At 47.4% G+C, this 57,671-nt stretch carries 44 protein-coding genes, 1 pseudogene and 1 other annotated feature (2 of these 46 only partly in view); of the genes and pseudogenes, 35 read left to right on the plus strand and 10 right to left on the minus strand.

Annotation, left to right across the window (positions count from 1 at the left end):
- Both MKX98_RS14090 and MKX98_RS14095 read left to right on the plus strand, forming a co-directional pair.
- Positions 1-3,651, plus strand: partial view of an amino acid adenylation domain-containing protein gene (locus MKX98_RS14090; protein WP_339223587.1) — the 3' portion only. Its footprint begins 78 nt before the window's first position; the window shows 3,651 of its 3,729 coding nt (coding positions 79-3,729); its start codon lies beyond the left edge, outside the window; it ends in the stop codon at positions 3,649-3,651.
- 150 nt (positions 3,652-3,801) lie between these two features.
- Positions 3,802-4,479: a serine/threonine protein kinase gene (locus MKX98_RS14095; RefSeq protein ID WP_339223589.1), complete on the plus strand. Its 678-nt coding sequence runs from the start codon at positions 3,802-3,804 to the stop codon at positions 4,477-4,479.
- 125 nt (positions 4,480-4,604) lie between these two features.
- Here MKX98_RS14095 and glsA read toward each other — a convergent pair whose 3' ends face one another.
- Positions 4,605-5,546: a glutaminase A gene (glsA, locus tag MKX98_RS14100; RefSeq protein ID WP_339223590.1), complete on the minus strand. Its 942-nt coding sequence runs from the start codon at positions 5,544-5,546 to the stop codon at positions 4,605-4,607.
- Between the two features lie 216 nt (positions 5,547-5,762).
- Here glsA and MKX98_RS14105 point away from each other — a divergent pair, with 216 nt between their 5' ends.
- From MKX98_RS14105 to MKX98_RS14135, 7 genes are all read left to right on the plus strand, one after another.
- Entirely contained in the window at positions 5,763-6,530 is a 768-nt protein-coding gene (locus MKX98_RS14105; RefSeq protein WP_194542332.1) for an ABC transporter ATP-binding protein, read from the plus strand.
- Positions 6,517-8,448 carry an ABC transporter permease gene (locus MKX98_RS14110; RefSeq protein WP_339223592.1) on the plus strand — a complete coding sequence of 644 codons (1,932 nt, stop codon included), beginning with the start codon at positions 6,517-6,519 and terminating at the stop codon, positions 8,446-8,448. The genes MKX98_RS14105 and MKX98_RS14110 overlap by 14 nt, the downstream gene beginning before the upstream one ends.
- A gap of 22 nt (positions 8,449-8,470) precedes the next feature.
- Complete coding sequence (locus MKX98_RS14115; protein WP_194542333.1) at positions 8,471-8,836, plus strand: YxeA family protein; 366 nt, start codon at positions 8,471-8,473, stop codon at positions 8,834-8,836.
- Positions 8,837-8,862: 26 nt separating this feature from the next.
- On the plus strand, positions 8,863-11,067 hold the full coding sequence (locus tag MKX98_RS14120; protein WP_339223594.1) for a M1 family metallopeptidase: 2,205 nt from the start codon (positions 8,863-8,865) through the stop codon (positions 11,065-11,067).
- Between the two features lie 91 nt (positions 11,068-11,158).
- Positions 11,159-11,866 carry a response regulator transcription factor gene (locus tag MKX98_RS14125; protein ID WP_339223596.1) on the plus strand — a complete coding sequence of 236 codons (708 nt, stop codon included), beginning with the start codon at positions 11,159-11,161 and terminating at the stop codon, positions 11,864-11,866.
- 3 nt (positions 11,867-11,869) lie between these two features.
- Positions 11,870-13,300, plus strand: a complete 1,431-nt coding sequence (locus tag MKX98_RS14130) for a HAMP domain-containing sensor histidine kinase (protein ID WP_339223598.1) — start codon at positions 11,870-11,872, stop codon at positions 13,298-13,300.
- Positions 13,301-13,389: 89 nt separating this feature from the next.
- Positions 13,390-13,740: a DUF2512 family protein gene (locus tag MKX98_RS14135; protein ID WP_194542337.1), complete on the plus strand. Its 351-nt coding sequence runs from the start codon at positions 13,390-13,392 to the stop codon at positions 13,738-13,740.
- A 144-nt stretch (positions 13,741-13,884) separates the two neighbouring features.
- Here the strand turns inward: MKX98_RS14135 and MKX98_RS14140 are convergent, their stop codons facing one another.
- Positions 13,885-14,931: a CotH kinase family protein gene (locus MKX98_RS14140; RefSeq protein WP_339223600.1), complete on the minus strand. Its 1,047-nt coding sequence runs from the start codon at positions 14,929-14,931 to the stop codon at positions 13,885-13,887.
- Positions 14,932-15,139: 208 nt separating this feature from the next.
- On the opposite strand from MKX98_RS14140, the gene MKX98_RS14145 reads away from it, so the two are divergent.
- Together MKX98_RS14145 and MKX98_RS14150 are read left to right on the plus strand one after the other, a co-directional pair.
- The gene (locus tag MKX98_RS14145; protein ID WP_339223602.1) at positions 15,140-15,916 is read left to right on the plus strand and encodes a hypothetical protein; all 777 of its coding nucleotides are present in this window, start codon (positions 15,140-15,142) and stop codon (positions 15,914-15,916) included.
- Positions 15,917-16,358: 442 nt separating this feature from the next.
- Positions 16,359-17,024 (plus strand): DUF2642 domain-containing protein, encoded by a 666-nt coding sequence (locus MKX98_RS14150; RefSeq protein WP_339223604.1) that lies wholly within the window; start codon positions 16,359-16,361, stop codon positions 17,022-17,024.
- Between the two features lie 133 nt (positions 17,025-17,157).
- Here MKX98_RS14150 and MKX98_RS14155 read toward each other — a convergent pair whose 3' ends face one another.
- The 4 genes from MKX98_RS14155 to MKX98_RS14170 all read right to left on the minus strand — a co-directional run bounded on the left by MKX98_RS14155 (position 17,158) and on the right by MKX98_RS14170 (position 22,386).
- Positions 17,158-18,447: an S-adenosylmethionine decarboxylase related protein gene (locus MKX98_RS14155; RefSeq protein ID WP_339223605.1), complete on the minus strand. Its 1,290-nt coding sequence runs from the start codon at positions 18,445-18,447 to the stop codon at positions 17,158-17,160.
- Positions 18,448-18,689: 242 nt separating this feature from the next.
- Entirely contained in the window at positions 18,690-20,033 is a 1,344-nt protein-coding gene (locus tag MKX98_RS14160; RefSeq protein WP_339223607.1) for an arsenic transporter, read from the minus strand.
- 40 nt (positions 20,034-20,073) lie between these two features.
- Positions 20,074-20,223 (minus strand): hypothetical protein, encoded by a 150-nt coding sequence (locus MKX98_RS14165; RefSeq protein ID WP_339223609.1) that lies wholly within the window; start codon positions 20,221-20,223, stop codon positions 20,074-20,076.
- Positions 20,224-20,595: 372 nt separating this feature from the next.
- Positions 20,596-22,386 (minus strand): hypothetical protein, encoded by a 1,791-nt coding sequence (locus MKX98_RS14170; protein ID WP_339223611.1) that lies wholly within the window; start codon positions 22,384-22,386, stop codon positions 20,596-20,598.
- Positions 22,387-22,878: 492 nt separating this feature from the next.
- Here MKX98_RS14170 and MKX98_RS14175 point away from each other — a divergent pair, with 492 nt between their 5' ends.
- The 14 genes from MKX98_RS14175 (at position 22,879) to aac(2')-IIb (ending at position 42,570) form a co-directional block, all read left to right on the plus strand.
- Positions 22,879-23,292 carry a YugN-like family protein gene (locus MKX98_RS14175; protein ID WP_113058021.1) on the plus strand — a complete coding sequence of 138 codons (414 nt, stop codon included), beginning with the start codon at positions 22,879-22,881 and terminating at the stop codon, positions 23,290-23,292.
- 271 nt (positions 23,293-23,563) lie between these two features.
- Positions 23,564-27,016, plus strand: coding sequence for a glycoside hydrolase family 2 TIM barrel-domain containing protein (locus MKX98_RS14180; RefSeq protein WP_339223613.1), 3,453 nt, complete (start codon positions 23,564-23,566; stop codon positions 27,014-27,016).
- 148 nt (positions 27,017-27,164) lie between these two features.
- The gene (locus MKX98_RS14185) at positions 27,165-27,950 is read left to right on the plus strand and encodes an alpha/beta hydrolase (protein WP_308116306.1); all 786 of its coding nucleotides are present in this window, start codon (positions 27,165-27,167) and stop codon (positions 27,948-27,950) included.
- Positions 27,951-28,043: 93 nt separating this feature from the next.
- Positions 28,044-30,428 (plus strand): polyprenyl synthetase family protein, encoded by a 2,385-nt coding sequence (locus MKX98_RS14190; RefSeq protein WP_339223615.1) that lies wholly within the window; start codon positions 28,044-28,046, stop codon positions 30,426-30,428.
- Positions 30,429-30,491: 63 nt separating this feature from the next.
- Positions 30,492-30,854, plus strand: coding sequence for a hypothetical protein (locus MKX98_RS14195; protein WP_339223616.1), 363 nt, complete (start codon positions 30,492-30,494; stop codon positions 30,852-30,854).
- Positions 30,855-30,978: 124 nt separating this feature from the next.
- On the plus strand, positions 30,979-32,316 hold the full coding sequence (locus tag MKX98_RS14200) for an AraC family transcriptional regulator (RefSeq protein ID WP_339223617.1): 1,338 nt from the start codon (positions 30,979-30,981) through the stop codon (positions 32,314-32,316).
- A 21-nt stretch (positions 32,317-32,337) separates the two neighbouring features.
- Positions 32,338-32,838 carry a VOC family protein gene (locus MKX98_RS14205; protein WP_194542343.1) on the plus strand — a complete coding sequence of 167 codons (501 nt, stop codon included), beginning with the start codon at positions 32,338-32,340 and terminating at the stop codon, positions 32,836-32,838.
- 436 nt (positions 32,839-33,274) lie between these two features.
- Complete coding sequence (locus MKX98_RS14210; protein WP_220685530.1) at positions 33,275-34,507, plus strand: RICIN domain-containing protein; 1,233 nt, start codon at positions 33,275-33,277, stop codon at positions 34,505-34,507.
- 130 nt (positions 34,508-34,637) lie between these two features.
- Entirely contained in the window at positions 34,638-36,236 is a 1,599-nt protein-coding gene (locus MKX98_RS14215) for an amidohydrolase (RefSeq protein WP_339223620.1), read from the plus strand.
- Between the two features lie 325 nt (positions 36,237-36,561).
- Entirely contained in the window at positions 36,562-37,212 is a 651-nt protein-coding gene (locus MKX98_RS14220; protein WP_339223622.1) for a phosphatase PAP2 family protein, read from the plus strand.
- A 125-nt stretch (positions 37,213-37,337) separates the two neighbouring features.
- Complete coding sequence (locus tag MKX98_RS14225; protein WP_339223623.1) at positions 37,338-38,405, plus strand: hypothetical protein; 1,068 nt, start codon at positions 37,338-37,340, stop codon at positions 38,403-38,405.
- A gap of 112 nt (positions 38,406-38,517) precedes the next feature.
- Positions 38,518-38,782: a binding site (T-box leader), on the plus strand.
- 198 nt (positions 38,783-38,980) lie between these two features.
- On the plus strand, positions 38,981-40,066 hold the full coding sequence (gene asd / locus MKX98_RS14230) for an aspartate-semialdehyde dehydrogenase (RefSeq protein ID WP_339223625.1): 1,086 nt from the start codon (positions 38,981-38,983) through the stop codon (positions 40,064-40,066).
- Between the two features lie 230 nt (positions 40,067-40,296).
- Positions 40,297-41,673, plus strand: coding sequence for a Na+/H+ antiporter NhaC (nhaC, locus tag MKX98_RS14235; RefSeq protein ID WP_339223627.1), 1,377 nt, complete (start codon positions 40,297-40,299; stop codon positions 41,671-41,673).
- A gap of 174 nt (positions 41,674-41,847) precedes the next feature.
- Positions 41,848-42,570, plus strand: a complete 723-nt coding sequence (gene aac(2')-IIb / locus MKX98_RS14240; protein ID WP_339223629.1) for a kasugamycin N-acetyltransferase AAC(2')-IIb — start codon at positions 41,848-41,850, stop codon at positions 42,568-42,570.
- Positions 42,571-42,670: 100 nt separating this feature from the next.
- Here the strand turns inward: aac(2')-IIb and MKX98_RS14245 are convergent, their stop codons facing one another.
- Both MKX98_RS14245 and MKX98_RS14250 read right to left on the minus strand, forming a co-directional pair.
- The gene (locus tag MKX98_RS14245; protein WP_100539335.1) at positions 42,671-42,880 is read right to left on the minus strand and encodes a hypothetical protein; all 210 of its coding nucleotides are present in this window, start codon (positions 42,878-42,880) and stop codon (positions 42,671-42,673) included.
- An 82-nt stretch (positions 42,881-42,962) separates the two neighbouring features.
- Complete coding sequence (locus MKX98_RS14250; protein WP_339223633.1) at positions 42,963-43,835, minus strand: protein kinase; 873 nt, start codon at positions 43,833-43,835, stop codon at positions 42,963-42,965.
- A 292-nt stretch (positions 43,836-44,127) separates the two neighbouring features.
- On the opposite strand from MKX98_RS14250, the gene MKX98_RS14255 reads away from it, so the two are divergent.
- On the plus strand, positions 44,128-46,212 hold the full coding sequence (locus tag MKX98_RS14255) for a DUF5054 domain-containing protein (protein WP_339223635.1): 2,085 nt from the start codon (positions 44,128-44,130) through the stop codon (positions 46,210-46,212).
- An 81-nt stretch (positions 46,213-46,293) separates the two neighbouring features.
- Here MKX98_RS14255 and MKX98_RS14260 read toward each other — a convergent pair whose 3' ends face one another.
- Positions 46,294-47,757, minus strand: a complete 1,464-nt coding sequence (locus MKX98_RS14260; protein WP_339223637.1) for a 4-hydroxyphenylacetate 3-hydroxylase N-terminal domain-containing protein — start codon at positions 47,755-47,757, stop codon at positions 46,294-46,296.
- Positions 47,758-47,953: 196 nt separating this feature from the next.
- A complete protein-coding gene (locus MKX98_RS14265) occupies positions 47,954-48,739 on the minus strand; it encodes a M15 family metallopeptidase (protein WP_220685521.1) in 786 nt (261 codons plus the stop codon).
- A gap of 175 nt (positions 48,740-48,914) precedes the next feature.
- Between MKX98_RS14265 and MKX98_RS14270 the strand changes: the two genes are divergently transcribed.
- From MKX98_RS14270 to treC, 9 genes and pseudogenes are all read left to right on the plus strand, one after another.
- Positions 48,915-49,478: an SMI1/KNR4 family protein gene (locus MKX98_RS14270; protein ID WP_339223640.1), complete on the plus strand. Its 564-nt coding sequence runs from the start codon at positions 48,915-48,917 to the stop codon at positions 49,476-49,478.
- Between the two features lie 34 nt (positions 49,479-49,512).
- Complete coding sequence (locus MKX98_RS14275; protein ID WP_339223642.1) at positions 49,513-50,487, plus strand: aminoglycoside phosphotransferase family protein; 975 nt, start codon at positions 49,513-49,515, stop codon at positions 50,485-50,487.
- Between the two features lie 122 nt (positions 50,488-50,609).
- Entirely contained in the window at positions 50,610-51,206 is a 597-nt protein-coding gene (locus tag MKX98_RS14280) for a hypothetical protein (RefSeq protein WP_339223644.1), read from the plus strand.
- A gap of 18 nt (positions 51,207-51,224) precedes the next feature.
- Positions 51,225-51,350 (plus strand): annotated as a pseudogene (locus tag MKX98_RS14285) (SAM-dependent methyltransferase); the annotation flags it as partial.
- A gap of 171 nt (positions 51,351-51,521) precedes the next feature.
- The gene (locus MKX98_RS14290; RefSeq protein ID WP_339223646.1) at positions 51,522-52,742 is read left to right on the plus strand and encodes an amidohydrolase; all 1,221 of its coding nucleotides are present in this window, start codon (positions 51,522-51,524) and stop codon (positions 52,740-52,742) included.
- Positions 52,743-52,751: 9 nt separating this feature from the next.
- Positions 52,752-54,224 carry a HAMP domain-containing sensor histidine kinase gene (locus MKX98_RS14295; protein WP_339223648.1) on the plus strand — a complete coding sequence of 491 codons (1,473 nt, stop codon included), beginning with the start codon at positions 52,752-52,754 and terminating at the stop codon, positions 54,222-54,224.
- Between the two features lie 3 nt (positions 54,225-54,227).
- Complete coding sequence (locus MKX98_RS14300; RefSeq protein WP_339223650.1) at positions 54,228-54,923, plus strand: response regulator transcription factor; 696 nt, start codon at positions 54,228-54,230, stop codon at positions 54,921-54,923.
- A 132-nt stretch (positions 54,924-55,055) separates the two neighbouring features.
- Positions 55,056-56,537 carry an S-layer homology domain-containing protein gene (locus MKX98_RS14305; RefSeq protein WP_339223652.1) on the plus strand — a complete coding sequence of 494 codons (1,482 nt, stop codon included), beginning with the start codon at positions 55,056-55,058 and terminating at the stop codon, positions 56,535-56,537.
- Positions 56,538-56,828: 291 nt separating this feature from the next.
- Positions 56,829-57,671 carry the 5' portion of an alpha,alpha-phosphotrehalase gene (treC, locus tag MKX98_RS14310; RefSeq protein WP_339223654.1) on the plus strand. The gene runs 873 nt beyond the window's last position, so the window shows 843 of its 1,716 coding nt (coding positions 1-843); its start codon is at positions 56,829-56,831; the stop codon falls past the right edge of the window.

Here is a 57,671-nt window from a genome sequence, read left to right on the forward strand (position 1 = left end):
CTGTACACCGATGGTCCAGCGCATCTTCAGCAGCAAGAGCTTGATCGCACGACGTTGAAGCTTCATATCGAAACCGGTAAAATCAAGCGGTTCCGCGATTCATATGACTTGAAGGCGTGGATGCTCACAAGCTATGTGGTGTTTCTATACCGAATGACTCACGATACCGATTTACTGATCGGCGTGAACAATGAGAAGGGCAATCTCCTTCCGTTGAGAGTTAACTTAAGCGGCAGCGATTCATTCGCACAGATCTATGAGCACATTTCCGCCAAAATGGAGCACATAGAAGTAAGCAGCTATTCGCTTGAGGATATAGAAGGATTCACCGGTCAGCCGCTCCCGCTCCAAACGATCTATGGCCATAATGGGAATGGTTATGCTTATAGCTCCAGCTGGCTGAACTGGATGGTTCAGGAGGAGAAGAAGGACGAATGGACGCTCTATGTATCCTATGCACGACCATTGTATCGAGAAGAAACGATCGAAAAATTTAGCAGGCATTTTGAACAGCTTGCAAATGCGGCTCTTGAACATATGGATGTTCCGGTTAGCCGTTTGCCTATGCTGACAGAAGAGGATAAGAACGCGTACTCGATACTCAATGACACGAAGAAAGAGCTCCCGAAGGATCCTACCATTGTGTCGATGCTTGCTTCCATTGTGGAGAGATTTCCTAAGCGAATCGCGCTATCGACAGGTCATGAGCAAGTATCGTATGAGCAGCTTGACCGGTTGTCAAACCAAGTTTCACATATGCTTATAGACAAGGGACTGCGTAAAGGCCAATTCGTCTCGATATTTATGAAGAGGGGCCTGGATACAATTGTCAGTATGCTCGGTGTGCTCAAGGCCGGCGGAGCCTATATCCCGCTGGATCCATCACATCCAGATGAAAGAAATGCTTATATTATCGAGGATACCGAATCGGCGATCATTCTGACGCATCAGGACTTCACAGCCAAGCTGGATGGACTCCTGGCTGGTTTTCAACCGAAGCCAGAGTACTTCTGTCTGGATGAACAATTCCTTTCGTACTCGGAGGAAGCCTGTGGCGTCCGCGTTGAAGGCGATGATTTGGCATATATCATCTATACCTCCGGTTCGACGGGCAAACCGAAAGGGGCCTTAATCGCTCATCAAGGCGTCGTGAACTTGGCACTGGCCAATCAAGAGAATTTACAGATGAGTGAACAGGATATCATTCTTCAATATTCCACATTCAGCTTTGATGCTTCCGTATACGATATATTCGGATCGTTGGCTTGCGGTTCACGACTGCATCTTCTTACCGATGAACAGCGTTTCTCCATAGATGCCTTTACGGAGGCCGTAGCAGAAACCAAGGCAACTCGTGTCGCCATATTGCCTACGGTGTTTTTTAATCAATTGGCAGCGTATTTGCCTGTGGAAGACACACATAAATACCGGAATATCAAGACGATCGTCGTCGGAGGGGAAGCGCTGGCCGGAGAAACCGTTCGGATGTTCCAGAAAAAGCTGCAGATTCCAATCGTGAATCTATACGGCCCAACGGAAACGACGGTTGTAGCAACAGGGCATGTCGTGGATTATCCGGTTCCGGACGATCTGGCCACCGTGTATATCGGAAAGCCTTTTGCCAACTATGAATTATATATTGTGAATGAACATAATGAGTTATGTCCAACTTGCGTAACCGGAGAGCTGCTGATCTGCTCGGTCGGCGTAGCCAAAGGCTATCTGAATCAGCCTGAGAAAACAAAAGAAGCCTTCATTCTGGATCCGATAACACCGGAATCCGGAAAACAATACTACCGTTCCGGAGACTTGGTTCGTCTGCTGCCGAACGGACAAGTGGAATACCGGGGACGTAAAGATTCGCAGGTGAAGATCAGAGGCTTCCGGATCGAGATTGGGGAGATCGAAGACAATCTGGCGAAGCATGAACAAGTAAAGGATATCGCGGTTATTCCGAGAATGGACGAGGACGGAACCAAAATGCTAGCGGCATTCTATACAACCCATAATGGACAAGCAGCTTCTGCTAAGGATTTGGTGCAATTTTTAAGTCAGAAAGTACCTGGTTACATGGTTCCTAAATACATGTGTTTCGTGGAAGAAATGCCGCTATCCCCGACCGGTAAGATCGACCGTAAGAAGCTGGCAATGTACGAATTGTCGATGGAGATGGAAGAGGATGACTCCCACTACGAGGCACCGGTTAACGATATTCAGCGGGATGTTGCTGCGGCTTGGGAACAAGCACTTGGACAAACCAAGATCGGCATCCACGACGATTTCTTTGATATCGGCGGGTATTCTCTGAAAATACTGGAGATTCTGGTGCTCCTTAAGCCGCAGTATCCACAGTTGAAGATCAATGATTTCTTTGTGTATCCGACGATTGCAAAATTAGCGGAGCGAGTAGAGGAAATGGGGCAGGTAACCATCCCAGCCGATCAATTAGAAGATAGGGATCTTCCTATTCAGGATTTGGCTGAGTATCCGATCTCTTTCCCGATCAACGATGGTTCGGAACAACCCATCTATCACCAGCAGCATATTTTGCTGACAGGCGCCACGGGATATTTGGGGTCACATCTGCTGTATGAACTGCTCAAACAATCGACCGCTACCGTTTACTGTCTGGTTCGACCAACAAAGCTGATGGAGCCCTATGCCCGCCTTGAGCAGATCATGACCGGATATTTTGGCGAAGAGGTCAAGTCTCGAATGGACAAAAGGGTGATTGCGATTCAGGGCGACTTGGAGCAGGAATATCTCGGGCTCGGAGCTGAAGACCTTGCCATGATTGAAGCACGCATCGATTCCATCATTCATTGCGGAGCCGAAGTGAAGCACTTTGGCGATTCCGACTATTTTGCTAGAGTCAATGTGGAGAGTACGGACCGTTTGTTGACTTTGGCTCAGAGAAGACCGCATATCCGCTTTCACTTTATTTCTACGCTTGGGATCCCTGAAGATTTGGCACTGGGCGGTCAGTGGGATGCCATCGTTGCCGGAACGGGATATGAAGAGTCGTCCATTGAGAATGTCTATACGAACAGCAAGCTGGATGCAGAGAAGCTGGTCATTAAAGCCGGTGCAGATCGAGGCATTCCATCATCGGTTTATCGCGTGGGGAATTTGTCCTGTAACTCGGAGAATGGAATTTTCCAGAAAAACATCGATAACAACGCGTTTTACCGCATGCTGAAAGCGATGCTGCTGTTGAAGAAAGCGCCCGGTGTGAGATGGGAAGTAGATATTACGCCGATTAACTATGCCGGGGAAGCCATTACCGCACTGCTGCTTCAGCAGGAAACGGTCGGGCGGGTGTTCCATATCTGCAACCCGGTTGCCGTTCCTTATGAGGAGATGGTGGAGCATTTCAAAGCCTATGGATATGACATTTCGGTGATGGACTGGAAGGAGTACGAAGCATGGTTATTGGATCCTCAGCAGCCGAAGGATAAGGAAGGCCTTGAGCTGGCGATGGCGCAATTCGAAGGCGACGGAGCCAAGAATTCCATCTACCGGTATACTTGTCCGCAAACCTCGGAATTCCTCAAGCACACAGGGGTAAAATGCGCTTTACCGGACAAGCTATTATTCGAAAAAATGATTGAATATGCCGCTGGTATTGGATATTTCGTGAAGCCGGAGTAATCACAGGCAGGCAGCAAGCATGAAACCGCGAGAAGCTCTCGCGGTTTTTTTGTGGTCAGGATCAGGCACAGCATGCAAATATTTTTTTTGTGGCGGGAGTGTGGTACGATCATACTGATTTAAGTCCAGTAACACCAAATGAGGTGGCCCATGAATCACGAACATTGGAAGCAGGCAGAAACCGCACTGGCTTGCATGGATGTTTTCAAGAATGGAGAGAACGACCCTGTAACGATTGAAGGCGAATCGGATGACCTGCGCTGCATCGGAATCGGTACGGATGCTGCAGTATTCGTATACGAACCTTTGCCGGCTTATGCGTTTAAACTGTATGCTGCGGAGGCGCAGCCTAAGAAGGAAGCGGAGATTAAGGTCTATCATGAGTTGGTAGGCAGCCCCTATTTTCCTGTATTTTATGGAGCAGGTGAGCGTTACGTGGCGATCAGCCATGAATCCGGATTCACTCTGTACGACTGTTTGCTCTATGGTATGCCCGTTCCGAGGCAGGTCATCGATGATGTTGAAGCAGCACGCTCCTTTGTGCGCAGTAAGGGCTTAAACCCGCGGGATATTCATTTGAAGAATGTACTGCTGCAGGAAGGGAGAGGGAAGGTACTCGATGTATCGGAGTATATTCAGGAGGGAAACGATAAACGCTGGGAGCATCTCGTGTGGGCTTACGACAACGTATATCCGCTCCTTGAGGGCAAGAAGTTACCGCTCTGGGTATTGGAGGCCGTGAAGAACGGATATTACCGTCTAGACCCATCCAGTGTGAATATGCAGGAATTTGCAGACCGGATTGGACGACTGTTCTTCAGAAAATAGGATAACCGGAACTATTCCAAACGGGGTAGGAGCATTCCCCGCTTAGCAAACGAAGTGCTATCATCAGAACATATAGCGGATTCAATCCCCCTGAAGCTGTAACGGTTCCAGGGGGATTTTGGTCATTAGAAGATACTCCAGTTCATCTCTCGGGATATGGTCTGCAGCAAATGCACGCCGGCATAGCTGTTGCCCTTGTCATTCAGTGCTGGGCCCAGCACACCGATTCCATAACGTCCCGGCACAAAAGTTAAAATGCCCCCTGAAACGCCGCTCTTGGCGGGCAACCCTACCTGAATAGCGAATTCTCCTGATGCGTTGTACATGCCGCACGTCGTCATAAACGTCCTGGCGATTTGAACATACCTTCTAGGTATGAGCGTGTTGCCGGTAAGCGGATCCGTACCGCTGCAAGCCAGCACTAATGCCATTCTGGCTAGATCGGCGCAATTCACAGCGATTGAGCAGTGCCGAAAATACACCTCTAACACCTCTTCAACATCTCCGCATAGAACCCCGTTTTCCTTCAAAAAGAATGCTATGGAACGATTCAGATTCCCGGTTTCCGATTCTGAACGGTAAACGCCCAAGTCATATTCCAAGCCAGCGTTGCCGGATAGCTCTTGAAGAAACTGAAGAATTCGGTCGGATTTCTCGCTCGGGCTGCCTCCGTGAATTAAGGAAGAAACGGTAATCGCGCCTGCGTTAATCATCGGATTGAAGGGAATGCCGGGCCTTACTAACTCCAGCTTCAGCATGGAATTGAAGTTGTCTCCGGTCGGCTCCATGCCAACCTTGCTGAAGACGGCATCCTCTCCATTGTCCATCAGGGCTAATATTAACGTAAACACTTTGGAGATGCTCTGCATCGTAAAGCGCAGCCCGCAGTCCCCGGCTGTGACGGATTCACCCATGGTGTTCAGAAGGGTGATGCCCAGAGCAGCATGCGGAGCTTTCGACAGCTCGGGGATGTAGGCGGCGACTTTGCCTCTGCTGACACATGGCAAGCTGGCTTCCAGCCAGCCGGGAAGCTGCTGTCGGATGGCTTCGATTTCGGTTGGCCTCATCTGTCAAACCCCTTTCTTGGTGTTAAACACCTTATAAGCCCGCCATGGCCGTGTCCATGCTGCGGGTTTTTGTTTTGTTCTGAGTAAGCATGCTTGTGTTCGTGTACTGAACAAGTTTGTTAAGCTTTATGTAAGGTTCGTATAAAAATCGTGTAAGGTTCGCCTTTTATAATTACATCTGTGCTTAACTAACGACAACTTGAAGGGGAACGCCATATGACAACCATATTACAAGCAAAACATGTAGAAAAAACATTCGGTAATCAAGGGAATCAATATACGGCATTGCACGATATCAATCTTGAAATTCAGGAAGGCGAGTTTGTCGGCATCATGGGACCATCCGGGGCAGGCAAATCCACGCTGCTGAATATTTTCTCGACGATTGATGCACCGACGGCAGGCGATATTACCATTGCCGGACAGCATATCGTGTCGATGAACGAGGAGCAGCTATCGGATTTTCGCCGGAATCAGCTCGGCTTTATATTTCAGGACTACAACCTACTGGACACACTCACGGTCAAAGAAAATATTTTGCTTCCACTGGCGTTGTCCAAGGTGCCTGCAGACGAGATTGAGAAACGGGTTAACGCGATTGCTGATACGTTCGGCATTCGCGATATCTTGAACAAATATCCTTATCACATCTCAGGTGGTCAGAAGCAGCGTACCGCGGCCTCGCGCGCCATTGTGGCCAATCCAAGCCTCATATTGGCGGATGAACCGACAGGGGCGCTGGATTCCAAGTCGGCAACCAGCCTGCTGCAAAGCTTAAAGAAACTAAATGAGATCGATCGTTCCACCATCATGATGGTCACTCACGATGCTTATGCTGCGAGCTACTGCAAACGTGTCATTTTTATAAAAGACGGACAGCTTTACCAGGAGCTTCATAGAGAAGACCAACTTCGCAAGGTGTTTTTTGAACAGATTCTGGAGGTACTGGCTGCACTTGGGGGTGAGCACGATGACACTGTTTAGCATAGCCAGAAAAAATATCCGTAAAAATTTCACCAATTACTTTTTGTACTTTGCTTCGATGATTTTTAGTATCGTCATTTACTTTACTTTTGTTTCATTAAAATATGATACTGCCATTCAGTCCGCAACGGAGGGATCGACAAAAATAAGTTCAGCCTTTAGCGGTGCCGCCGTCGTGCTGATCATCTTCGTGGCTATATTCATTTGGTATTCCAATTCCTTCTTTACCCGCAAGCGCAAGAAAGAAGTCGGATTGTATTCATTGCTCGGTGTTCGGAAGAAACAAATCGGCCGGATGTTATTTTATGAAAACTTTCTGATGGGTGTGCTGGCTCTACTAGCCGGGATGGTTCTAGGCTCCGTGCTGACGAGATTCTTTGTATCCCTGTTAATGAAGGTTATGGGATATGATGCGGTGTCGAATTTCTCGATATCGCCTGCGGCCATCATCAATACCACCATCGTATTTATGATTATTACGCTTATCACATCGCTGCAGGGTTACCGATTGATCTACCGGTTCAAATTGATTGAATTGTTTCATGCGGATCAGGAGGGAGAACGGGAACCGAAGGCTTCATGGATCACCGCTATATTGTCTCTGGTATTCATAGGCACCGGATATTGGCTTGCTCTGCAAAATCTGCTGGAATCCAAGGCTTGGGCGGCGATGGGATTCATGTTAACGCCGCTTGTCATCCTGATGACCGTGATTATCGGAACGTATCTGCTGTTCAGTACCCTGACCGTTACGTTGTTGAAATTGTCCAGAAGCAACAAGAACAGATTCTGGAACGGGATGAACATGATAGGTGTCTCACAGCTTCTATATCGAATCAAAGGCAACGCGCGAACGCTCACCATCATTGCCGTACTTAGCGCGACAACACTTACCGCTGTTGGGACGGCTTACAGCTTTTATTACAGCAATGCAAGCAGCGCCCAGCAAGCGAACCCGAACAGCATGATGTGGATCTCCCATGACAGCAGCGTGACCAAACGCGCAGACGAGCGGATCGACTCAGCTGCGCATCATGAGCTGTTATATCATGTGTCCGTCCCTGTCCTTGAAGTGGATGCTGATGTCAGAGGGCTGAACGATGTTTTTTCGCATGATATCCAAACATACAGCGTCATCTCCGAGCATGATTTTAACGAGCTGGCGAAGGTGCAGGGCCGCAAAGATACCCTTATTTTAAGCGGAGAAGAGGCCGTTGCCTTGGACCCGGCCTATTACGAAGGAATTTCACCGACGTATGTGGGTTCTACGGTCACGCTTAACCCGGACAAGCAGGAGCAGCAAATTACCTTTAAGGAATTGAAGAAATTCAGCGTGCTGAATATGGGGACCGTCTATTCTACAGTGGTCGTAAGCGACGAACTGTATACGCAATTGCAGAAACAGAACAACACGATTTTGCTGGAGGCTTATGGCATATCGAACCAAGATAAAGCGAAGCAGTTGACGGAGGATCTAGAAGGCATCTTACCGGAAAGCGCCTCATTCGCCAGCTATTATCATAATTATGCGAGAGGTATGGAATCGTCAGGCCTGTTGATTTTTATGGGAGGATTCCTGGGACTTGTGTTCCTTACGGCTACAGGCAGCATCATTTATTTCAAGCAATTGACAGAGGCCAATTCGGACAAAGCAAGATATCAGATATTATACAAAATCGGGGTAAATCGGCGTGAGGTTAAAAAGAGCATTGCCCAGCAAGTGCTGTTCATCTTTGCTTTGCCGCTCGCTGCAGGCATTGCACACTGCGCTGTCGCACTATCTGCGTTGTCTAAGCTTCTGCATATGAATCTTGTGATTCCGGTCGTGATCTGTATGGCCGTTTATACCTCTGTTTATTTGATCTATTACGTTGTTACCGTTAGGTCCTACTATAAAATCGTAACCAAAACAAAATAACCAATCATAAAGGAGTACAGTCATGAAAAAAACGTTGATCTTCGGCGGCATTCTTGTCGCCATCCTCATTGGATTTGTTGTATTCATTCAAAATGTAAACATCAATCGCCTCGGAACAGAATCATATTATGTGCAAATCCAAGATGGAAACCGAGTGGAAGACAAAGCGGATAACGGAGAGAAATACATCTACTACGAGTACAACCTGGAGGGGTTCGACAAAGAAGGGAGCGCGAAGACGTTAACCTTTAGGGCAAATAAAGAGCTGCGAAAGGAAGCGTACTTGCGTTTATATGTTAAAGAAAAGGGAGTCAGTTCCTATCAAGAGGTACAGGCAAACGAAATTCCGGAAAAAGCCAAGATGAAGCTTGAAACGTTAGAAAAATAAGGACGATATCAGAGGGAGAGAATAACGTGACTCATCTAAAAGAAAGAACGACGAGCCTATCGAAGAAGGCTATCATTAGCTCACTTGTTTTGACATTGACTGCATGCCCGCTCATCAGCGCGGGTCATGCAGTGGCAAAAGCCGTTTCCCCGACTACAATTTCACAAGTCTCTGCGAGCGTTGAAGCGCATGCGCCGATTCAATATCATATTCAGGCGAGACTGAACGAGAAGAACATGACGATGCAGGGAAGCAGCATGGTTACCTATCGTAACACGAGTCAGGATACGTTAAATCAGCTGGTATTCCATACCTTTGCCGATGCCAACCGTTCGAAATCGACGCAGACGTCCATGTTTAAACGATCGAACGAAGAAATCAGCAAGAACCATCCGGAGAAGAAGCCCGAAGATTTTCTCGGAGGTATTGATATTCAAGGAGTGAACGCTAACAGCCAAGCTCTCGAGTTTCACAACAAAGATCAGGCTTTGATTATTCAATTGAAGGAGCCCTTACAACCGGGAGCAACGATAACGGTACATATGGACTTCTCTCTGAACATTCCGTATGGTTCGCAGCGCTTATCGTATTACCAGGATATTGTGAATGGCGCTCACTGGTTTCCGGTCATGTCGGTCTATGATGAAGAGAAGCATCGATGGAACACAACCCCTTACAGTCCAACGTTCGAAACCGATTATTATACTTCCGCAGACTATGAAGTAGAGTTCAACGTTCCCGACGATTATCAGGTGGCGATGCCAGGCACGATAACGACACGGAATGACGTGGAACCTGGCCGTAAGGTTGTTTCCTCTATTTCCAACAATACAAGGGAATTCGTATTTTTTGCCAGTCCCAATTTCAAAGTAGACAGTGTTACCCGCGACGGCTTGACGATCGAATATTTTTATTTTGATAACGAACCCGGAAAGAAACAGGTTATTGATCGGTATATCGATCAGGCATTTAAAGCGATAGAATTTTTTGGAGATAAATACGGCGCTTATCCTTATCCGGAATTCCGAATCGTCGAGTCTTACGTGGAGGGCGTGGCTATCGAATATTCACGGGTCATTCAGATGGGACAGGTTGACAGCCAGGCCGATCCCGCGCAGGACACGGTATTCGTTCATGAAATTGCACATCAGTGGTTCCATGCTCTGATCGGGAACGATTCGGAGAACGAATCTTTCCTGGACGAAGGTTTTGCCGATTTTTCCAAGGTGTATTTTGCCGAGAAGCAGGGGGATAAGCTGAATGGCTTTAGATCCATTCAATTTGACGATTCCCCGCTGGAACTTGCCATTGCGTCGAGCAATGACGAGGTGGGGGATATGGCTAGCCCGGTTTATTACGATAAAGGTCGCCAAGCGATTTACCAATTGTACCGGTCTGTTGGCGAAGAAAAGTTCGATCAGTTTATGAGGGAATATTTCAAACGCTATGTTCACAAAAATGCCACGATTGAGGGACTCCTCCAAACAATCGAAGACGTGCTGGGAGAAGAGGCCCGTAACGAAATGGCCACGGCTCTATACGAACCGGGCTTTGTACTTAAGCCTGAATACCAACTGTCAGAAGAAGAGAAAACAGCTTATATGCATGACCAGTTTCAATTGCTGTATCAAACATCCTTAAACCAAATTCCAGACTTGCCCTACGAAACGATGAGCCGCATCATGGAGAAGGCTCTCCAGGGAGAGCCGTTATCGATCGTTCTGAGTGATCAAGTAAGCAGTTCAGCACGCAAGCAGCAAGAAGCCATGGTGAACCAGCTCACGATGCTCTTTGATATCAGCGGAGTGAAATATGACGTTATTCGGGACCGCCAGGTATTGAAAAAGAAATTAAAGAAAGAACTGGGGACAAGCAATCTGATCGTGATTGGCAACGGTAAATCGAATGGGGTGATCCAGGCGCTGAAATCCGGTATCATCGAGCGGGCCAACAAAATGGGCTTTGCCTGGAAGGATACCATGAATCAACCAGGTGCTTCCGGAGCGTATGCGATCAAGCATCCATTCAATCATAATCGCCTAATGCTGCACTATTTCTGGAATGGAGATCATGTAGATGACAAGGCCTTGGAGACGTACATGGCAAAAATGCAGGAATCTCTAGGATTCACGAGCGCTTTTTATCACTACTATGTGTTGGACAAGAATGGCAAGATGGTGTTAGATAAACTGGAGGGGAATCCGCTATCGAAGTTTTTTGCGGAGGAGTAAGCTTGATGTTTGTCCCCTTCCCGAGCCATGCTCTGTTGAATAGCAGCCTGGCTGGTGGGAAAAATGTTGGTTATAGCAGGGGGTGAACGAATTGGCGTTTGATCAAAAGGTACTTGTCGTTGATGATGAGACGGATATTGTCAGGCTTCTTCAAACCGTACTGATCAAGGAAGGCATCGATCAGGTGTATACTGCGGGATCAGCGGAAGCAGCATGGGTTGAATTCCAGAAATGGCAGCCTGATCTTGTTATTCTGGATATCATGCTCCCGGACGGAGAAGGATACGAAGTATGCAAGAAAATTCGCAGCGTCTCCAATGTTCCGATATTCTTCTTATCGGCCAAGACGGAAGAAATCGATAAAATCCTGGGATTCGCCATCGGCGGCGACGATTACATTACCAAGCCATTTAGTCCCAAGGAAGTGGCTTACCGGATCAAAGCGCGGTTTCGGAGACCGGATATTATTGAGCATGAGGACAAACCGAAGCGCGTGATGAAGAAAGGCCCCTTTGAATTAGATGAAGAGAAGGTAGAGCTGAAGAAGAACGGCAAAGTCATTCCACTAAAACCGAAAGAGCTGGGATTGCTCACGCTGCTGCTTAAACATCCGGGTCAAATCATCAGCAAGGAAAGTTTATATGATCAGGTCTGGGGTGAGGAATTCTTCGGTTTTGATAATACCGTGATGGTTCACATCCGGAGGCTGCGGGAGAAAATAGAAGATGACCCTTCCAATCCCCGGTATCTGCTCACGGTAAAAGGCCTTGGGTATAAGCTTGTCGTAGAGGATGAATAAGGGATGAAGTGGAAGCTGACAGGCAGATATTTGGTCTCCGTGGTTCTTATCGTTGTCATCGTTATTATTATGAACATCGTCGTGGTTATCGGTTTATTCATTCTACAATCGGTGAATGAGGATCTTCCAATCTTAAATAGGCAAACCTCAGCGGAATCGATATCCCGTTCCTTCCAGAAACATATCGTAATAACCGAATCGGGTGCATCGATAAGCGAGAAGGGCAAGGAGATTCTGGAGAAGAATCAAGCGTGGGTTCAAATTCTGGATGAGGATGGCGGAGAAATCTACCGTTATCTTGCTCCGGAGGAGGCCAAAACGAAGTACGCCCCCATCGATATCGTGCAAATTTATAAGTATGTCGAGAAGGAAGTGCTGTCCACCGTTTTCGTTGGCGAAAAGAAGGGTTTCGAGCATCGTTACAGTTACTTGGTTGGATTTACGACTCCATACCTGGAGCGGCAAGTGTTAACCTTCGATTCCCGGAACTTTGCTCAGATGTTTAAGGTCTTTAGTGTTTCCATCATCATTATTGATGGATTTATTGCCTTATGCATCGCTTATATCTTCAGCAAGCGGCTGACCAAACCCATGTTTATCTTAATCGACAGCATTAAGCGTTTAGCTGGTCGTGATTATAACGTCTATCATCAACCTGAGGGCATTTATAAGGACGTGTTCGCCAATATCAATCTTTTGTCGCAAGAGCTGAAATCAAGCGAGAAGGAAAGAAAGAAATTGGATGCGATGAAGGAAGAGTGGATCGGGAATATCTCGCATGACATCAAAACGCCTCTTGCTTCGATTCAAGGCTATGCGGAGATGATCAAGGACACGGAATATCAGTTCTCCATGGATGAAATACGGGATTACGCCGGGATCATCGAAGGAAAGTCCAAATATTTGCGAGACGTGATTGAGGACTTGAATCTGTCGACCCGCTTGAGGAATAAAGAGCTGACGTTGAAGAAGAAAAATGTAAACATCGTAAGCCTGGTACGCAATGTCGTCATCGATACCCTCAATGACCCCAGGTATGCCAACCGGGACATTGATTTTAGCAGCAGTCATGAGGTTATTAAAATCGAGGTTGACGATATTCTGATACGCCGAGCGATCAGCAATCTGATCTATAATGCAATTGTTCATAACCGTGAGGATATTTCGATCAAGGTCCAGGTTGAGAAGTATGATGAGCATATCCTGATCCGTATAGAGGACAATGGAAAGGGCATTAAGCAGGAGGAGCTTGGAAGAATCTTCGATCGCTATTACCGTGGGACCAATACGGGAGAACTCCATAAAGGATCAGGTCTTGGCATGGCGATTACGCATGACATTGTGATTGCGCATGGAGGGAATATTCAAGTTCATAGCACGGTTGGCCAAGGCACGGTTCTTGAAATCAAACTGGAACGGAACAGCGCCCAATAGGAGTGATGGTTTTCCGAGGATATTAGGGACCATGGCAGGAGTAAAAACACGCAAAAGGGATACACTACCGCAAAAGGAGTGTATCGCTTATGAAACTGCTTGTTAAGTTGTTGGTGCATGGAGTCTTGATTACGGCACTGCTGGTTGCACTTACCGATGCTTCGTTCACAGGCGCTGTCTTGACGGCATTAGGCATTGGCATCGTCGCTTATTTGGTGGGGGATTTATATATTCTGCCCCGAACCAGCAATATGATGGCAACGATTGCGGATGCCGGCTTAGTATTTGTGATGCTGTGGGTCATCGGTGGAGTTGCAAACTGGACTATCGATTTCTCGGAGGTCCTGCTGATTGCAGTACTTGCAGGAAGCTTTGAGTATTTGTATCATATGTGGCTCAGGGGCGAGCATTTGTTTGAAAAGAGACGGCGGGCCTCGTAACCACGGCAAAACCTCATATCGATAAATGTGCGTATACGATAAAGCCTGAGATATCAGGCTTTTTTGTTGCCAACAAAGAGAACACGCATTAAACCATAAAAAAAACAAGGCTGCCATATCATGATGGCAGCCTTGTTTTTTCGATTAATCTAGGTTCCCTAATTGATTTAAAATGTCCTGTCTTCTCTGGTCAATATATTTACGTATCGTATCCGGCTCGGAGTCGAACACCTTGTCGCTCCACTTATGATTAGGGTCCTTATAGACATGGTCCGCAATCGCATTGTGCATTTTGTATACGATCGGCAGTTGACGCCTCACGGTGAATACCGACTCGAGAAACCCAGACAGGAGAGCTTTATACCTCTGCCTGTGCGGACGGAAGGATAATATTTTCTCGGTCAGCTTATTATAACCTTGAATTTTCACAAGGTCAGAATCTACTAATTTTCCATAGCAATTCCTTCCCCAAGTTCCCTCGTAGTCCCACGGGATCATGCGGTAAGTTCGGTTTTTTCCATGCTCAAACAAAGTGTAGTTCTGATTAAAGCCATCGTAATTCCCGGTTAATACCGCGCCGCATAACCACCGCAAATAATTTTCGATGTCCAGGTGCTTACGAAGATACTGCTGCAATTCAGCACCCACTTTGAGATGAATCTGCTGTACGAAGTTGGACAGCTTCACGCGATCGCGCTCGGAACCTTTGATCAGGTTATAACCCGAGAAGGAGGATTTACCGGATGAACGCTTATCCGTAAAATCGGCATTGTCGTTAACGGCATAAATAATGCTGCGCACGGGAATTCCCCGCTTGCGAAAAAAGGGAGTCTTAACTGCCTCAATATTAAGGTAGACCCCCAGATTCTCATTATTCAGATTCAGCACGCAGTGGCGGGTCGACGGGCTTGGCACATGGATAGAATTGAAAAATTGAAAGGAGAGGGCGTTTCGAATCAAGGAAGGGTCATCATATTCGGCATTGAAATGGTAGGTATATTTTGAGGTTCTAATTTCATAGGATTTTTTCGGGTATTCACGTGTATGCCCTCCGCGATAGCGAATGCGTATCGGTATCCTTTTTCCCCCGCTAACCAGCTGTGCAGGCACAAAATGATTCGACCAAATATTGCTTTTTAACTGTTCATAATCTTTGTCTTTGATAGTTATGCGATACACAGGCAAGGGCATGAAGCTACCTCCTTCAAACTGGTAGACTATCGTTGATTTTATATGATTCGATTATATTAAACCAGTTCCTTTCTATTACGGGAAACATATAAATATATTACCGATAGACCTGATGGACAATTGAGGGGTATCCAATGCGGTCAAGATAACTCCTGAAATATACCATTCATGATCTGTCGAAATATGAATCCTCGAAAGGAGCATGAACATGGCTTATAACAGGTTTGGTTTCGGGAATTTGGTAGGAAGAAACGTGAAGATCAACCGCGGCGGGCCAGATTCAATTGAAGGTCTTCTGCTCGATGCTCAGTCAGACTACCTGGTTGCAGTTGCTGATGGCGGTTTTGTTTATGTTAAAGACGATCATGTCAAGAGCATTACGGACACAGGTAAATCCGGTGGAGCGAGAGAAAGTATTGTAAATCCGATTACGGCATACAACTTCGTGGGAGTCATGCAAGCCCTGCGGTATCGCCTTGTTAAAATTAATCGGGGCGGACCAGAAAAACTGGAGGGCATCATCGTTGACGTGAACCAGAACTATCTGATCTTAACCGTAAAAGGTCAAGAGGTCGTTCACATCCCTGTTAGCCATATTAAATCGATCACGGTTGTTCGTGGCGGAGGGAATAACCAATCCGGCAGCAATCAAAATCAAAATAGCAACTCTCAAGGCAACCAATCCAACCAATCGCAATCGCAAGGCAACCGCTCAGGCGGTAACCAATCGGGGGGCAACCAAGGAGGAAACCGCGCGGGCGGCAACCAATCGGGAGGAAACCGCTCAGGTGGTAACCAATCGGGAGGAAACCGTACAAGCGGTAACCAAACGAGAGGTAACCAGACTGGCGGAGACTGGATGAATTGGACAGGCGGCAACCAATCCAAGAACCGTTCCGGCAAGCGGAATCGCAGCGGCAACCGTTCCAATAACCGCTCCGGCAACCGAAATCGCAGCGGAAAACGGAGAAGTGGCGGCGAGTAACTCATCGGTCCAATACAAACGGTGTAATGATATCCAAGTCCAGCCATCTTCTCTCACTCATTTTATATATGAAGCAATAGGAATTTAAAAGTATGTTAGTCCTCCGTAGCGAAACACCTCACATGAATCATTGCGTGTTCTCCTCTTTTATAAGGTGAGTTGCATGAATATTCCACCGATTCAGCCCCTTACCGATATCATTGTGCGTGCATTATTGATGTCTTGCCTCTGAATGAGCATTGGCTGCCGAACGCATCCAATGCTTCCTTCAGGGGAGTGTTTATCCAGTACGATGCTTGCGGTTGTAAGCCTGCACGTTGTAGTTCGATATCAACAATATATGCAGGCGCAGGGGTTAGGTGATGGTGATTCTTGATGCTTAAGTGAAGTTATTTGATGTGCAAGTCATCATGACGCAGCTTTTTTTGCGAGGAGGGAAGAGATGGAACCATTACGCTCAATGATAGGCAAACGTGTTGAGTTGGAGCTTTCGGGCTGCAAGACGATGCTTCATGGAGAATTCATTGATATGGGAAGCGACGTTCTGGTGTTATATTCCAATTCAAAATATATATATACACCAATCCATCATTTGCAGCATTTACGTTTATATGAAGAATGGGAAAACCCTGCGATGGATAGCGGTCCTGATTCTAAGATCGATCTCACCAATATTTCATATCGCAAAGTGCTGATGAATTCCAGGGGCATTTTTACTGAAATTTACTTGGGAGGCTCGCACTCATTGCATGGTTATGTGACGGGCATTATGAACGATTTCTTTGTGTATCACTCACCGATGCATCAGGCGGTTTATATTCCGGTTAACCACGTTAAATATCTGATACCGTATCCACCGAACATGACCCCTTACAGTCTCAGTCAAGAACATTTTCCAGTACAGCCTTCCGGTGTTGCGCTGTCTCGAACTTTGGACCAGCAGTTAAAAAAGCTCGAGGGCCAGCTCGTCATATTTGATCTCGGCGAACAGCCCCACAAGAAAGGCTTGCTTAAATCCGTAAATGATAAAATCATTCAACTGGTTCTCGCCTGCGGAAACGACATTTACTTGCATATTGATCACATTAAATCCATCCATCTGCCGTAAATCGGATAATCTAACCTTTAGAAAGTTACAGACTTCCCACTGACAGTTTATCTGGCGGTGGGGTTGTTATTTGCCTAGCCTCTGAGAAACATCATATTGTATCGTACGGGTACTAATATAATGAAGTCGCTATTTAATCAACGGAGCATTCATTCAGAGGGGGGGCGTATCTTCTCATGCGATCAAGCAGTTGTCCATCCGTGCACGGGTTCTCGCCGCTCACAAAATCCTTCATGTAGTAGGACAGATAGTCACCGTATCGACTTTCGGTCTGAAGGAGCAGCTCATCCACGAAATAAACTCCATTCGAGATTTCGTCTTTAAGGAGCGTACATAATGCGCCATATAGGCCGCACGCAACCTGAAAATAGGTGGCGTTGGTATGATATTGAGGAAAAATGTCGTCGCTGCTTAGAACATTATACATATACCTCTCTTTGTCCGGATAAACAAGCAGGACCCCCACTAAATCTTCTCCTCCGACTTCACCGTTCGCTGGATCAAGCACCTGGTGATCCCATTCCCATATTTCGTCGATATCCTCAAGTTGGGAACGGATTAAATGAATGGTATAGTCGCTCACGCGGTAGATAAAACCTGTCTCCATATCGAATGCTTTGCCGAGGGTCAATACTTCCTCATGTGGCATTAATGAGCCATAGAATTGTTTATTTCCCAATGTGACCTTGAATTCAAGCTCGTATACTGGAAGATGCATTGTGAACGGAATGTGATGTTTCATAAACATCGGATAGTTGAGTATGGCTTCATCAAGAAAACATTCGGGTGACCAGGTCGAATAAATCGTACGCTCTTTAACGAGTGAAGGGTCTTTATATAGTGAAGTATCATGTTCAACGATATAGCAGGCAATCGGTTTCTCGTCAGGTGTTTCGTTCATTAACTTGATGGCCATCCATTGTACAACACCAGGATTCATACCGGAGCCGATAATAGCTGCTGATTGCGCGGTTTGCTGCCGGCCTTCCTGAAAAATCCGGTAACGTTCCAAAAGTGAATATTCTGCAAGACTTTCATTCTCATCCACTTTCGGATTCTCGAGCGCGGTATTAATGTAGTGCACACCGGAGTCTTGGCAGCAAGTAAGCATATCGACCGTATCAGCCCAGGATACATCGATTACGTGCGTGGTGTTGGTATTTCGCAAATGCTGACGAAACAGTTCCAATTGATTCAAATCGAATTGGTGCAGTGTGGCATGCTTTAGCAGTTTCGGCATGAATGATCGATAATGAGCCGCATCTCTCTGATTCAGGTCTATTAAATGAATCTTGCTGTGCTTTATAAAGGAATGAATGGGGTCATGGCTATCTCCAAGGCTTTTCTCTAATACCGAGAGGATTGCTTTAGCGACTCCGCCGGAACTGCCAAGTATGCTGATAACGATTCGGGGTTGTTTCATATTCTATCAACTCCTTTCTAGTAATAGAGTATTCATCGAGTTGAGAAAAGGTCTGTACGAACGCACATTCAGCGTATGATCTCGTTCGATTCACGATATGTACATAACAAGCTGAGCTCACAGACAGAAAGAGAGAGCACTGAAGGATGTGCGTGTTATTCATCGTTTTATAAGAATGATGAACAGCGCGCGCCACTGATTTTCAATGCTCTCCACGAATTGTTGTTACTGTTGTTGAATGTTCAGTACAGCCATTGAACCCAAAAAGCCAGAACCACCAATGTAAATAATAGTGTAGGAGGGATGGTTAGGACGGTTACTTTGATATAATCCTTCCATTTGATATTGACATGGTGCTGTTTAAGAATATGAAGCCATATTAATGAAGCCAGAGTACCCATGGGTAGAAGCAACGCTCCAATATCACTGCCGATTACACTGGCAAGATAAGAAATCTTGAGCGTTAGCGGATCAAGGTTCATATTGGTTAAGGTGATGGTTCCTACCATCAGGGCGGGGTGATTGTTGAAGAGGATCGATAATAACGAGAGAAGGCCACCCATTAATAAGCTGGCATTTAATAAGTCTGTTGAAACGATAGGCTCGAAGAATTGGATCAACAATTTCGTCAAACCAATATTATGAAGGGCATAGATGAGAACATACATCGCAAATGCAAATACGAGAATATGCCAGGGTGTTTTTTTTAATAAATCGTTCGGAGGTATTTTCAGAACGATCCATCTCCATGACAATAGAATGGTTGAGCCGAGGATAGCTACAATTTCGATAGGTATCCCGAAGTAGGAAGCGACAAACAAAGCGACTCGAACGGTAAAAACAAACAGGAGAACATTACGCATAAACTTATTGCGCTTGTGATTATCTTCTGGAGAAATCATAGTACCGCTAAGAGGATGCTTTCCACTGCTCATATGTTTTTTCACATGAAGTTTACGCGGTATCTGACGTCTAAAGCAGAGGAATAGCAGGCTTACGAGTAACAAAAGCCCGAGGGTTGCTGGAACAAACATCATAATGGTATGCATATAAAGATCCATGTCCACAATTTCTAGAGCGATTAAATTTACGATATTACTCACACCTATAGGTGCACTTGATGCAGTGGCTATGAGTGCACCTGAGAGTAGGTATGGGATTTTTTCATGATTTTTGAGTCCAAGTCGCCTGAGCAGAATAAGCAGGATCGGAGTCGTAATGAGAATACTTCCATCGTTGTTAAAGAACAGAGTCATTAGAAAGCATAAAATATTGACATACCAGAACAGGCGAATTCCCGACCCTCGTGCCCTGACTGCCAAGCCCTCGGCAGCCCAATTGAAAAAGCCGAAGCTCTCAAGTATGATGGCCATGACAATGGTTGCTATGATCGTTATGGCAGCACTGCTTATGGTTGACCCGATCGTTAGGAGGTCCGGTAACGATACGCTCCCGCATAGTACAACGATTGCAGCACCAACGGAAGCGGGTATGGCTTCATTTAAGCCATTTGGACGCCATATGATTAGAACCATTGCGATAATAAAAGCTGCAATTGTCAGAGTGATCACTGCTGGACTGAACATGGGTGTCTCACTCCCTTCTATCATTGATGATAAGAGTTAATTAGGAATCTTTCTTTTCGGGGACCACGACACTAATAAAAGCAACTTTTGTAGCCTCATCCTTAATAGATTCCATAGGGAGTTGTTTAGGAGGCGTTAGGAGAGTGTAAAGCCCCCAGCCTGCCAGTAAAATAACAATGAGTACGATCACAAATATCACTCCTCGCTTTGACTTATTCACTTTTTCGTGATGATACCTACCATTCATAATTAGTAGATAGATATACTCTATTTATATGTATCGAGGACTGGCAATGCTCTAATGGATTTGCCTTGATCGTGCGATATTCCGCGATTGTTGAGCTGCATCTGACCAGATCACTAGATCGGTACTGTGACATTCTATATTTCGTAAAATAGAGAGGGGGACTAGATTTGGTTTATAGATGTCGATAAGTGTAATGAAAGAGCCTTTCCCGAATCACCTGGATAATGGTTCAGGTTAATAGAAGCGAATCACGCCGCATGGAGCGTCGATAAATAACCCCATTGCTAGAAATAAGCAATGGGGCTGATTATTTTCTTAAGGCTTGGCATTTTTCCAGTAAGCATACGCATGCACCACGCTACCGGTAAAGGAAGGTGAATCCTTCAGTAAATCAGGCAGCTTGGCAAGCTCTTCCTCCATGTAAGCTGCTCCTTCTTCGTAGAAGGTAATATGATCGCCTTCATGGCTGGCTTTGATTTCTACGGAAATCTTGATCGGTTTGCCCAGCTCATCGGCAAATGCGATCTCTTCCTTAGCTACGGCGACAATTCCGTTCGATCCTTCCGCTGCATCCCGGAAGGCCATGAGAGAAACATGGTCCATTCGGTTGATCATCCACTTGCTGAGTGACATATCTTGTCCGGGAACTTTGTATTTATCCAGCCACACGGCCATATCCATGCTTGCTTCCAGATTGGAATCTTTTTTCAATTCCGTAACAAAGGCATCCAGATTCGCGGTCCATTCGGAAATAACCTGCTGCGAATTTTCCCTCCATGCAGGCAGCACATAAGGCTCAATGTCCAAATGAATGCCATGAAAGCGCTCATTACCTTCCACAGCGCGATTGTAGTTCTTCACATAATTGACCAATCGCATCATTCTGGGCCGGTTCTCCTCAAGTGCCCATATCGGATGGCCACCCATGGCATGGACCTCGATTCCGGCTGCAGCCGCTTGTTTAACAAACGACGAGTACGAACTGTACGGTTGCTCCAGGTCCAGCCTTACATAGAGCCAGTTCAAGTTTGTCTCTTTCGCAAAATCAAGAATTTCCTGACTGTTTTGAATTACTTCATGGGCTTCCCATATATATGTGCCTCTTACGATAGAGTCCCGTGTAACGGGATCAGCATCGGGCACGCGATCGCCTTCTCCCGGTTCAGGATTCGGATCGGGGGCCGGTGATGGGGAAGTAGGGTCCTTATCGTCTGGCGGCACGCTCCCATCATTAGACATGTTTTGCCAGTTGCGAATATCGTGGATAGCGATCCCGGCAAAGGAAGCATATGAACCGAGCGCGCTGGACAGATGTTCCAATTTGGCGTTCATTCTTTCCTTACCATGTCCATAAAAGCTGGTGTGAGGCTCACCCGGCATTTCCTTCGTGTTAACCCCGATAAGAATCTGCTTGCCAAGCCTGTTGGCAAGCTCAAGCTCATCTCGCGTCAGGTTCAGAATGCCATGCTCGGATTCTACTTCGTTCCGATAGGCCATAACGGTAACATGGTCAAATGTACCGATCAGCCATTCATTCAGACTGGTTCCATTACTCAGAGTGTATTGATCAAACCAGAAGGGGATGTCAATTCCGAGCTCCAGGTCGCTCCCGGATACTTGATTCAGGAACACCATAAGATTTTGTTCCCAGGTGCTGATGATTATGTCCTGCTCATCCTCCCACTGGGCAAGTACATACGGCTCTATATCAAGATGAATGCCGTCAAATCGGGCGCCGGCCGAAACCTTGCCGTTATAGTTGATCACCCAATCGGCGAGTCCGAGCATATCCTCCCGATGTTCGGTGAGGGCCCACCTTGGATCTCCTCCTAAAGCATGCACAGCAATTTGATTCTCATGCGCACGCTGTATAAATGCCTCGTAAACTTCGAACGGCATTTGACGATCAATCTGTAGGAAGATTAGATTAATTCCTTCTTCGCGGGAAAAATCAAGCAGTTCTTCGCCGCCATCCTGAATCAGATCCGTCTGCCAGATCCAAGTTGCTTTTGTTGTAGCATTTTCTCCATAAGCCGGGGTTTGAAGCCCCACCAGAAGCATGACAGCCAACAGGCCGGCAAGCATCGGGTAACCTTTTACTTTCATGTTTTCCCTCCGTTTCTCTACGAGAACTCCACGTATTCTCTATTTAGTAAACGGGGTTATTATAGCATTGATGCCTCAAAAAAAGATGAGACCTTGTTCTTACGGGACAGGTGTCAAGCAATAGATCGAACAAATGATCGGTTTAAAAGGAACTATGATATATTTGGAAAAATGTAACTAAATTATATAAATTATATGAATTTGAACAAGATTAAGGCTAACTACTCAGGAAGAAAGTTGTGTATTTGGCTTCGATATGCCCTAGTGTCACTGTTTATAATGAAGAGCATCATTAAATTTATGGGTTATGAAGGAGATTCTAAAGCTTTCATCAAAGCGGCTAGTAATTTAAGGGAGAGAGCACCTAGTAGAGGTGGTAAGTAAGATTTTATCATATGGAAATGAATCGTAATGTTGATTTCGAAAAGCATTCCCGTATACCGTTTGGCATTCAAGTCCATCCTAGGACTAAAAACATAAGGGTGGGCGCACATGATTAATTTGGAATCGAGATTGGAGAATATCGAAGACCGTTTTGTGAATATAGACACCTATCTATGTAAACATGAGTTTACGTTAGCCGGCAATTGGGATTATAAGCATGGTTATCTGGACAGGCGCTTGGATCAGGAGCGGATGGTGTGGCTTCGGATCCCTTTTCTGGTCACCAAAGGCAGCCTGGATGGCGAATGCGGCGGTTGTCATGCTACGATAAAGCTCGGCCGTCCATTCGTATTTAGACATATATACAATACGGGAACCGACAAGCATGCAGCACCTCGTTTATTAGGAGCACTCTTTGATCAATTCCAGGCTCCGATCGACCCTGACGCATCGGTGGACGAGATGTGGATTGAACAAGCACGAAAAGTCTTGGATGAAGTGGAGACAGGGTACTTGCACTGATACTCGGCGCTAACGAGGAGATCAAGTTTGCTTGATCTCTTTTTTTATAGTTACATCATAATAAGCAAGGAGCTCTGACGTTTGCTGCGGTCAAAGGGCTCCTTTTTGTATGAGTGAACAGAATAGGGGGATTAAAGAATATCCTTTGAAAAATTAAGTATTTTCGTAAAAGCGGGCTCAATGTTAAAACATCCTGATATAGTTGGAGAAACTGGCTTCAATATGTGCCAACTTGGATCAATTGAATAAATGAAGAAGGTGATACCCACCCATGAACAAAAAAACATTATTTAATGATGGATGGACATTTGCAAAAAGCAGTCTTGATCATACGGATTCGGCGAATCTGAAATTCCAACCCGTGGATATTCCCCATGATTGGCTTATTTATAACACGGAGAATTTATATGAAAACAGCATAGGCTGGTACCGGAAGCAATGGGCGTGGAATGGCGAAGGAGCTCAGGTTCTGCTGTGTTTTGACGGGGTGTATATGGATTCTTCCGTCTATGTCAATGGTCATTGCGTGGGTGAATGGAAGTATGGCTATTCCTCCTTCGAACACGAAATCACGGATTTCCTGGCAGAAGGGGAGAATGACATCGTTGTGAAGGTTGTGTTTCAAAGTCCGAACAGCCGGTGGTATTCGGGGGCGGGCATCTATCGTAATGTGTGGTTAAAGATAAGGGAAGCGAACCATATCGCAACAGACGGCATTTATATATCAGCAAAATGTCAGGAAAATGAATGGTTGGTCGAAGTCAACACAGAAATGAATATCGTAGATGATGTGGTCATCAACCATACGCTCCTGAAGGATGGTCAAAGGATCGCAGAGGTGTCCAATTGCGTCAACGCTAGCAGCACTGGCAATATAACGAATACACAAACGCTAGCTGTTGAGCGTCCATGGCTCTGGAGCCCTGATGAACCTCATCTGTATCAGTTGGTTACCGAGATGCGGGTGACTGGAATGGATCTTCCGACTGACCAGTACGATGAAATAGTAGAATCGGTATCGCACAACGTGGGATTCCGCCATATTCAGCTTGATTCGAATCAGGGGTTCCTTCTGAACGGCCGCAAACTGAAATTGAACGGTGTATGCGAGCATCATGATCTCGGAGCTCTGGGTGCAGCGTTTAACAAAACGGCCTTAGCCAGAAGGTTTGCTATTCTGAAAGACATGGGGGTTAATGCGATCCGCACCGCTCACAATATGCCTGCGAAGGAATGGATGGATCTTGCGGATGAAATGGGGCTGCTGATCGTATCGGAAGCCTTTGATATGTGGGAAAGACCGAAAACCCCTTATGATTATGCAAGATTTTTCCTGGATTGGGTTCAGCGCGACGTGAAGAGCTGGGTCAAACGGGATCGGAACCATCCGTCCCTTATCATGTGGAGCATCGGGAATGAAATATATGATACCCATGCGGATGAGAGGGGTCAGGAAATAACAAGAATGCTGATGGCAGAGGTCCAGCGATACGATCCCAAGCAAAATGCAAGCGTTACCATCGGGTCGAATTATATGCCTTGGGAGAACGCTCAGCTATGTGCCGATATCGTAAAGGTGGCAGGCTATAACTATGCCGAGAAATATTACGAGAAGCATCATCAGGCACATCCGGATTGGATCATCTATGGCAGCGAGACCGCATCGGTCGTACAAAGCCGAGGCATCTATCATTTCCCGTTTGAAAAGTCCATTCTGGCCGATGACGACGAGCAGTGTTCCTCCCTTGGAAACAGCTCGACAAGTTGGGGGGCGAAATCGGCGGAGGCCTGCATTCTGGCAGAGCGAGATATGCCCTTCTCGCTGGGACAGTTTATATGGACCGGATTCGATTATATTGGAGAACCTACGCCGTATCATACCAAAAACTCTTATTTCGGACAGATCGATACGGCAACCTTCAAGAAAGATTCTTTTTATATCTATCAAGCCGCCTGGACGGATTACAAAACGAAACCCATGGTGCATCTGCTGCCATACTGGGATTTCAACGACGGCCAAAAGATCGATGTTCGCATCTGTTCCAATGCGCCAAGCGTCGAGCTGCAGCTGAATGGGGAAACCATCGGTAAGCATGATATTGACCATGCACACGGAAGAGAGCTGGTGGGTTGGTGGAAGATTCCTTATGCAAAAGGCGAATTGAAAGCGATCGCTTATGATGAAGCTGGCCGTATCGTGGCTGAGGATACAAGAACCTCTTTTGGCGATGCCAAGCGTATTGTTTTGTGCCCGGATAAAGAAGAATTAACAGCCGATGGAACAGACCTCATCTTCCTGGAAATTGCGATGGAGGATGAGGACGGCCATTCCGCCCTGAACGCGAATAACCGGGTAGAGGTGCATGTGACGGGTGCCGGGCGGTTGCTTGGACTCGATAACGGAGACAGCACGGATTACGATCCGTACAAAGGCCGGAGCCGAAGATTGTTCAGCGGCAAGCTGATGGCAATCATCGGAGCCACATTGGAGCCTGGCCCAATTCGAATCGAGGTGTCTTCCAATGGTTTGGAGAACCGATGCCTAGATCTGACATCCATCCCTGCGCAGGATGAATTGACAAAGGGCATATCGGCAAGCATGAATAACGAAGAGGGGCCGTGCCTCACGGGGAACATGCTCGAGCTTCCGCTTCGCAAGATTGAATTGATCAGCGAAGGAGGTCAATCATTTCATCCGTCCAATCGGCAAATGGTGGTGCGTGCCATGTTACATCCGCCGGAAACCTCTTATCAAGAGGTCGAATGGGCTGTCGTGAATGATGCCGGCATCGAATCCAATATCGCCGGTGTGGAAGCCGATGGCCATGAAGCCATCGTAACTGCTCTTGGCGACGGTGAGTTTCGTTTGAGATGTACGAGTCGGAACGGGACGGATAAAACCAAGCTCATCTCCCAGCTTGAATTTCAAGTTGACGGTTTGGGTGCGGCCTACAAAGATCCATACTCCTTCATCTCCGCAGGACTGTATGATTACAGTCAAGGTGATGTGGGGAACGGGAACGAAAGAGGCGTAGCTACGAGCAGAGACGGCGAGACGCAAGTCGGATTTCGGGACATCGATTTCGGTCCCCATGGCTCCGATACGATCACCATTCCGATATTTGCACTCTCAAGCGAAGCGTACTCGCTGCAAATCTGGGAAGGCATGCCTGGTGAGGAGGGCAGCTCCTTGCTGGCCGACTGCATTTATCAGAAAGAGTCCAAGTGGAACGTGTATCAGGAAGAAACCTACCGGCTATCCAAGAAGCTGCGCGGCATCACGTCAATATGCTTTGTCCTGCGCCAGAAGGTGCACATCAAAGGGTTTTATTTTCAAGCGGGGAATCGGGCCTTCGAGCAGCATTATGCCGCAGATGGTGATCGAATCTACGGAGATAGCTTTACGATTATGGATGACAAGGCTGTTGAAGGTATAGGAAATAATGTTTCCCTCGAGTTTGACCTAATGGATTTCTCAGAAGCAGGCACTTCAAAACTGATTGTGTACGGGCGCTCGGCCATAGATAAAAACACGATTCATATCCGGTTTGCCAATTCGGCGGGAGAAAGCAATCAGCTTGTTGAATTTACGCAAACTGATGGATACGAAGAGCAAGTGTTCGATCTGGAGCATGTGAACGGCAAACAGAAGGTGACGTTCATCTTCCTGCCGGGAAGCCAGTTTGATTTTGGCTGGTTCCGGTTTGTACGATCCGGTTCATAATACAAGGGGTGACTCAAGGCTGCTGATCCAATCGGCAGCCTTCTTTTGTTAGGAATTGAGGTAAGGTCCATCTGAACGGATCGATAGGATTTTAATTAACCCTGCGGTATAATTAAATGATCGACATACCTGGATGGAAGGGACCGTGATGGAAATGAAGCAAACCAATAAACCGAGGAGTAAAAGAGGGCGCAGGATTGTCATATGGACCCTGTCTATATTAGTCATTATTACCATAGCAGCTAGTGTTCTACTGGATTCTCTTACTTACAAACCGCTTGATGAAGCGAAAGCGGTGTTTCAAAGTGATACGAAAGTAGTTGTCGAACACCTCAAGGACGGCTATCGTTTCGAGCCGGTGGGCGGGGAGGTGACCCAGCCTGACATTATTTTTTATCCGGGTGGATTGGTGGAGCCTGAAAGTTATGCGCCTTTTGCCAAGAGAATGGCGGAGAAGGGGCACCGCGTATATATTGCATCCATGCCTTTGAATCTCGCCTTCTTCGGACAGAATAAAGCGGATTCCTTCATATCGGAGCATCAAGACAGACGTTATGTCATTGGCGGGCATTCCTTAGGCGGGGTTTTTGCTGCGAGATATGCTGCTGAACATGCGGATGTCATTGACGGGGTTTACTTCATGGCATCCTACGCGGATGATGGAGGCAAGCTAAACGGGTTGAATATGTCCGCGCTTCAAATCACCGGTACGCAGGATGGCGTTCTTGATCGAACCGAGTGGGAGGCTGCAAGAAAGAATCTGCCGAACGATACGACATACGTGGATATTGCGGGCGGCAATCACGGACAATTCGGTTCTTACGGTTTCCAAAAGGGAGACAACGAAGCTTCCTTAACCCCAGCAGAGCAGTTGATCGAAGTGACGGAAGCCATGGACCTCTGGATCCAGGGACTCGATTCGTTTCAACGCTGAAACTGAAATGTAACCCGATTGAAACTTCTACGTATATAGGTTATAAACATGGGTACATGTTAAACACTTAAAGAAGTTGAGGGATTCCATCATATGAATGTGGCGTATACAGACTATGCCGATACGGGATATCGGCGGGCTGAGCAGAAGGCAGCTCAGTATTTTGCATCACTTTATGTACAGGTTAAGGAAAAGAGTTATGTGCCGATCCTGACAGAGGACATTCTAATATGGAAAAGGAAGCATATTCATCGTCCTTCATGGCTGTCTTTTTTATCGCGCGGAAAGAAGAAACCGGATAGCCGGGATTATCATAAATATATCGGCTGGCTTCATTATACAGGCGAATTGGATAATTACTTGGATCGAAGCATTTCCTATATTTATATGAGAGACCTGGGGATGGACCTGAATTCGCCTGACACGAAGGCCCGAATTCGGCGCGTTGCCCAAGATACCAAGAAACTTCTGCTTCGCTCGAACAATAGGAACGGTGGAGGTACGCCGGATTACATGAGTTTGGCCGGGCTGTACCGATGGGCACAGAAGGAAGGCATCGAGAATGCCGTGATTTGGGTCATAAACAAACTGAAGCTCGTGGCGACCCATATCCCGGAGGAGATGGATGCGGACCAAGCTCAACGCAAATTGATTAAAATTATCGTAGGCGTTGTTATGCACGTCATCGAGGATATGAATGTCGAGACATCGCCTGCGGAGCGCTCAGCCCGCCTTGATGATGCTATCCGGCTGGGATATTCCTATGGGTTGACCTATCCTTTTATAGACGATCTGCTCGATTCAAGGGTACTTAACGCTCAAGAGAAGGAACAGTACTCCCAGATGATACGTCAGGCGCTCCTTACTGGAACGGTACCGGAGCTTGGGCAGTGGAGCGGGAAGAACATGGATCTCGTTCAATTCGTTCATAAGGAACTTCGGGATGCATTTGAGTATATTCAGGGACACCAACGCCCGGAAACGCAGCATGCTTTTTTCGAGCAGTCTAATGTGTTTTTTCATTCCCAGCATATTGACCGCATTAAGGATCTGGGCAATCCCAATTACAGTAACGAGGAATTATATCTGCCAATCATCCTGAAATCATCGTCCTCCCGCTTGATCGTCCGTTCCGTTATCAGCGCTTCGGCGGATGAAGGCTTTGAGGACCGAACCTTCTTCTACGGTATCTACAACCAGCTGGCCGATGATTTTGCCGATATGTTTCAGGATATGGAAGACGGGGCGGTAACCCCGTATACGTACTATTTAAAATATCGCGGTCAGCGTACGGATCTTATCAATCCCTTTGAAATGTACTGGGCGGTTATTTCCCATCTGATTCATGGGGTGTATCATTCGGACGCCAAGACGCGAGAGGTGATGCTGGACCGGGCCATTAACGGCCTGAAGCGTTGTATGGAACGGGTCGGTGCTGAGAAATATAACGAAATCATGGATATTTTTGCATCCGGTAACCCGGAATTCAATCGGCTTGTCCAGCAAATGGTTCGAACAGCCGATCAGGTGGATTTCTTCGATAAGTTGCTGCGGGACCAGATGGTTACGGTGCTCCGAAACGAGCGGAAGGAAAAGGATTATTTTATCGATACCATTAAAACCGTTCGAAATGAGATTAACAACAGCTTGCAAATCGCAAAGCCCCTTGGCATTCCACCCATGAAAGAGTCGCTGATTGACGCCGCCAATTATACGCTCGATGGGGACGGCAAACGTCTAAGACCTATCTTGACTTGGGTTATGGCGGTCAACGAATACGGTTTGCAAGCTTCCGCCATCGTGCCGCTGCTAAGGTCGCTTGAATACATGCACACCGCTTCCTTAATATTCGATGATTTGCCGTCTCAGGATAACGCCTCTACCCGTAGAGGACGACCGACCCTGCATCGGGTTCATGATAGCGCCACGGCGGAAATCACCGGTTTGTTCCTGATTCAGAAGGCTATCGAAGAACAATCGTCCCTTGATGGGTTTGATCCCCAGACGGTATTAAAGCTGATTCAATATTCGTCTCAGCGAGCGGGAGATATGTGTTCGGGCCAGGCGATGGATTTGAATTCAAAAGGGAAGGCATTGTCTTTGGAGGAGCTGAACATGGTATGTTATTACAAGACGGGCATTGCCTTCGAGGCATCTCTCGTCATGCCTGCCATCCTCGCTCAGGTGAAGGAGACCGAAATTGCGACATTGAAGAAATTCGCCTACCATGCGGGCATTGCCTTTCAGATTCAGGATGATTTGCTTGATGTGCAGGGCGATATGGAGCAGCTCGGGAAACCCGGAGGACAGGATGCGGAGAATAATACATCGACCTTTGTGAGCATTTTGGGTCAGGAAGGCGCCAGTCGGGAAATGTGGGAGCATTATTGCCTGGCTATGGAGGCGCTGCAGGAGATGCCGCGCAATTCGGCGTTTCTCAAGCATTTATTAAATTACATGGTAAATCGAGATCGTTAAATTGCTTCTATTAAATTGTTAATGTTCAATCATGAGAAAAATATCCCGAGAGGAAGTGTTGGCGTGAATGCCAGCACTTTTTTAGGTTATGGCATTGGTTTAAGCCATGCTTGCTGCATGCGTGTTACAAGGATGATATTGTGCAAAAGCAGCAATTCAGAAGAAACACAGCGTATTCCCTATAGATACAATAAGCCCTATGATACGCTTTTAGCCAGCGACCTGCCGCCGATTGAAAGAACGCCCCGTCTGAGCACGCCGGTTAGTATCGTGGTTGGCGAACAAAGTCCTGAATCCATGCTGGAGGTTGGGAAGCAGCTAAGCCGAGCTATTCCAAACGCCAAAAACACGATTCTAGAGGGCCAAGATCATATGCCGGATCCGGAATGGTTGCTGCCATTACTCTCAAGCTTTCTTTACAAGTAGTTAAAGTGGAGAAGAATAAAAGCGAGATTGTTTTTTTGATAAAAAAGTACAGTTCTTGCTGCAAGGAATTTGGTATGATGACCTCATAGCCAATCCAACTTGATAGGGGGCAACAGGACTTGAAATGCAGAGCGGTGAAATCGTTCAACGCGCCATTGATTATATCGAGGATCATCTGACGGAATCACTGACACTTGAGGGGATTGCCGACGTGGCGGCCATGTCGCTGCCCAATTTATACCGTTTGTTTCATAGCCTGACGGGACACCCCATTAAAGAATACATACGTAAACGCAGAATCAACGAAGCCGCCAACTGCTTGCGAAATAGCGACTTGCCGACCATCGATATCGGGTACCGCTGCGGATTTGAGTCGTATCCGACATTCATTAAAACCTTCAAGAGACTCACGGGACAGACTCCAGGACAATATCGAAGATCTCAGGTGGTTTACAGCTTCGAACGGATGAATCTGAAAGAGCATGTAAGCTATTTGGAAGAACGGGCCTTATCAGAACGATTTCCTGAAGTAAGGGTCATCCGTCTGAATCCTCAGCAAGGGATCGGCCATCTCTTCGTTTCCGAGTATGAGGAGGGTATAGAGACCGCTGCGATCGATCATTTTCGCGAACGGTTGTCATCACACCGTATCGATCTCAATGGGCTGAGGCTCTTCGGTTGGAACGTGGACATGGAAGGTGAAACCAAGCCCTTCGGTTATCAACTGCTGGCTGTAGGCACGATGGAGCAAGCCGAGATGATGAAGCATTCGGAACTTTATTCCCTGACGCTTGCGGGTGGATTGTATGCAGTGGCCCGAACGCCGTCGGTAGCGGAAGACAGTATTCAAAACACCTGGAACCGTTTGTTCTCCGAGTGGCTGCCCCGCAGTGTGTTTGAGCAAGGAAAGCATGAGTTCATTGAAGAATATGCGCTGAACCGGGATCAAATTGTTCGGATGAAGCTTTATCTTCCGGTGGAACGAAGCAAGCTGGTGAAACCTATTGAAATCGTGCAGTTGTCTTCGCTTAAGGTGATGCGCTTTCGAAGGACGGGTATAGATTGCGTCAAACAAGCGGATGAAGCTTCCATTGCCTGGTTATGCCGTAATGGATTGATGGAAGATTCGCGAATCCGCATATTCATGCACTGTGACGGTGGACTGCTGGATGAAGGCTCTGTTTATGAGGTTTATATAGCTCCTCCTGAGGATTTTCTTCCTTCCTGTGAAGAAGCAGATCTACAAGTTGAGCTGGAAGGCGGAATGTATGCTTGTCTGGAGTCAGGTGCCGCTGGCACGATGACAGGTGTACTTGAAAGAGTGGATCGATGGCTCGATATGTCAACCGAGTATAGGCCGGATCCAGGACGCTTTTGGTATGCGAGTTATTTGCCTAAAGAAGAGGCGGATCTCGGGATGATCAGAGTGAAGTGTTATGTTCCTGTTCAAATCATGTCATGAGCATAAGAATGGAGGGAGTTCATGGGCCGATTGCCTATCGAAAGAGTGCAGCCGGAGGGGTATCGTCCGTTTACGACACCACGCGTGTTAAAAATGATACATGGAGGCAAAAATATGAGCGAAGTGCGTGATAATCTCAACTATGCAGAGGTAAGTCCGATTAAGAACAAAGTGGGCAGCATATTCATCCCGGTTCGGGATATCGAAAGGTCGCGCAGCTGGTACTGCCGTGTACTCGGAATAGCGGAAGATGATTGCCAGGTGATGAATGGTCATTTATGCCCTTTGCCCATGGAAGGAACGGGCGTGATTCTGGATACCATGCCGAAGTGGGGAGGAGATCAGCCGGGGGGAGCCCCATCTATCGATACTCCTGCGTTCATGCTGCTGACAGAAGATCTGGAAGGATCGTTAGCTTACATGAAAAAGCTCGGAGTAGAGCTCGTGACGGAAATTGAACATCATCATTGGTTCGTCATAAAGGATCCCGATGGAAACAAACTTATGATATGTCGTGAATAAGTAACCCGATTTTGAAACCATACATAAGATTGCGATTTACGTAAAAAGGGTACGTCGAGATTGGGAATGTTCCATTCACTGAAAAAAACATTGGTGGTAGTAAAAGGTAGATATTGAAGGGACTCTAGGCCGGGGCTTGCACCGGCTTTTTTGATAGGATAGGAACTATGGAATACTGATATAAATGTAAAAAAATATAAATTGAGGTTGATAGTGGTATATAACGAACCTATAATGGAAATGTAAGCGCATTATTTTACGTAATGTCCTCGAACAACAAGTGGATTTACCATCATAGATTGGTTGCATGGCAAATCATAGAGAACGAGAAAGAGAGGTGACACGAAGCTTAGTAGACGGTTCGCTAGAAGAACAGCTATGAGGTGCACAGGTATCCATGAAGCCTTTAATTCGATCATAATTAGGAGGGAACATGATGCTAAGAAAAGGAATAAGTGTCGTTATACTGTTCAGTCTTCTGGTCGTTCTAATGCCTGTCAACAAAGTCAATGCCGCACCGAACTGGAATTTGGTATGGAGTGACGAGTTCAATGGGACCTCGCTCAACAGAGCCAATTGGACACCGGAAATCGGTACCGGCAGCGGCGGATGGGGAAACAATGAGCTGCAGTATTATACCGACCGGGCACAGAATGTTCAGGTAACTGGCGGTAACCTTGTTATTACAGCGCAGAAGGAATCCTACGGCGGGATGAATTACACTTCTGCCCGGATCAAAACCCAGGATTTGAAGAGCTTTACTTACGGGAAAGTAGAGGCGCGGATCAAGCTGCCATCGGGTCAAGGTCTATGGCCGGCGTTCTGGATGCTGGGAAGCAATATCAGTTCGGTCGGCTGGCCGAAAAGCGGAGAAATTGACATTATGGAACGGGTAAACCATAATCCTTACGTGAATGGTACCGTACACTGGGATGCAGGAGGGCATGCCGAATATGGACGAGTATCCGGCAATTTGGATTTCTCCCAGTTCCATGTCTACAGCATAGAGTGGGATTCCAAATATATTCGTTGGTTTGTAGACGGTCAGCAGTTCAATGAATTCTATATTGAGAATGGAACCGGCAATACCGAGGAATTCCAGCGCCCGTTCTTTCTATTATTGAATTTGGCAGTCGGCGGAAATTGGCCTGGAAGTCCGAACAATTCCACGCCGTTCCCATCGCAGATGCTGGTGGATTATGTACGCGTGTATCAAGACAGTGGTGCATCGAACGTGATCAGTGATGGGATTTACACGATCGCTTCCAAGGCGAGCGGCAAAGTGATGGATGTTGTGGATGTCTCCATGGCAAGGGGAGCCAAGATTCAGCAGTGGACCAACTACGTTGCCAATAATCAAAGATTCAGGGTAGAAAGCACCGGAGACGGGTACTACAAGCTCACAGCCGTGCACAGCGGAAAGGTTCTTGATGTGCCGAATTCGTCCACAGCCACCGGCGTTCAGCTGCAGCAATGGGACGATAATGGATCGAATGCGCAGCGATGGAGAATCGTTGATGTTGGCGGAGGCTATTACAAACTTGTGTCCAAAGTAAGCGGACTGGCAGTCGATGTAGCCAGTGCGTCCACAGCAGATGGGGCGGTTGTCCAGCAGTGGACGGATAATGGTACGGATGCGCAGAAATGGATGTTCACCAAAATTAACTAAACTTGGACAAGCAGCTCCGTAAGGGGCTGCTTGTTTGGTTATGAAGAAGGTTGGCTTATTCCTGTTCCGGCTGACGAGTTGCATGCCCGTTTGGTATAATGGATGGAAAAATCCGGAGGAATCAGGAAACATGCAACCAGTTCTTTTTACGAACGGAAATCTCTTTTTACCCCATAGCGCTTCAACAGCGGATTCGATATTTGTGGAAGACGGAATCATTCGTGCTATTGGAAGCGCAGCCGACCTGCGACTTCAGCTGGCGGATCGGAAGTATCAAACGGTGGATTGGGATGGCGCCTTCGTTTTACCTGGCCTGGTCGATGCACATATGCATCTCGGTATGCATGGACTGAAGCTTGGCATGCTTGACTTCACTGAGGCGACCTCTAAGGAAGAGATGCTGGCTATGCTTAGGGAAAGGGTCGCGGTTACGCAGCCTGGCGAGTGGATCATGGGGTTGAACTGGAATGAACATAACTTTCCAGACCGTCAGATTCCGAGCATGCAGGAACTCGACGACATGACAACGGAACATCCAGTCTATCTAACCAGGACCTGCTTCCATGCTTACCTGGGTAATTCGGAAGCCTTCCGAAGAGCGGGTGTTACATCAGACACGCCAGATCCGGAGTCCGGCGCTTTCGGCCGGGATGCCGATGGCCGGTTAAACGGCCGCATTTACGAGAATGCATCGATACCTTTTGCCATGGTGCAGCCGGAGCCTGATCCCGCCAGCCTGAAATTAGCGATGCTGGAGGCGTGCCGTGATGCGCTGCGTTTAGGCCTTACGGCAGCTCATACGGAGGATCTCCGCTTGCTTGGAAGTGTGGAAGCAATGCAGCGGATTCATAGAGAGCTAAGAGAGGAGGGACTGCACTTTCGTACCCATCAGCTGATGTTTCATGGTTATCTTGATGAAATGAAAGAGCTGGGCCTTAAGCCGGGCAGCGGCAACGATTGGAACCGTATTGGGGCCGTCAAATTATTCGCGGACGGGGCGGTTGGCGGAAGAACGGCGCTGCTGAAGGATCCCTACCATGATGCGCCTCATACTAGGGGGCTGGCTATGCATACTCTAGAGGAGCTAAGGGAAATCGTTGGCAGAGCGCGTCATCTGGGCTTTCCCGTTGCTTTTCATGCGATTGGGGACGGCGCGGCAGCGTTGATGACGGATGTGCTTGAACTTTATCCATTAAGTCGGGATTCGAAACTTCCGGACCGATTTATCCATGCCCAAATTGTACACCCGGATACGGTGAAGCGAATGAGTAAGCTGAATCTGGCCGTTGACCTGCAGCCCCGGTTTGTAGCCAGCGATTTCCCTTGGGTGTTAGAGCGTGTGGGCCCTGATCGGACAAGCTATTTGTATGCGTGGAAGAAGTGGCTGCGCTCCGGACTGCCTTGTTCCGGAGGAAGCGATGCTCCCATAGAGCCGCTAAGCCCGCTGCTCGGGATTCATGCTGCAATGACGAGACGGAAGCCGGATGAGAGACATGATGGATATATGCCGGAGGAAAAGCTGAGCTTAACGGAAGCGATTGAATTGTTTACGATCGGTGGTGCCAAGGCGGCCGGAGAATCAGGGCAGCGGGGAACGATAGCAATAGGGAAATATGCTGATTTTACCGTTGTGGATCGTTGCTTGCATGATGCTATGGATCCGGATGAACTGCTGAAGACGAAGATCAGAATGACGATTGTGAACGGGGAAATCGGTTATACGCAGTAACTTATCCAATCGAGCAGTCCAGCAAAGGACTTGCTCGATTTGTATTTATGGATGATTTTTAATGACACAGAGATGGCTTATCGACTTGAGCCTTACTTGACGACATGGTATATTGTGAAGTTGCCGGCAAAATCGTCGTACAGCATGAGGGGATGATCTTAAGCAAAACGTTAGTGGAGATTAGAGAACATGTGGGTTATCCGGATAAACATTCAAACCATGGGATATAACGGCTACATCGTTGGTTAGTGTGAAAAACAGGCGCAATTGCGTCGTTGTTTCATATATTTAAAGAGACTGAAGAGTCGAAGAAGGGAGGAAGCCAATGAACTTAAAATGGAAGACATATCTCCCGCTGTTATGGATCCTGGCCATTCCTGTGCTTAACATTTTTTATGGGATATTGAACCATGCACATACGCCGGTAAAAAGCTTAATGACGGATCTTGACTCTGCAATTCCGTTTGTACCGATATTCATTATACCGTATCTGGTATGGTACCCTTTTATCATTATTATGCTGTTTCTGTTCTGTTCCAGAGACCGAAATGTATATTATCGAACACTATTGACCCAGTGTATTGGACTCATCGCGTGTTACATTATCTTTTTCTTGTTCCAGACGACGGTAGAGCGGCCGCCGCTTGTAGGCACAGGGATTCTTGACCGGATGGTAAATCTGGTGTACAGCACCGACAATCCGTACAACTGTTTCCCAAGCATTCATGTTCTGACCAGCTACTTGATGATAAAAGGGGCAGCAGCTAGTGCAGGCTTTACGAATAAAGATCGGGTGGCGGTGCATATCTTTGCTTGGTCGATCATTGTGTCCACGCTATTCGTGAAACAGCATGTCCTGCTGGACGTGGCGGGTGCCATCGCACTAGTTGAGATTCTGTGGTTTGGGGTAGGAAAATTATCTTTAGGGTTCCGTTCTAAAAACCGGGGAGTTATCGTCCGCGGGGAGAATATGTAGGAGCAATAAAAGTCCGGATAGACCGATTGCCGTTTAAATTGCAAGCATTGTGTACGAAATCGAACGATAAAAGCCGAGTTTATAGGAAAAAATGTCATCATCATGTTACAGGAGAAGCCATAAGAATGATTCGGAACACCGAAAAGCTCATCAGAGATTTCAAGAACAATCCCAGGATGGAAGGAACGATTCTGGCATCATACTGCCGGATCACTTCCCTGTATGGTGACCGGAATGACGCAGCCGCCTTATTCCGACTGTTTGCGGAGGAGCCTTCCGATTACAAGCGTTCCCTGCTGCTTGATCCGATTATGAGATGCGGAGATCAGGAGCTGGCTGAGGATATAGCGCGTGTTTGTTTTGATGGGAAGAAACTTAAGGAGAACATGCCTGGCGAGATTTTGCATGTGCTCGGGTACTTGGACTATGACCGCATGATGGATTATATGGTGGCGTGCATAACCGCAATTGATTGGTATTTATCGAAAGCTGCCTGTATCGGCTTGATGCATCTCCCTTGCGAGCGTTATTGCGAGATATTCGCTGATGAGCTGGAGCGGGTTTACGGACAACCGCTTTTTCCCGAATTTCTCCCGGCGCTATGTTTCAAATTCACCGATGCCCGGATGGTTCCCCGGCTTATGGAGTGGGGGGAGCAGGCCTCTACGGATTGCAATGCGGGATTGATCCTGGGCATCTCTGCATTTGGCCGATCGCAACAGGCGAAGGTCCGACGTATTTTGATGGAACCGAAATGGGAGATGGATGCAACCGGAACCGGAAGTCACTGGTGGGGCTACATGTCCATGCAAATGTCCGAAGTGACGTTCAGTCAGCTTATTTCGGATATGAAGGATAGGATGCCGCTGGATTTACATAAAGGTGAGACGTTAGAGGTAGAGGCGTTAATTGTTCACAGCCTGCAGGTGCTGCATGATTTGATGGAAGTGAAGCTGAGTGATGATCTTCATCCCCTCCGTTTTGCTGCGACGAATAATGAGCGGTTCTCCGATCTCTACGCGCAGTTGTTTCAATGGAGCAACGAGTATGAAGATGATTCCATGATAGGCCGGATCCAACATGTTTTGGGATACGATCACCCGATGGTGAATCAATACATAGTATTAAGAACGAGGATGGAAATGGCGATCCGCCGGGAAATGGAACTGGAGGCACTGCGACTTCAGCCATAAAATGGTTCCGACAGGTGTGCATCGATGGAACAGCTCATGAAATCAGCCGAGTTTTCCGAAAATTTAATAAATAAGGTTTACCGCCGAAATGGTTTTATATATAATAATCATAACAAATGCGATGAAGAGACGAGTAAATAAACGAATTCTTGTACAGAGAGCTCCGGCAGCTGAAAAGGGGCAAAGCGTTCTTTATTGAAAAAAGACTCAGAGCAGCACATGGAACCCTCATTGAGAGGCGGATGGTGTGCCAGGAGCTCCTGTTATAGAGCTAGAGTATCTGCATTACCGTGTAATGCCGTACTCGATGAGGCGAATATGGTGACATATTGGCAAATTTGGGGTGGTACCGCGAGTATAACAATCTCGTCCCTAAGACTTATGGTCTTGGGGGTGGGATTTTTTTGTTATATCAAAAGAAATATGATGGTTCAAGGTAGGGTACCTACACGAATCACGCCGGATTGAATAGTTATCTAGAAGAAGCTCATTTACTGCATGCTTTTGTCCGTACGGTAGATCAAAGTCGATGTATGGGAAACATGACGCCACTATTGAAAGGATATGAGTAACGAATGTCTGAAAAACTTAAAGTCGGTATTGTCGGTGGAACGGGTATGGTCGGTCAACGTTTTATGCAACTGCTGGATGGGCATCCATGGTTCGAAGTCACTTCCATTTCTGCCAGCAAAAACTCAGCCGGCAAAACGTATGAAGAGTCGGTTCAGGGCCGCTGGAAGCTTGCCACGCCAATTCCCGAGCGGGTGAAAGGCATCATTGTGCAGGATGCTTCACAAGTGGAACAGGTAGCGGAAGAGGTTGATTTTGTATTTTGCGCGGTTGATATGAAGAAGAATGAGATACAGGCATTGGAAGAAGCTTATGCCAAAACGGGGACGCCCGTCATTTCCAACAATTCCGCCCATCGCTGGACGCCTGACGTTCCAATGGTCATTCCGGAAATAAATCCGGGTCATATTGACGTGATTGCCGCGCAGCGCAAACGTCTGGGAACGACAACCGGTTTCATTGCCGTGAAGCCGAATTGCTCCATTCAGAGTTATGTACCGGCGCTTCACGCTTTGCTTGATTACAAACCCACCCAGGTTGTTGCCTCCACCTATCAGGCGATTTCCGGTGCCGGTAAGAACTTCACCGATTGGCCGGATATGCTGGACAATGTGATACCGTATATCGGCGGGGAGGAAGAGAAGAGCGAGCAGGAGCCGCTGCGCATTTGGGGCAGCGTCGTGAACGGTGAGATCGTGAAAGCCCAATCGCCATTGATTACGACGCAATGCATTCGCGTACCCGTAACCGATGGTCACTTAGCTACCGTATTTGCATCGTTCGAGAACAAGCCTTCGAAGGATGAAATTCTGGACCGCTGGCAGCAGTTTAAGGGAAGACCGCAAGAGCTGAATCTTCCAAGTGCGCCGAAGCAGTTCATTACGTATTTCGAGGAAGAGAATCGCCCGCAGACGAAACTGGACCGTGACATCGAGCGCGGCATGGGTGTATCGGTGGGCAGATTGCGTGAGGATTCCCTCTACGATTACAAATTCGTAGGACTCTCGCATAATACGCTGCGCGGCGCGGCTGGCGGAGCTGTTCTGATCGCTGAACTGCTGAAAGCCGAAGGTTACATTCAAGCGAAATAATAACTATACTCATTAAGAAAAAGGCGACTGCTTGATGCAGTCGCCTTTTTGTGGTCATTGTTCATGGTTCGTACATTGACGAAGTTCGTGTTTATCGTATATAGTGTAATTCGCGCTTCAATGCAAAAAAGCAAAGAAGCCGAAAAGCATAAAAGCAAAAAAGTTCATCTATATAGTCAAGTGGACGGGAAGAAGCCCTGTCATGACCAAGTTTAAGGAGTCTTAGCACCATGGAACGACATCTCAGTTTCTCAAAAAGCATCATTCTTATTGTGTTTATACTGGCAGTACTGTTTGTCTCTATCTTTCTTCTTAAGGCAGAGCCGCATATACCGCTTCTGGCAACAACCGTGGGTATCGCCTCCTTGCTGCGGTTGTTCGGGTTTTCCTGGAAGCATCTGGAATCCGCAATCATTCAAGGCATTCAAACGGCGATTATGCCGATTCTCATCCTTTCGCTCATCGGCATTCTGATTGCGGTATGGATGATGAGCGGCACCGTCCCGACCATTTTATACTATGGAATGGATTATATTGAACCGCATTATTTTGCCGTGAGTGCGTTATACGTGACCATCGTGGTGTCGATGTTTACCGGGAGCTCTTTCACGACGGTCAGTACGGTTGGCGTTGCCTTCATGGGGATTGCTGTAACGACCGGGATTTCTCCGGCACTGGCAGCAGGAGCGGTGATCTGCGGAGCTTGCTTTGGGGATAAAATGTCGCCGCTGTCCGACACAACGAACTTTGCTCCGGCGGTCGCCGGCATATCCTTGTTCACCCACATTGGCAACATGATGTACACTACGGTGCCGGCCCTGATCGTGACAACGATCTTTTTCCTGCTGGCACCAACGGCGAATAGCCTGGATTTAACATCGATAATTCAAATCAAGGCTGCGCTGAATGACGGATTCCATATTCATTGGCTAACGTTGCTATCGCCGATTGCGGTCATTGCCTGTTCCGTCAAGCGGATTCCGATCCTCCCTACGATCATTGTCGGCATTGTTACCGGACTCATCGTAACGGCCTTCGTTCAACAGCAGACGGCAGTCGATGTCTGGTTCAGCGTCATGCAGAGCGGTTACAAGAGCACGATCGCCAACGAGACCGTTGCTTCCATTGTCAACCGCGGCGGATTGCAATCGATGATGGGGTCCGTATCGCTGATATTGATTGCGTTATCCTTGGGAGGGCTGCTTCAGCATTGCGGCGTCATTGAAGCCTTCTTCCGCAAAGTCATGCAGCCGCTGAAGCGGAAGAGCAGTATCGTTCTGATGACCGGGGCGTCTGCGATTGCGGTCAATGGCATGACAGGTGAGCAGTATTTATCGATCCTTTTGCCTGGTCAAATGTTCAAGGAGGAATATGTCCGCCGAGATCTTCCGGCGAAGACGTTGTCCCGTACATTGGAGGATTGCGGTACGCTTGTTAACCCGCTGATTCCATGGGGGGTAAGCGGTGCCTTCTTCGCTGCTACGCTTGGAATTCCGGTCATTGAATATGCGCCGTATGCAACTTTCTTGTGGTTAAGCCCGCTCTTTACATTTGCCTATGCCTTGATACCGCGATTACAGCGGAACTCGCTGGGCAGGAAGAACTAAGGATAACCGAATAAACATGGATCCTCTGTTTGACCTTGCCTTCCGGATAGGGGAGACAGGGTCTTTTTGATTAAAGCGATTTAGACCCAGCCTGTTCTTCGATACAACTGATATGATGGAAAGTGATGTGCAGCCAACAATCGCGGATTCATTCTTACGGGAGAGGATATTAGCATGAACCATAGGAAAGATAACGAGCTAACCGCTGCGGCGCTGATGGAATTGCATGTTCAGGCGATGTTTACGCATGACCGGGATATGCGAATTCGCATCATCAACGAGCCTTGGCCGGGAGAGGAGCTTGCCCCGAGGTTTTTCATGGGTCGAACGATAGACGGCTCTTCGATCTGCAGGTTTCGTCATGATGTTCCCGCAGGAATTGCCGGGCAATTGAGGGCTTTGGTTGAAGATGAGCCGATCGTAACTGAAGAGGTTCAGACGAGGCCTAAACATTTTGCAGCTTATATGAACCTCCTTCGCACTGAGCACTATTCGAGCGGACCTTGTTATTGGATACCTGATCAAACAACGCAGGCCAAACAGACGGTAAGGATCACCCCGGGAAATATTCGCGAATATTCGCTCGCCGGTTTTGAATGGCTGATCACGGAAATCGATTATGACCAGCCTTGTGTTGCGCTCATTCATGAGAATAGGGTGGTATCGGTTTGCCGCAGCGTTCGGATTACAGAACGAGCTCACGAAGCTGGGCTTGAAACGTTAGAGGAATGTCGTGGAAGAGGTTATGCGGCTGCTGTTGTTGCCGGATGGGCCATAGAGGTGCAAAAGATGGGCGCGCTGGCGTTGTACAGTACTTTATGGGAAAATAGCTCTTCCCGGAGAGTGGCAAATAAATCAGGGTTGTCCTATTACGGGGTTAACTTCACGATCATATGACATGCTGGGCAGCGTAGACTCCTTACTGTATGAAGCCATAAAGAAATCCCTCAATAAAGTTGAGGGATGAAGTGAAGTACTCCATGATGATGTGAAATGATTAGCTCGAGCTGCCTCTTCTGTTCTTATAATAGCCATGACCTTGGTTGCCATGCCTGTGTTTGTAATCGGATGAGGAACCTTTACGACGCGAATAGCCATGGCTGCTGCTGTATTTTCTTCCATAATTCTTCGCGGAACTGCTGTAACGCTTACGGCCATGACTATGGGATGTAGAGTGGAGAAGCTTATTCATGATCTTTCTTAACATGCGAAAACATCCTCCTTTCTTGTTCGTCATCATTCCATATAATTTAATCGGATCGTAACATAAATGAAACCCCATAATCAAATTAAAGGCTGCCCTTCTTATCAGAGGGGTAGTCTCTTGCATTAGCGAGCGACTGCAGCTCGTGCATGAACTGCAAAGAACTTGAGTAAGGTTCACTCAATTGCATCAAGCGTCTAATCATGTTCTGCAGTTCAATCGAGAGATGAAGTTCTTCCTGCCAGCTTCGCTCCACGGTTGCACCCCGGTTGTTGTGATCCGGTTCGTAGGTGGAATAGAGCATGAACAGCATAAAGTGACCGATGTCGCGGAGATCCTCGCTTTCCTTCGAGTCCTTATATTGAACAGAGGACGCCGAGCTGTCTGCCTTGAACTTTTTCCGTACAGGTGCTTGGAGCGGAGGGGGCTCACCAATCCTTCTCGCGAGTCCGAAATCAATAAGTTGGATCCTGCCATCCTTAAACAGTACGTTCGGAATCCGCAGATCAAGATGAACATAGCCTTGGTCGTGTATGTATCGGACCAGCTTCAGAAGCTGCAGCGTGATCTCGATGCATTCGACTTCTCCGTATTTCATGTCTTGTTCGAATATTAAATCTTCAAGCGTATCACCGTTCATATAAGACATGACCAGATAAGTATGGCGGTTGTCTGTGAAAAAATCCCGATATGCCGGAATTTGCGGATGTTGGAGAGAACGTAATATCGCTGCCTCACGGTTCAGCAATTCTTTGGCGTAATCGCCTTTGCTGGGTCTCGACTGTTTAACAGCCACCACGTTTCCGCTCTGTTGATCCCTGCATTTATAGATGATGCCGTAACTTCCTTCCCCAATCCTCTGTTGAACAGTGTAACGATTCCCCAGTACCGTATTTTGTTCAGCCGGGTAATCCCGCCAAGCGTTTATAAAGGAGCTTAAGTATGAGAATAAGCGCATATCGATTCCAATCTCTCCCTTGGGTCCGTTTGATCTTCCGGAGCAAGTGCTATTCCTATTTATCGTACATGATAAGTTTAACTAAAGATAGTTCAGCTAACTGCCGGGGCTCAGTCGAGATTCATTCGATTGGAGGTTTTTTGTATGTCTGGTCTCCAATCTGATTTATGATCAGGTGTCCTTATTTTGCAAAAGCATGACCCTTTCATGCAAAGACTTGTTCGTTGCACTCTTGTAAAATTGGGCTCAAAGTTCGTGGTTAGCCATTTATGGTGGAAAGGGGCAGTGAAGCATGACAGCATCAATCAAAAGAGTTCATGTCGTATTTAAGACCCATTTGGACATCGGGTTTACCGATTTGGGAAAGAACGTAATCGAGCGGTATATGGAGCATTTCATCCCCCAGGCCTTGGAGCTGTCCGAACAGTTGGCTAACGAAGAGGGGAACGCAAAATTCATATGGACGACCGGCTCGTGGTTAATCCATGAATATCTGCAAACGTCTTCTCCTGAGATGCGGGCTCGCATGGAAAAAGCCATAGAGGAGGGGCGCATTGCTTGGCACGGGCTGCCGTTTACAACGCATACGGAAATCATGGATGCCCGGTTATTCGAATTCGGAATGTCCATTTCGGACGACTTGGATCGAAAGTACGGAAAGTCCACGATCGCCGCTAAAATGACGGATGTTCCGGGCCATACGCTTGCCATGGTCCCACTGCTGGCAGAACACGGCATACAATATTTGCATTTGGGCGTTAATATGGTATCCAAGAATCCCAAGGTGCCGGAAGTATTTGTATGGCGCGCTTCCGATGGCTCGGAGATCATCGTCCATTATGCGGATAGTTACGGTAAACCGTTTCACATGGAAGGGCTGGAAGATGCCTTGTATTTTGCCCATACCCATGATAACCATGGTCCATCCACGCTAGAGGAGATCCGTGCATTGTTTGAACAGTTGGAGCGGGATTATCCCGGGGCGGAAATCATGGCCTCGACACTTGATGCATTTGCCCAGCGACTGCGTACCGTCAAAGATCGATTGCCTGTCGTGAGTGAAGAAATTGGGGATTCGTGGATCCACGGGATTGCCTCGGATCCTTGGAAAATCGCTCGCTACCGTGAATTGCTAAGGCTTCGGGATCGCTGGATCGAATCCGGTCAATTGGATAAGGACAGCCAGGCGTACGCTCGATTCTGCAACCGTCTGATGTTGATCCCCGAGCATACCTGGGGGTTGAACAATTCGGTCTATCTCGTCGATTATGTTAATTATTCCTCCTCGGATTTAGCCGCTGCAAGAGCACGGGATATCGTAGAAGACAATAAACGGAGAAAATACGATTACCTGTGCCAGCAGGCGAATGATATCAGGTCATACAGCCATTACGAGAGCTCTTGGCAGGAGCAGCGGGATTATCTTGAAGAGGCCGTTCTGTCGCTTCCGAAAGCGCTGGCAGCTGAAGCGAGAATGGAGCTGGATCGGATGAGTCAGCATGATACCGTCCAAGACTCGGAGCCGCTGCAGTACAAGCAGACGATTGAAACGAACGAGCATTACGAATTAGGGCAGTTTCAGGTAAGCTTTGCTGCCGACGGATCGATCAACCGATTGATGGATCGATCCGGGAAGGAATGGGCGAACGAGCATCAGAGACTTGGCACTTATAGGTATGAAACCTTCAGCAAAGAAAACTACGACCGTTTCTTCAAGGAATACATGACCAATCTGGATATTCATCATGGCTGGGCGGACAACGATTTCGGCAAGCCGGGCATTGAATATGTCAAACCGCGGCCGGAGCATCGGCAGTATACGGCATCCTTGCGGACCCTGCATCTGGAGAGGTTCGCCGATTATGATCTCGTAACTGCCGAACTGAAGCTGCCTGAGAATCTCGGCAAACAGTATGGAGCTCCACGCATACTGAACGCGATCTATACGTTCCATGCGAATGAGCCCGTCATTGAGGTAAGTCTAAGCTGGAGGGGCAAACCAGCATGCCGTCTTCCGGAAGCAAGCTGGTTTTCGTTTGCGCCTCTTGTGGATAATCCTAACGCCTGGAAGATGGATAAGCTCGGACAACGTATATCTCCGTTATTCGTTGTAAAGGACGGCAACCGGAACATGCATGGAATCAACACGGGCCTATATTATGAGGGGGCGGACGGAACGGCGGCCATTGAAACCTTGGACGCGCCGCTTGTTTGTCCGGGAGAACCGCGGCTGCTGCAATTTGACAATACGTATGCTTCAATGACCGGAGGATTTCATTTCAATCTGCATAACAACGTATGGGGTACGAATTTCATGATGTGGTTCGAGGATGATATGAACTTTCGGTTCAGATTGAGCCTGCACTCTCATTCGTGAGTCATCTGATCATGAAACAAACCGAAAGATGTGAGTTTATAACTCGCATCTTTTTTATTGTTGGATCATCCCCCGGTCAAGCTATGAAGAAGGTTTCTCTTGGGAAAGAAAATCGCTGATCCTGCTCCGAAGCTGCTCATGCTGTTCAAAATGGTTATACATCCGATAGGCAGCCGTCTGCGCATTTCCGAAGAAGAATCGTTCAAACTGGGTTTGGCGACCACCGAACGAGCTTGCACCAAGCTCCCATGCAAGCCTGAACAATGCGATGCGATCCCGAGCATCCGTCGTTGACCCTTTTAAATATTGATTAAGGTAGGGGCCTGACTCCGATCGAAAATCCAATTCGGAAGGGATCATAATCAGGCCGCTGGAGCCCAGCAGTTGAATCATCTCTACCATCTCGGGATAGAATTTGGGGAAGAGGATGCTGGATGCGATAAGAGGACTGGCAGCTGGTACGAGATATCCGAATTTATCATGGCTGGCGCCCTGTTCGGAGGCCAGTCTTAATGCCTTGAAGGTTTCCAAAAATGTAATCACTTTCGAAACATTCGAGACCATATGGGGCTCGAGTCCAATGTTCTGTTCATCTGCCAAGGATTCCAGCAAGCCGAGCATGAATTCGGTTTTTACGATAAAACGGACGGCCATTTGGTGGGCGATATGCGTATGAAAGTGACTCTCGCCGAATAAACGTCCGGCGTAAGTTTCGTCCCCGTAGTAAAAAATTCGATCATGAGGGACCAGCACGCGGTCGAAGATGACGAGTGTATCCATCTCTTCGTATCTGGCGCTCAGGGGATAATCATAGGAAGAAGTGGCACCGTAGCTTTCACGGCATATAAAAGTCATTCCCGGTAAATCGTTGGGAACCGCAAATGCAAACGCAGAAGGATTTACATCCTGGGACATCGTTGGCGAAGGGGTCGGGAATACCAGCATTTCTTCGCAAGTAGCCCCTTGTGTTGCCATCAAGAAGGCCCCGCTTATAATCATTCCTTCATGATTCATCTCTTCGACTTTAGCCGCGATAGCGTCTTCAGCAGCATCCTGCTGACCGGACATTTTACATGCATAGGGCTGGATGAAGGCGTGAGATAATGTAATATCGTGATCACGACAGTACTTATAATAGTTCCTGAGATTCTCCGCGTATTTCGGATGATGTTCCTCCAGAATATTGGCAGCGGTATATAAGGACATGATCGCGGTGTTCATATAGTCGGGAGCGCGCCCTAAAAAGCCGTGATGCCGCCTCGCCCATAACTCCATCATGATTCGGCGTTTCTGCAAATCCTCAGCATTCTTTGGCGGGAGAAAAGACAAGCCTACCCGTTCTCCCGTATCGGGTGAGGGGTAAGTCAATTGTTCCATATATCTTGCGTCACATTGCATATCGTATAGATCGGCCTGGGTTTGAATAAGACCTTGAAATGCAGAATGCTCGGATAAAGGTCCCTTGATAGGCTCACCTTTATACCAAATGTTGATATTCTGCCGGTCAATCCGTTCGATATACTGCTTTCCCGATTTAATAGGCACGTTGTTCACCCCATTTGTAAAAATCATAAGCTAACGAACCTGTCTACTGCTGATAATGTACGTGCTTCGTCCACGCGGAGTACATTGTCCGTCGGAACCGACGAAAAATATGCGGATGTACCTCAAGAGTTGAAATAGGGAAGTGACAAAGGCAAAAAAAAACGGACCCGTTATGGTCCGTTTCTTGATTTTTCGATTAATGGGATTGACCCATGTACTGCTCAAGCGTCAGGTTTTGCCTCGTGATTTCTCCTGCAATATAGACGCCCACGTAACGGACATGCCAGGGCTCATAAGAATAGCCGGTTAATTTCTCCTGGCCTTTTCCGTAACGAATGATAAATCCGTACTTCGGTGCATTGGCTTTCAGCCATTTGCCTTCTTTGGTATTTCCGAAGCTTTGCTCCAATGCATATCCTACGGAAGCGCTGGATATATCCATGCTCAGCCCGGTCTGATGCTCGCTTTGTCCAGGACGAGCGCTTGTTTTATTAGCGACGGCTTCGCCCTTATTACGGGCGTTGCGTTCGAATATGGCCTTCTGTGTGGCATAGGATCGGAAGCCTGACACGGCTTTGAGATCGATCCCGTCTTTCTTGGCAGCCGCAAACAATTTTTCGAGCGCAGTTGCCGCTACTCGTTTCATCTGTTTCTTAGGACTGGGTCCTGAGAAGCTGAACGGAATACGGGGTATGACCAAATCTTGAGGCACATAACTCGATGGTAGATTTCTTTGCTTGTTGACGAGTACAACGGTACTTGATAGATTGGTGACCGTATTTAAACCACGAACCGTTTTTATAGTCCGGTTAGGAGCGTTGTTTTCCAAAAACGCAGTAAATGATAAGCTGGAAGAAGCTGCAGCGGCAGCTTCCGCCTTGCCAATGCCGGTGCTGCTTAGAAAACTGGATAAGGCCAGGCTTGTGACAACGGAACCGATGATGACTGTGGGTATGATGGATTTTACGATTTTTTTGTGCATATGATGTCCCTCCTCGTTAGCTGTCTCTGAGTATATAAGAGAGTTATATCGGTAGAATCTCTGACTTGTTTCTGAATTGTAAACAAAATAGAATAGATCGAATCTAATAATAACCCAAAAATAGATTATAGTGATATGAAATCGTAACAAATTTCTATATAAGGAGACGTTTTAGATGGAAATACGCGATTATATTAAACGGGGGTTTGAGACCTATTACGCCAAATATAGTCAAGTGACGGAGGAGGGGTTCTGCAGGTGGATGCGTCCCGACGTTCCTGCAGAGATGAAAGTCGTCGATTCCGATGAGGAGTGGTCCATATGGAAATTGGTCCCTTCCGTTGTGAGTGAGGATCATATCGGGGCGATGGAAGAAGAGTATGGATTGACTTTTCCGGAGTGGTATAAAGCATTCATCTCCACTTATCATCATTACTTTGACGTCATACCTGAACAAGCAGTTGACGAGCCGCTGGATAATGTCAGGCATATGTACAATCCCTTGTTGTGCCGGCTGGGATACCTTCCTTTTACATGGGACGAAGAGTATGGAAAGATATGGTGTATCGATCTAAGAGAGGACGCAGGCGAGGGTTACGGAGCGATCTATGAGATCGAACATGAAATCTTGTTTGATCTGGATGAGGAACGAACGGATCATGCCAAGCTTAAAGAGTCGCTGATATTTTTATATCCGGATTTCAAGGCGTATTTCGACCATACGTTCCTGGAAGGTTGAAACGTTTATCTTTGTCTATAAGGAGAATCGTCACATGCGAAATGAACAGCTGCAGGAAATTTTGAATGAATACGATATCCGTGAAGCGGAGATTGCGTTTATTCGGCATAATGAAAATCGAACCTACAAGGTAAAAGGCCATGACGGAAGTACATATCTGCTGCGCATTCATCAACCGTTCAAAGACGGCATGGCAGGTCAGCAGCATACTTACGAAGGTCTAATGGGTGAGCTGCAAATGCTGGAGCACTTGTCAGACCGAAATCATCTGCTTGTCCAAAGGCCTGTGCGTAATCGGGAAGGTGAGCTGATCACGGTCATCGAACACGAGGGGAAGCGTTGGAACAGCTCCGTGCTTACCTGGCTGGAAGGAAGAGACTTGCAGAAGGATGACGTAAGCGACCCGGTATTGGTCGAGAAGCTGGGGGCTCGCATTGCAGAGCTGCACAAATTCTATAGCCAATACGAGCCGGAGGGCCTGGACAAGCGTCCGAGTCAGGGGATTGCCTACAATCAATATATGATCGAGGTTATACAGCAAGGATTAGCGAAAGATTTGTTTACTTCCACCGATGTTTCCATTATTGAAGAAACCATATCGTTGATTAACGCGCGCCTTGAGGACAATAGGAACGTTGAGGCTTGGGGGCTTATCCACGGTGATTTAAGCTTGGGGAATATCATCATGACCTCGGATGGAGAACTGTGTTTTATCGATTTTGGTTTTTTCGGACCAGGATATGATTACACGGATGTTACAATGGGTGCCATGATGGTTCCTTCAGAGCTTCGGGATATATTCCTGAAAGGGTATTATGGCTATGATCACACGGGAGAAGATAAGCTTGTTCTGTTAGAAGGTTTCATGCTGCTGGCCATTATCGGATACTATGTCTTTCAGATGGAGAATGAATCGGTGCATGCATGGATGCGTGAACGAATGCCGAAGCTGTGCGCCGATTACTGTACGCCTTATTTGTCGGGTGAACGCATATTTTATTCCGTCTAACTCGATGTCGGCTCGGACGATATCCGTGAAAGATCATTATAAGCATTCGATCCCTTGGTCAGCACGCTAATCGGGTGATACGATATGAGATATACAACTTAAGGATTAGAGGTGAACAGCGTATGGCAGAAAGCAAACTTCTGCTGCAACAAAAAGCTCTCCAGGATGAGGCTTCTGAGGTAGCAGATGAACTTCGACTTCATGAGTTATTAAGTCAAGCAGGCGAACCGGTGCGTGTCGGCAGCTCAGCCCTCGGGTTGATGGTATGGAGAGACCTGGACATGACGGTAAAATGTTCTCGGCTGAATCAACAATTAATAGCACAAATCGCATCGGAACTCATGCTGCGTGCTGGTGTGCGGGAACTGAAGTTCATCAATGATACCGGAGTTTACAATACGGATCCCGCTTATCCCGATGGATTGTACATTGGCCTAAAGTATAAGTCTCAGCAAGGGAAGGAGTGGAAGATGGACATATGGTTCGTGGATGAACCGGAGAGACAACCCGACTTGAAACATATCATAACGATGCCTGATCTGCTGACTCGGGAACGCCGGGAAGCTATTTTGAGAATCAAAAATAACTGGGCAAGCCGTGCTGAATATGGCAAAACCGTGCGAAGCTTTGATATTTATACAGCGGTCCTGGAAGAAAACGTAAGCACGCCGGAGCAGTTTCAGGCCTGGCTGAACCAAAGGTCCATGAATATAGAATAGAGCCTATGATTCTAACAGCAAATTGGAGGTCAGATCCAATCCGGATTTATGATTGCCGGGTTATACGAGGATTCCTTCGGAGGCGAGAAATTGTTGGACCGTTATGCGAACAGTTTTATTGCGACAAGAGCCATAAAGGCTTAACAGCATAGCCATTTCCAAGGCTTCATCAGAAGAGTCATCCAAGCGGGTGGCTTTTCTTTTTATGTATATGTAAAACTTAAGTAAATCCTATTTTTTAAATATTATCCATATCATTTTTCCTGTGATAGCATGATCGTATATCTGGTAAGTGGAGAGAGGAATGATAGATATATGAGTACAGCATTTTGGCTAACCAATGCCCGGTTAGAAAGCGGTTATGAAGTTCAAGATGGCGTTATTACGGGAACAAAGACGGAGATTCGCCATATATTCATAGAAGATGGGAAAATCGCGAAAATTGTAGCTTCGGACACAACGATAACAGACGAGTGGCCGCAGCACGATGTGAAGGGTTTATTGCTTCTGCCATCCTTTATCGAAAAGCACTGCCATTTGGATAAAACGCTGCTTGGTGACCGATGGCGTTCCGTTACGCCGGTTTCCAGTATTTTCGAACGTTTGGCAATCGAGAAAGCGACGCTTCCTTCGCTGGATACCTTAACGCAGGAACGTGCGGAACGGCTGCTTGATATGTACCTGGAGTCCGGGGTGACACATGTCCGAACGCATGTCGATATTTATCCGGAAGCCGGATTAGACAATTTAGAAGCGGTACAACAGGCACTACGCTCGTTTGAAGGAAAGTTATCTTATGAGATCGTAGCTTTTCCGCAGCATGGTTTGCTGCGCTCGAAATCAACGGAGTTAGTGAGACAAGCACTTCGCAGAGGAGCAAGCCTGGTCGGCGGAGTTGATCCGGCGACGGTGGATGGCGATATCGAAGCTTCCTTGCAGGAAATGGTGGAGCTCGCCGTGGAAGCCAATGCAGGCATTGATCTGCATCTGCATGATGCCCATCATCTGGGGACCTTCACCATGAAGCGGTTAGCACAGCTGACCATCGAGGCGGGTCTGCAGGGCAAGGTGGCGATCAGCCATGCCTTCGGACTGGGCGATATTCCATCATCCCAAGCACAGGAAATGGGGGACTTGCTCGCTGATGCGGGGGTCGCCGTTATTACGAGTGTGCCCATTGGCCGGAACTTTCCGCCGGTTGGTTTGCTGCACGAGCGAGGTGTAGAAGTGGCCGTCGGATGCGACAACATTTTTGATGTGTGGTCTCCCTTCGGAAATGGGGATGTGCTGGAGCGCGCCGGCCGACTGGCCGAAATATCCAGATGGGTGGATGAACGCGCTCTAGCGCAAACGCTTCAATATATTACCGGTGGCATTACACCGCTGAATCATGATGGGGAGCAGGTGTGGCCGCAGGTCGGAGACGTCGCCAGCATCGTATTGGTCGAAGCTTCTTGTTCTGCTGAAGCCGTTGCGAGAAGATCCAAACGCGTGGCGACGATGTTTCAGGGACACATCGTTTCCGGTTCGCTTTAGGCGAATTTTATGTCCATTCGGATTAAGTTGCTGCTGTCCTATACCGGGATGCTGGTCATTAGCCTGCTGGTCTTTGTCTTGACTGCCAGTTTGTTTACCATTGCGGCTACCGGCGATGTTCACGGTATTCGGGATTTTTATAAAGTGCACTACCAGATTAACCCTCTCACGGAACAAGAGGAGTCTATTTTCCTCGAATTAAAATATCTTTCCAAGAACGAGCCGGATGAGCTGCAGAACAAAGAGCTTCTGACGGAATACGATTTTAAGCTGAGAACCGTACGAGCAGGACTGTACGTCCGCAGAGAAAACGACCAGGTCTTTGAGTCCAACACGATGAACCAGCCTGAACTGGAAGCGAATCTGCCTCCATATGACCTGAACAACAATCAGATCCGCAATACCCTTAACATCGGTGAACGGTTCTATGCATATGCCAAATATGATTTCCGGTATTCGGACGGGGCCAAAGGGAGCGTGTACGTGATTCGCGAGCGAAGTCCATTCGGCGAAGTCACTCGCAAGCTGCTGCCCATACTTGTCTTGAGTCTCGTAGGCATCGTTGTTGTTGCGAACGTATTGTTATATCGTTGGATCACTCGCAGCGTGGTCAAACCGCTTGATTTGCTCCGACATTCGGCGGAACACATTAAGGAGGGAAATCTCCAGTTTTCTCTGGATTTGCATTCCAAGGACGAAATCGGTCAGTTAAATGAGACGTTTGAGAATATGCGGAAGCGTCTGCATGAATCGATTCAACTGCGGCTTCAGGATGAAGAGAATCGGAAAGAACTGATCTCCAATATCTCTCATGACTTGCGCACTCCCATAACGAATATTAAAGGGTATATCGAGGGCATACGCGACGGTGTTGCGGATACGCCGGAGAAAATGGATAAATACGTGAACATCATTTACACGAAAACCATTGATCTGGATAGACTTGTGGATGAGTTGTTTCTCTATTCCAAGCTAGATTTAAAGCAGGTTCCGTTCATGTATGAGCATGTCGATATCATCGGTTTTATAGACGATTGTATCGATGAGCAACGCTACGTGTTGGAGGAGAAGGACATTTTGCTGGAGTGGAAGGAACGCCCCGGTGATCCTGTCGAGGTCATTGCCGACCTGGAAAAATTAAAGCGAACCGTGCTCAACATCATTGGAAATGCCCAGAACTTCATGGACAAGAAGCAAAAAAACATAGGCGTCTCGATCCGGCTGTCTCCGGAATGGGTAACGGTAGAAATACGGGATAATGGCATGGGTATCGATCCGGAAGCGATTCCTCATATATTCGAAAGATTTTATCGTGCGGAGCCATCCCGCAATTCTGCAACAGGCGGCAGCGGCCTGGGGCTTGCCATTGCCAGCCAGATCATCGAGGGACACGGGGGTACCATCTGGGCGGAGAGCGAACTGGGCGTCGGCACCAGCCTGAACTTTACTCTCAAACGAGCGAATATGAAGGAGGCACTTTAATCCATGACGGCACGTATTCTTATCATTGAAGACGAGACAACCATCGCTCAGTTGGAGCGGGATTATTTCGAGTTGAACGGATTTATGGTTGATCTATGCCATACAGGCAATGAGGGTATGAAGCTTGCCCTTCATGAGGACTACAGCCTTATCATTGTGGACCTTCAGCTGCCCGGTATGAACGGCTTTGAATTATGCAGCCGCATCAGGAAGAACAAGGAGGTACCGATTCTGATCGTATCCGCCAAGAATGAAGAGATCGATAAAATCCGTGCCTTCAATCTCGGTGCCGACGATTACATTACCAAGCCGTTCAGCCCGAGTGAATTAGTCGCAAGAGCCAAAGCCCATTTGATGAGATATGTGAGGCTTATGGGCAAGCAAAGCCCAAGTCCAAGCTCAGAAATTCATATTCGCGGTTTGGTTATCGATAAATCGGCGCGAAGGGTGTTCGTACGCAATCAGGAGGTCGCGTTCACAACCAGGGAGTTTAACTTGCTGGAATTTCTGGCTAGTCATCCGAACCGGGTGTTTAACAAAACGGAACTGTTTGAACGGATATGGGGCATGGATTCCAGCGGGGATATTGCAACCGTAACCGTCCATGTCCGTAAGCTGCGCGAAAAGATGGAGCTGGATCCATCCAATCCGCAGTACATTGAAACGGTCTGGGGGGCTGGCTACCGCTTTTCGGTTTAAATAATTTAGAAATTGTTAATAAAAGTTTTCGAAACGCTTAATCCCGGCTTTCTTGGGAGTTTAGGACTCTCCTCTATCATGGAGATATGACAATCAAGGCTCATATTTCAACGATTCAGGGAGGGTTTACCAATGAATACATATTCTAATAAACTGGCGGCCATGATAGTGGCAGCTGCTCTGGGAACGGCTTCGCTGCCGTTGCATGTTCTGCAAGTCGAGGCTGCGGGAGCTCCGCTGGCTGTCCAAGATATAGAGAAAGCCACTCAAGTATTGTCCCAGCTTCGCGTGATGCAGGGTTACCAGGATGGCTCGATGGGGATAACCAGTCCGATTACGCGGGCAGAGCTGGCGAAAATGCTTGTACTTGCGTTTGGTCTTGAAGGCAAAGGGGAGACAGAGCCAAGCTTCACGGATGTGAATCCAAACGCGTGGTATGAGCGGTACGCATCTGAGCTGGTGGCGCAAGATATTATGCAGGCACCTGACGGCCGTTTTGACCCGCGAGGAACCGTTGCCCACGCCGAGCTGGTACAAATGGTGTCTAAGGCTTTGAAACGCGATGCCAAGTCCGTGGATTACTGGGCAAAGCGTTTTTATTCCGAGGAAGGCCAAACCACTCGTGGTCAAGCTGCCTACTTGATCAGCAATGCCCATGAGGCGATTCCGTCAGAAAAAGCCAAAATCACCAGTGTCCGCGCACTGAATGCGATAACCCTGATCGTCACTTTTGATGCTCCATTGACCACAGACAATGAGGCGTTTGCCAAAGCCAAAGAAGATTTTAAATTTGACAATGGACTAGAACTCACCAACATGCCGCGTTTAAAGACGGGCTCCATATCCACTTACATCGTCCCAACCTCCGTTCAAAAACCGGGTACATCGTATACGCTTACCTATAAAGGGAAAACAGCAGGTGCATATACAGGTAATAGCACGAAGTTGGACATGACAGAGGTTAGACAAGTGGCTCAGGATACGTTTGAGTTGGAGGCACTCAAAGCGAACGGCGTCGTTGACTACGGTTATGTTATTTCCGCTTATAGCGGGGGCCGCGGAGCCAATGCATTCGTATTGGATGAGAACAACAGCGCGGATGGAAAAGTCTATCAGATCATCTCGTCTGGGCAGGGCAGAGAAGTCATGATTACGCCTGCAGGCGGACAACCTATCGTGGCCAAATACGTACCCTTCACCCAGTCCACGGATGGCAAACAAGAACCGAAATTCCGTTTGCCTGAAGGCCAGACGCTGACGCCGGGTGTTACCTATACCGTTACCTCGGATTGGGCACAGATTGCGAACCCGACTTTCGTTGCGGAGAGTTTCGAACCGCTGGATATCATCGGAGCCGAGGCGATCGGTGACAGCTCCGTTTCCATTAAATTATCCGAGGACCCTGGAGATGAGCTGTTCTCCGGTCGGAGCATCGAATTGATTGACACAGAGGGCGGCAAGCTTATGGCAACCTATAAATATTCAAGCCGCAAAGGTGCAGTAGGCGTGTTCGATCTTAATCAGGAGGGCAAACTGAAGCCAGGAACGACCTATACGATTAAACCGGTCGGCAAATGGGCAGGCGAAACAACGGCGGTTCTGACCGTGAATTAATAAACTGTGGGAACATGAATACCCCATATGATAAGGATGAGCTCAAGAGCTCTTTCTTTTCATATGGGGTTTATTGCATTTGATAGAAACCATTTTATCATTTGGGACATTCGGGGTTAGCAATTCATTCCACAAAATCAGAAAAAAATTCCAATTAAATTGTTAATTCTGTAGTCGAAACGTCCGGGAAGTGGGTATTAAATGTTAAACGGTTGACAACCTGTATATACATGTATATGATTTCCCTATATGCAACCTGTATATACAAGATGACGAGGAGGACGAAGTTTCATGTTGAACCCAGAAACCCAGTCTCAAGATTGGTGGAGAACTTCGACGGTTTATCAAGTATATCCGAAGAGCTTCAACGATACGACCGGCCTAGGTACCGGCGATATACGCGGGCTCATGGAGAAGCTGGATTATATAAAAGGACTTGGCATCGACATTGTGTGGCTCCAGCCGGTGTATGTTTCTCCGCAAAATGATAACGGTTACGACGTAGCGGATTATTGCAGCATAGATCCTGCATACGGGACGATGGACGATTTCGATAAGCTTGTGGCCGAATTAAAAAAGCGAGACATGCATCTGATGATCGACATCGTCGTGAATCATTCATCGACCGAGCATCGATGGTTTAAAGAAGCGGTTTCCTCACGCGATAACCCGTATCGCGACTATTACATCTGGCGGGATCCGGCAGAAGACGGCGGCCCGCCGAATAACTGGCAATCCAAGTTCGGAGGGCCAGCTTGGCAGTATGACGAGGGATCAGGGCAATATTACTTGACATTGTTTGACAAAACGCAGGCAGACTTGAACTGGGAGAACGAGAAGGTCCGTGCGGAGGTTGTGGATATCCTCACCTATTGGGCGGAAAAGGGAGTCAGCGGATTCCGGATGGATGTCATTAATCTCATATCGAAGGATCCCAGTTTTCCCGATGACGACGGTTCGGTGGCGCCGGGCGACGGACGCAGGTTTTATACGGACGGCCCCCGAGTGCACGAATACATTAAGGAATTGAACGAAAAAGTGTTTACGCCTTACAATCTCGTCACGGTGGGAGAGATGTCCTCCACAACCTTGGAGCATTGCATTCGATACTCGAACCCGGAGGAGAATGAATTC

Origin of the sequence: Paenibacillus sp. FSL W7-1332 (genome assembly GCF_037969785.1) — a bacterium.
Taxonomy (GTDB): Bacteria; Bacillota; Bacilli; order Paenibacillales; family Paenibacillaceae; genus Paenibacillus_AQ.

Excerpts from the sequence above, each read along its gene's own strand:
- MKX98_RS14095 (WP_339223589.1), top strand. The coding sequence starts at position 3,802 with ATGAATCACGAACATTGGAAGCAGGCAGAAACCGCACTGGCTTGCATG.
- glsA (WP_339223590.1), bottom strand. The coding sequence starts at position 5,546 with ATGAGGCCAACCGAAATCGAAGCCATCCGACAGCAGCTTCCCGGCTGG.
- MKX98_RS14105 (WP_194542332.1), top strand. The coding sequence starts at position 5,763 with ATGACAACCATATTACAAGCAAAACATGTAGAAAAAACATTCGGTAAT.
- MKX98_RS14110 (WP_339223592.1), top strand. The coding sequence starts at position 6,517 with ATGACACTGTTTAGCATAGCCAGAAAAAATATCCGTAAAAATTTCACC.
- MKX98_RS14115 (WP_194542333.1), top strand. The coding sequence starts at position 8,471 with ATGAAAAAAACGTTGATCTTCGGCGGCATTCTTGTCGCCATCCTCATT.
- MKX98_RS14130 (WP_339223598.1), top strand. The coding sequence starts at position 11,870 with ATGAAGTGGAAGCTGACAGGCAGATATTTGGTCTCCGTGGTTCTTATC.
- MKX98_RS14135 (WP_194542337.1), top strand. The coding sequence starts at position 13,390 with ATGAAACTGCTTGTTAAGTTGTTGGTGCATGGAGTCTTGATTACGGCA.
- MKX98_RS14140 (WP_339223600.1), bottom strand. The coding sequence starts at position 14,931 with ATGCCCTTGCCTGTGTATCGCATAACTATCAAAGACAAAGATTATGAA.
- MKX98_RS14145 (WP_339223602.1), top strand. The coding sequence starts at position 15,140 with ATGGCTTATAACAGGTTTGGTTTCGGGAATTTGGTAGGAAGAAACGTG.
- MKX98_RS14150 (WP_339223604.1), top strand. The coding sequence starts at position 16,359 with ATGGAACCATTACGCTCAATGATAGGCAAACGTGTTGAGTTGGAGCTT.
- MKX98_RS14155 (WP_339223605.1), bottom strand. The coding sequence starts at position 18,447 with ATGAAACAACCCCGAATCGTTATCAGCATACTTGGCAGTTCCGGCGGA.
- MKX98_RS14160 (WP_339223607.1), bottom strand. The coding sequence starts at position 20,033 with ATGTTCAGTCCAGCAGTGATCACTCTGACAATTGCAGCTTTTATTATC.
- MKX98_RS14170 (WP_339223611.1), bottom strand. The coding sequence starts at position 22,386 with ATGAAAGTAAAAGGTTACCCGATGCTTGCCGGCCTGTTGGCTGTCATG.
- MKX98_RS14175 (WP_113058021.1), top strand. The coding sequence starts at position 22,879 with ATGATTAATTTGGAATCGAGATTGGAGAATATCGAAGACCGTTTTGTG.
- MKX98_RS14180 (WP_339223613.1), top strand. The coding sequence starts at position 23,564 with ATGAACAAAAAAACATTATTTAATGATGGATGGACATTTGCAAAAAGC.
- MKX98_RS14185 (WP_308116306.1), top strand. The coding sequence starts at position 27,165 with ATGGAAATGAAGCAAACCAATAAACCGAGGAGTAAAAGAGGGCGCAGG.
- MKX98_RS14190 (WP_339223615.1), top strand. The coding sequence starts at position 28,044 with ATGAATGTGGCGTATACAGACTATGCCGATACGGGATATCGGCGGGCT.
- MKX98_RS14200 (WP_339223617.1), top strand. The coding sequence starts at position 30,979 with ATGCAGAGCGGTGAAATCGTTCAACGCGCCATTGATTATATCGAGGAT.
- MKX98_RS14205 (WP_194542343.1), top strand. The coding sequence starts at position 32,338 with ATGGGCCGATTGCCTATCGAAAGAGTGCAGCCGGAGGGGTATCGTCCG.
- MKX98_RS14210 (WP_220685530.1), top strand. The coding sequence starts at position 33,275 with ATGCTAAGAAAAGGAATAAGTGTCGTTATACTGTTCAGTCTTCTGGTC.
- MKX98_RS14215 (WP_339223620.1), top strand. The coding sequence starts at position 34,638 with ATGCAACCAGTTCTTTTTACGAACGGAAATCTCTTTTTACCCCATAGC.
- MKX98_RS14220 (WP_339223622.1), top strand. The coding sequence starts at position 36,562 with ATGAACTTAAAATGGAAGACATATCTCCCGCTGTTATGGATCCTGGCC.
- MKX98_RS14225 (WP_339223623.1), top strand. The coding sequence starts at position 37,338 with ATGATTCGGAACACCGAAAAGCTCATCAGAGATTTCAAGAACAATCCC.
- asd (WP_339223625.1), top strand. The coding sequence starts at position 38,981 with ATGTCTGAAAAACTTAAAGTCGGTATTGTCGGTGGAACGGGTATGGTC.
- nhaC (WP_339223627.1), top strand. The coding sequence starts at position 40,297 with ATGGAACGACATCTCAGTTTCTCAAAAAGCATCATTCTTATTGTGTTT.
- MKX98_RS14245 (WP_100539335.1), bottom strand. The coding sequence starts at position 42,880 with ATGTTAAGAAAGATCATGAATAAGCTTCTCCACTCTACATCCCATAGT.
- MKX98_RS14250 (WP_339223633.1), bottom strand. The coding sequence starts at position 43,835 with ATGCGCTTATTCTCATACTTAAGCTCCTTTATAAACGCTTGGCGGGAT.
- MKX98_RS14255 (WP_339223635.1), top strand. The coding sequence starts at position 44,128 with ATGACAGCATCAATCAAAAGAGTTCATGTCGTATTTAAGACCCATTTG.
- MKX98_RS14265 (WP_220685521.1), bottom strand. The coding sequence starts at position 48,739 with ATGCACAAAAAAATCGTAAAATCCATCATACCCACAGTCATCATCGGT.
- MKX98_RS14270 (WP_339223640.1), top strand. The coding sequence starts at position 48,915 with ATGGAAATACGCGATTATATTAAACGGGGGTTTGAGACCTATTACGCC.
- MKX98_RS14275 (WP_339223642.1), top strand. The coding sequence starts at position 49,513 with ATGCGAAATGAACAGCTGCAGGAAATTTTGAATGAATACGATATCCGT.
- MKX98_RS14280 (WP_339223644.1), top strand. The coding sequence starts at position 50,610 with ATGGCAGAAAGCAAACTTCTGCTGCAACAAAAAGCTCTCCAGGATGAG.
- MKX98_RS14290 (WP_339223646.1), top strand. The coding sequence starts at position 51,522 with ATGAGTACAGCATTTTGGCTAACCAATGCCCGGTTAGAAAGCGGTTAT.
- MKX98_RS14295 (WP_339223648.1), top strand. The coding sequence starts at position 52,752 with ATGTCCATTCGGATTAAGTTGCTGCTGTCCTATACCGGGATGCTGGTC.
- MKX98_RS14300 (WP_339223650.1), top strand. The coding sequence starts at position 54,228 with ATGACGGCACGTATTCTTATCATTGAAGACGAGACAACCATCGCTCAG.
- MKX98_RS14305 (WP_339223652.1), top strand. The coding sequence starts at position 55,056 with ATGAATACATATTCTAATAAACTGGCGGCCATGATAGTGGCAGCTGCT.